The following is a 57671-nucleotide window of genomic DNA, read 5'->3' as shown; positions in this document are numbered from 1 at the left end:
TTAAAATACGTATTATAATCAGCTTATTTTAAAAAATCAGTCCTGATACGGAAGAGACGAGTGATGTAAAACAATCTTTAAGGCTCCGGACTCATCCCTTATATATCCAAATGTATACTCAACTTTTGCGGTGTTCCCTTTTGTATCTGTGAAAAGATATTCCCCCATGGCAATGGCCATATCACCGTGCATATACATTTCATCATTATGAAATTTAATATCAACCCAAGGCGCCAAGGCAAACCCCTTATCTTCCAGATATTCTGAATTATCCCCTATAAAATAGGAAAGAGCCCCTTCTTTTGAAACCCGAAATGGATGAATTTTGGCTTTGGTCGGCTTAAATAAGACTATGCCTTTTTCATAATTATACGCATAAAGTTGATTAATCAGATTTTGCGCAGCTTTTTTATAATCTCCGCCATTGGAATGAACCGCTCCGACATTTATCAGCATATCCGCCCATTGCTTTTGCGCATTTTCAACTTCCGCAACTGAGATCGGATCTTGAATCGTAACTTCATTTTTTGAGCAACCTGCTACGAATAAAAAGCAAAACATAACAGCAACTAAAACTAATCTGCAACAATACCGGCTTTTATCACGGGTCATAATACTTCTCCTTTAAATAGAGGTAAATTTCAGAGATATAACAATCACCTCAAGAATTATAACCCAAATATAACAAGTACGGCTACCCATAATTAAAAAAGACATTTCTCCTTACAAAAGGAAAGGGAGAGCGGCATAACCGCCCTCCCTTTCTAAGGCTGGGTAATAAGGAGATGGGAGCTAATTATCCATTTGATTTTCAATCCATTCTCTGACTTCTTCATTTACGGGATAATTTCCCTTTAATCCGCCCACTGACTTTCTGAATCTTTCTGCTATACCCTTAGGCAGATCAATACTAAGCAACTCGCGGGCTTCTTCCGAATTTCTGCGGACAAAAAGTACTCTCGGCTTTTCATCCCACATATAAACGGTGAAATAATTTGTGTAATCGTTCTTTGAAGTTACCGGAGGGAACTTGCTATCCCATGGGTGGTTACCCCACTCCAAATATAACATCACGGCATCTTCCGGAGTCATGTCCCAATCAATGTCCCAATTTCTGTATTCTCTTAGGCTTCCCATAACCGTCTCCTTATTAAACTGTTAGCTCTTTTTCCATCAACCTTGATTAAATAGTAACAATTACTATTAGCAAGTCAAGGATAAAAAGAACTTTAATTTAAAGCTGTCTTAAAGTAACAGCTGGGAATCAGTACAAACATTGCTTTTACCACTTATAATTAATGAATAAACCAGACTTATCTCAAATTATGGAAAATAAAGCTTACCCCGTCCCTAAAGAGGCACAAAGAACTGAAAGTATAATTAAGAAGAGTAAATTTATTTGCGATATCTGCCGCGTACAAAGTAAAGATGAAGCAAAAGCGTTCATTGCTGCCGTAAAAAAAGAATTCCCGGATGCCAGACATCACTGCTCCGCTTTTATCGCCGGCCCCTCGCAGACCGGAGACATGGGAATGAGCGATGACGGAGAGCCGCAGGGAACAGCCGGAAAACCGATGCTGCAAGTCCTGCAAGGCAGCGGAATCGGAGATATTGCCGCGGTTGTTACAAGGTACTTCGGAGGAATCCTGCTGGGCACAGGAGGGTTGGTCAGGGCTTATTCAGGAGCAGTACAACAAGGACTTGAATCACTCGAAATTGTAATGAAAGTCCCCATGCGGATTGTAACACTTGAAATAAGTTACGCGCAGGAAGGAATGCTGCGCCGCATGCTTGAAGGCTTTACAGCAAAAATAGAGGAACAAACCTTCGGAACGGACATTACTTTTACTTTAATTATGCCATCAAACCGGGTGGAAGAATTTACAAAGACTATCATTGAAGAAACAAACGGAACTGCTGAGCTTTTAATCGAAGATGAAGATATTTGGATTTAATTTACCCTGAAAGAGCCTCATTCTTTACTCTAACACGATTTTATGATTACGTTCATAAGTAGACACCACAGATTCAACAAAATATGCGTCATTAAATAGGCTCAATATATAAAATGAAATCCAAAAAAAATACTGCTTGCTGCGGGATATACTGTCCTGATTGTATTCATTACAAAAACAAATACAGCGTATATGCCCTTCTGCTGAAAGAGCACCTTATAGAGATTAACTTCGATAAATACGCAAAAATAAAAAGCCCCTTCGGTGAACAATTCCAAAAATATGATGAATTTGAAGAGGTTTTAAATGCGCTTGCCGGCACAGAATGCAATTGGGCTTGTCGAGTAGGCGGCGGATGTTCCGGCGTTCCGTGTAAAATAATGGAATGCTGTTTTTCTAATGAATACGAAGGATGCTGGGATTGTCCTGAAGTGGAAGGATGTGATAAATTTGATTTTCTGGCACCCCGATGCGGTCAGATGCCAAAGAACAATATCAGGAAAATACAAAAATTCGGTTTACAGCACTGGATAGAACATAGAGATAATTTTTACATCTGGCAAAAATAGTCATTAATAAAAAAGACCGCAGGAGGTTACTCCCACGGCCTATATATCCAAATCAAACTATAGACTGTTATTCTTTGTCCGGTGACCAGTTAGGATCAAGGTATTTGTCTGGATTATAAATACGCCAGTCGCGGTGATTATCTTTATATTTGGTGTCTGCACCGGGATAAGGAACGTACACGGTACCGTCGCTCTCATCTTTATTTTTCTGCATATCTGCCGTAGCTAGATTTTCCATAATGAACTCCCGTAACTTGAAAGTTACTTATAAAAACTTCTATTTCGAAAACCACCTAATAGACTTATCAGATCAGGTCAAGAGCCGATTTTTGCAAATTTATTTTTTTTTAAAAATGAAAAAACTCCCGACAGGAGCAACCTGCCGGGAGTTTTTTCATTCAAATTGTAGCGCTTACTTCTATTTTTTAAACATCTGCTTAATTGCTACAATCCCCATCTTACGACGGAGATAGCTAAGCTGATTCATAAGTGGCAGATTTTTCGGGCAGACATCTTCACAGGCAAGCAGCCCCATACATCCGAAAATCCCTTCGTCGGAACCGATTACATCAAAGTATTGTTTATCCGTACGCTTATCGCGGGGATCAACAACAAAACGACCTAAACGATTGAGAGCCGCCGCCCCCATAAAGTCATCACGCAGACGGGCGGTACCGCAAGCAGCGACACAACATCCGCATTCGATACAACGATCAAGTTCATAAACATCTTCCGCAACATCATTTTCCATAGGATCTTCAATTGCGTTGGCGTCAAAAACTTTATCTGTATGAATCCATGATTCAACCTTATTATACATAGACCTGAACCATGTTCCGGTATCAACTGACAAATCTCCAACCAGCTTAAAGACCGGAAGAGGTGTGAGAGTTATTTCCAGAGGAAAGTCTTTAGTCTTGGTATGACAAGCAAGTCCCGGTCTACCGTTGATAACCATTGCACAGGAACCACAAATACCTGCACGGCAACAGAAATCAAACTGCAATGAACCATCCTGTTCTTCACGGATACGATTCAGAGCAATAAAAAGGGTCATGCTGTCAGTTTCTTCCAGAATGTATGATTCCATATGAGGTATGGATTCAGGATTCTGAGGATTAAATCTGAATATATTGAATTTAAGCTGTCTTGCCACGGCTAGCTTTCCTCCTTGCTGTCTGCGCTGATAATCTGCATTTTACCATATCCGCGATCTCCCGGAGGAATCTCGTAGCTAGGAGTTGCATCTTCATATTCAAGAGTAGGAAGATCATCATCAGGGTTCTTCCAGTAAGCAAGAGTACGGGTGAGCCAGTCACGGTCATTACGTGCCGGATAATCTTCGCGGTTATGACTTCCGCGAGATTCCTTACGCTGCAATGCTCCATAGGCAACACAAAGGGCAAGTTTAACCTGTCCTTCAATTTTAAGTGCTGCTGAAAGTTCAGGACTTGCGCCATATCCATCAGTCTGAAGACCGACTTTTCTGGCCCGCTGCAAGGTTTCCTGAAGTGTTTCAACGCACTTGGTCAATCCTTCTTCAGTACGGAAGACATGCGCGCCCTTATCGAGTGCGTCCTGCATTGCTTCACGAACTCTATAGACATTCTCTTTACCGTTCGCACCGCTGATAATATCATCAATGCGCTGCTGCTGTTTTGCGGCAGTGCTTGATATAACGGCAGTCGGAATAGAACATTCATAGTTTTCGAGAAACTCAACAATCTTATGACCGACAATTCCGCCGGCTACTACGGTTTCCGCAAGAGAGTTACCGCCAAGACGGTTAAACCCATGCATATCCCAGCAAGCAGATTCTCCGGCTGAAAAGAGTCCTTTCAGTCCGTAAGCAGCTCCGTCTTTATTAGTACGGACTCCGCCCATGCTGTAATGCTGTGTAGGACGAACAGGAATCAACTGGTGAATAGGATCAACTCCGAGGAATGAAGTACAGATTTCGTAAACTTCACGAAGTTTTCCAGTGATGTGCTTTTCGCCGAGGTGACGGATATCAAGCCAGAGATGTTCACCGTAAGGAGAAGGAACGCCCTTACCTTCACGCATGTGATGAGTCATCCAGCGGGCGACAACATCACGGGAGGCAAGTTCGGCTTTTTCAGGCTCATAAATGTGCATGAAACGTTCTTCGTTCACATCAAGCAGAGTTCCGCCGTCACCGCGACATCCTTCAGTTACAAGGATATCGGTAGGAACGATCCCTGTGGGATGAAACTGTACAGCTTCCATGTTTCCAAGAGGAACAACGCCGGTATCGAGCACAGCGCCATGCACCCCGCCGTCACAAATGACAGCGTTTGTGGAAGCTTTGTAGATTTTACCGAAACCGCCGGAAGCAACCATGGTAGCTTTAGCAATATAAGCTACAAGCTCACCGGTACGCAGAGAACGGGCAATTGCGCCGTAACAGGTTTCGCCGTCCTGAATCAGAGCAATTGCTTCAACTTTATCATGAACTTCCACGCCAAGCTGAGCACAGCGGTTGTCCATAGTATAAAGAACAGAATGACCTGTTCCGTCAGAAACATAACAAGTACGCCATTTGGCAGTACCACCGAAGTTTCTGGCAGTAATCAGACCGCGCTTCTCTTCTTTTTCTTCTTTGTCGAACTGTTTTCCGCCCTTGAAGTATTTTGACTTACCGGGAACAACACGGTTCCACGGCACTCCCCAATCACAGAGGCGGCGCATTTCTATAGGAGCAGTGTCTGCAAATAAGCGTGCAACTTCCTGATCACATCCCCAGTCAGAACCTTTTACGGTATCTGAAAAGTGAACATCAGTGCTGTCACCTTCGCCCATTATGCTGTTGGCAAGAGCCGCCTGCATTCCACCCATTGCCGCAGCAGAGTGAGAACGTCTGGCTGGAACAATACTTAAACAGACAGCAGAAAGTCCCGCACCCGCAGCTTCAGCAGCTGCACGTTCCCCTGCAAGTCCGGCACCGATAATCAGTACGTCCTTATATATAGTCTGCATCAATCCCCCTTACGCAGTCAGGGTCATGAAACGGACAAGAGTCGCCAGACCTATACAGATGAAAACAACTGCAAGACCTGTTGCAAACCTGTTAAGTTTGCTGCGCTGATAATCTCTGATAAATCCCCACTTAACCGCAATACGATAAAGCCCTGCTACAACATGCAGAACAACAAGCGGAGCAAGTACGAGATAGAAATACAACCAAGGTCCGGACTGAACCCGGGCCGCTGAACGAGCTGCTGTGATAGGAAGATCACTTAAGACAGCCCACATGTGAATTGAACCCATGACAAGAATGAGCATTGCGGAAATAACCTGAACAATCCAAAGCCAGGTGTCCCTGTGGTGCATCATTTTGGCATGTGCCCAGATTGTTTTCTGACCTTCAAACCTGAATGGAATTTTGCGTGCAGCAAGATAAAAATGGAAGAGAAAAAGCAGAAAAAGAATCGGCCCGCCGATCTGAGCCATGTAGTTTTTTTCATACGTGTGCGCAATGGTATCCATAATATTCGTATTGATAATTACGCTTGAAACAAGACTCATATGCATAAATACAAAAATGATAAGAGCCACACCGGAACACATCTGGAGCCAATCCAAAATTGCATCACTTTTGCCCGACTTGGCAGTCGTGACTTTAGAATCGAAAGACATCAGCACCTCCGTTTAATTAAAGAAAAAAATATACCTCGCAACTGGTATTTTGGGAGAGCGATAATGTCTCTCATCACCTGTTTTGTCAATCAATCAATATTGACAACTAATTAAGTTTCTAGCTTTTTTTCTCCATGCAAAGCTTCTTTTTTACGTTTTTCGTAAAACTACACATTTATCAGCCTTGTTTTACCCCCTGAATAGGCAAAACAACTGACCATTGAGTAATCACTGCATTTTCCATTTTATTTAATTAAAAAATTAAACCTTGCCTAAACTTCCGTTGACCAATCTACCTCTCGAGCTTACTTACTATTTTATTATTTACTACAAACTGGGTTAGCCCCATATTTCAAATTTGGATTGTACTACAAAACGGATTGACACACGGGAGTTTAAAAGACATGTTCCCACATCAAAAAAACGCGGCGGTATCAGCCGCAAAAGGATTCAGAATTGAAAAGCTACCCATCATTCTCCTTCTTCTCGGAGCACTCCTAATGACTGCCGGATGCAAGATAGAGAGAACAGAACAAAGCGATAAACTGAAAGTTTCACAGAAAACCTCTGCTGAAGATTCCGCCATCAAGGAACTGAAAAAAGAAATTTCAGATGCCTTGTCTTCAGGTGACGGTCCGCACATTATCAAACTCAAAAACGGAATGAATCTTCTTATTAAAGAAGACACCAGATTTCCTCTGGTTAATGTCCGTCTGTTTGTTCATGCCGGTTCATCATATGAAACTCCTGATCAAGCAGGTATAAGTCACCTTCTGGAGCATATGGTTTTTAAAGGGACCGACAAACGCGCTCCCGGACAGACAGCTCTTGAAATCGAATCTGTCGGCGGTGACATGAACGCTGCGACAAGTTTCGACTACACAGTCTACTACGTTGAAGTGCCTGAAAATGAGTGGAAGCTCGGCATGGATATCGTCACAGATATGGCTTTCAACGCCAAAATAGATCCCGAAGAACTCAAATCTGAACGCGATGTTGTGCTTTCCGAACTTGAAAGAGGCGAAGACAATCCCGGAAGCAGAATATTCAAAACACTGCAATCAATTGTCTGGAAAGATAGCAGCTATCAGTGGCCTATTATCGGCTACCGCGAAACTGTCGAAAAAATTTCTTCCAAAGACATCCACGCATACATAGACAGGCTGTATCAGCCTCAATCAATGCTGCTGAGCGTTGTCGGTAAAATTGATCCGCAGCAGGTAGCTCTTGAAGCTGAAAAACTTTGCGGTTCTTTAGAAGCTACACAGCCGGTAGTGCCTCCCGTAAAATTTGGTGTTCCTGAAAACGGAAAAACGACTATCAAGATAATTCCCGGTAAGTGGAACAAAGTTTATATCGGCGCGGCTTTCCCTATTCCCGGTATCAGCTCAGCGAAAGTTGCAGGGCTTGAGACTCTTTGTGAACTGCTCGGCGGCGGAGAAACTTCTAAACTCTACCGCAAATTTAAATATGAAAAAAGAATGGTCGACAGCATTTCCGTTTCATCGCTGACACTTCAGCGCTCCGGCATGCTATATATCTTTGCAACTCTTGATGCGGACAAAGTAGAAGAGTTCTGGAAAGAACTTATGATCGAATTGTCTTCCATTGATTTCAATCAGTTTACCGACCGTGAAATGGAACGTGTTTCCCTGAATCTTGAAGATTCATTATTCCTGACCAAGGAAACCCTTTCGGGACTCGCTTCAAAACTCGGCTATTTTCAGTTCTTTGAAAATGGACAGCAGGCCGAAGAAAACTACCTTTACGATGTAAAAAACATTACCCGTCAGCAGCTTCAAAAGCTTTATGACGAATACTTTGTTCCTGAAAAGCTGGCATCATGCATGCTCACGCCCGAAGGATTCAAAACCACAGAACAAGATCTTGAAAAGATTGTAGCTGACAACTGGCCTGCGAAGAAAGTGACCGCCAATGAAAGCAGCGTATCCGGTCCCGGTGAGGCTTCCACCATTGAACTTGCGAACGGTAGCAAACTGGTTTTCATTCCTGATACGACCCTGCCATACACCGCAATGTCCATGTACTGGTCCGGCGGTGATGCAGATTTAACAGTAGAAGATCAGGGGCTGTCCGCGCTGGTTTCCCAGAGTTTGACTCGCGGAACCGCAAGCATGAACGCAACTGAACTTGAAGATTATGTTTCTGACAGAGCCGCCTCCATAGGAGCCTCTGCCGGACGCGAAGTTTTCGCCATAACCTCCAAGTTCCCTTCCCGTTTCACTGCCGACATGTTCCCGCTCATCAAAGAAATTCTGACTGCTCCACGATTTGCAGCCGAAGAAATAGACCGCGCTAAACAAGATCAGATTTCGTCCATTAAACGCAAAGAAGATCGCCCTGTAAGCTTAGCTTTCAGAAACATCTTTCCCTTCCTGTTTAAAAACGGAACCTACTCATATTACCACCTAGGTGTGCCTGCAAACGTTGAGAACTTCACCGAAGAAAATATCCGTGATTTCTGGGCCAAGCAATCATCCCGTCCATTTGTCATCGCAGTATGCGGAGATTATGACCGCGAAGCTCTCATGAATTTCGCCAAAGAACTTGACGCAAAACTCGTTCTCAAAGACAAGCCTGTCGAAATCCCCGTCCCTGACTGGGGAACTGACAACAAACTGGAACTCACCCTGCCCGACCGGAATCAAGCGCATCTCATGGCCATCTTTCCTATCCCGGGCATGGAAGACGAAGAAGCGACAGCAGGACTGTCTCTGCTCAGAGCGGCCCTTGCCGGACAGAGCGGACTTCTGTTCCGCGATTTACGCGATAAGCAGGGCCTCGGCTACACAGTAACCGCATTCCTCTGGCAGGCTCCCAAAACCGGATTCATGGCCTTCTACATCGGCACCAAACCGGAACAAGTGGAACAGGCAATGGCGGGATTTGAAAAAACAGTCGCCATGTTGCAAAAAGATGATCTACCGGAAAAAGAAATCCAGAGAGCTAAAAATATTCTGAACGGTGAGTACTATCAGGAACATCAAAGTCTGCTTTCACGAAGCAGAGAATCTGCAAGCTTAATTGTAAAAGGATTCGAACCTGACCTTGATCTCAAGCTCATTGAAAAAGCCGGAAAAATGAATGCGGCAGATGTCAGAGTCCTTATTAACAAATATCTGGACTGGAACAAAAAATATACGCTGACAGTCCAGCCCTAGTAAATATCGACGATATCATAGCTAACTAATTAGCTTTTAAGCCCCCGTGGAATAATAATTCTGCGGGGGCTTTTTTTTAATACAATTTGACCTTTTAGATTTTCGGCAGCTCAAGTATGCATCATCTCCGTCGATTCCCTTTCAACCCAAAAATGTTCCTTCTTGTTTTAAAAAAAAATCGGGTTATCCTGTCTAAACACATCTCTAAAAAATAGGAGAAACACCATGACTTACCCAAGGACTTTTTCCCACATCGGTATAACTGTCACGGATATTGACCAAGCAGTTAATTTTTATACCGAAGTTATGGGGTGGTATGTAATAATGCCACCAACCGAAATTCAGCAGGATGAATCTGCCATCGGAATCATGTGCAACGACGTCTTCGGCAAAGGATGGGGCAGTTTTAAAATTGCCCACCTCTCCACCGGAGACAGGATTGGTATCGAATTATTTGAATTCCCCAACTCTGAACTCCGTGAAAACAACTTTGAATTCTGGAAGACAGGCATTTTTCACTACAGTGTTCAAGACCCGGATGTGGAAGGACTCGCAGCCAAAATAGTTGCCAATGGAGGCAAGCAGCGCATGCCCGTTCGAGAATACTACCCTGGAGAAAAACCCTACCGGATGGTATATTGCGAAGACCCCTTCGGAAACCTCGTTGAGATATATAGCCACAGCTATGAATTGAATTATTCAGCCGGCGCCTACCAAAAATAATCTAACCATCAAATTCCTAACTCAAAAGCCCCTTCAGCAATATACGCTGAAGGGGCTTTTTTATTGATTGATCAGCTAAACAATGCTATTGGTCTGACCAATTGCTTAATAATTAAATTGGTAGGACCGCTTATGGATATAAAAAAACAACAAAATCCGGTTTATGAATCTGTTGCAAAACAAATCACAGAATTAATTAAATCCGGTGAATTACAACAAGGGGATAAACTCCCCTCTGAGCGTAACCTTGCTGAAAAGTTCAAAGTTTCGCGTAGTTCAGTGCGCGAAGCCATCAAAGCACTGGTCCATAAAAATTTAGTTGAAAGTAAACGAGGCGATGGAACCTACATCTGTGCTCACATCGATGCCGACATTATTGAAGCATTTACTGAAGCCTTCGCTGATCAAAAAAAACGACTGAGTGACATTTTTCAATTCAGAAAAGTAATCGAACCTCAAATTGCGGCTTTAGCGGCAATTTCAATAGATGATGAAACTTTAAACCGCATGAAAGTAATTGTATGCAATCAGGAAATTAGAATCAGGTCAGGCCAAGGGGCCGGCGACCTTGATACCGAATTTCATCTTGAAATTGCGAAAGCCAGCGGCAACAGCATTTTTCCAGATATGATGGAGGCTCTCAGCAAAATTATAAAAGAGAGCCGCTCGCAGTCGTTGCAAAACACTACACGTCTGCAAAAATCTATGACAGCACATTTTGACCTTTTGAAGGCATTTGAAAAACATGATTCGGCCTTGGCGCAAAAAATAATGAGACAACATATCGAAGATGTTGAATCTGCGGCAACCGGGTCTGATTCACTATAAAAAGACTTAAAAAAAGGAATTAAACATGATTTCAACATTGCTGATTTTTGTAGTTCTTGGAGCTATTGCCGGGATACTTGCCGGACTTCTGGGTATTGGCGGAGGACTGGTCATTGTTCCAATTTTATACTTTGCTCTTCCCCAGCTCGGCATAACTGAAGCACAATTGATGCATGTCGCTCTCGGAACTTCACTGGCGACGATTATCTTCACGTCCATCTCCAGCATGCGTGCCCATAACTCACGCGGAGCCATCCGCTGGGACATATTTAAGACTATCACTCCCGGTATATTAATAGGAACGTTTCTGGGATCATGCTTTGCCGCATATTTAAACACAACCATCCTGAAAATCATCTTTGTTATTTTTCTTTACTATGTTGCTTCACAGATGTTGCTGGGACTCAAGCCTAAAGCTTCGCGTCAAGTTCCGGGAACATGGGGAATGTTCGGAGCAGGTAATGCTATCGGTGCAATGTCCAGCCTTGTAGGCATCGGCGGCGGAACACTTTCAGTTCCCTTTCTGACCATGTGCAACATCCCGATTCATACCGCAATCGGAACAGCTGCTGCCATAGGACTTCCTATCGCACTGGCAGGAACTGCCGGATTCATCTGGACAGGAATCGGAGTGCAAGGACTACCTGACTGGACTATAGGTTTTGTATATCTTCCTGCACTTATCGGAATTGTTTCAACAAGCATGCTGACAGCTCCTTTTGGTGCAAAACTCGCTCACAGCCTGCCTGTTGCAAAACTGAAAATGATTTTTGCGATTCTTCTTCTAGTAGTCGCAACAAAAATGCTGATCAGCCTTTTTTAAATTACTTTAATCTATTTATTACACTTAAATTCAGGAGTAATTACCATGAAATCAACTCGCGACAATGCCAGAGAATTAATGAAAGGCTATTGCAAAGTCTGTCCTGTCTGCAACGGAAAAGCCTGTGTCGGTGAAGTTCCGGGAATGGGCGGATTAGGCACTGGATCAAGTTTTAAAAATAACGTTAAAGCGCTGGCAGATATTAAACTGAATATGCGCACCATTCACGATTTTTGCGAACCCGATACCAGCGTAAACATCATGGGCTTGAAGCTTGATATTCCAGTCCTCGCCGCCCCTATCGGCGGAGTTTCATTCAATATGGGCGGAAAAATAGAAGAAATTGATTACATTTCAGCTAAACTTAAAGCCTGCGTCGCAAAAGGCATCATCGGTTGCACCGGAGACGGCGTGCCGGACTTCATTCATCAAAGCGGATTTACTGCCATTGAAGAAGTTAAAGGACACGGAATTCCATTTATTAAACCGTGGGAAGAAGCTGAACTGTATATGAAGCTTGAAAAAGCAGAAAAAACAGGCGCTAAAATCATAGGCATGGACATCGACGCGGCAGGACTCATTACACTGAAAAAAATGGGCCGCCCGGTTACACCTAAACCTATCAACAAACTGCGCTCCATAATTGAATCAGTAAATGCGGACTTCATACTTAAAGGAATCATGACCCCCGATGAAGCTAGAATGGCGATTGATGCCGGAGCAAAAGGGATTGTCGTATCCAATCACGGCGGACGCGTTCTCGACTCCTGCCCCGGCACAGCCGAAGTTTTGCGCGAAATATCAAAAGCCGTTGCAGGACAATGCGCCATCATGGTTGACGGCGGAGTCAGAACCGGAATCGATGTTCTTAAGATGCTGGCACTCGGTGCCGACGCAGTAATGATCGGACGCCCGTTCTCCATTGCCACCATAGGCGGATTACAAGACGGCGCTGAAAAATATATTGATCAGCTAAAATCTGAATTCACTCAGGCAATGGTTCTTACCGGCACAGAAAGAGCTGATTCGGTAAATTTTACAGTGTTATACACATAACAATCATCTAACTTAAATTATTACAAAAAGTACTGTATTAAAAATTCAGAATGTATTGACGCCGTCTTTTCAGAGGGGTATATTTAAATCAAAGGTAAAGGCAGCCATCAAAAATGGCTTTTTATCCAACCCCCAACGGGAGTGAGCTTAGCGTTGATATCACAATCCCATAGCGAGCCTGACATAGAGGCTCAACTTGAGGGGTAAGCCAAACGCGAGAGTTCTGTTAATCTCTCCTTTTGTGGGCCCGTGGAGAGATTAGAAACTGCCGGGTATCCGGCTTAGCGAAAAATCGGAACCCCTCAAAAACGGTTAAAACGCGTCTTCTGAGTCAACTTGGAAAAACAGATTTTAAACCCCCGATCGAAATTTCATATTTCGGTCGGGGTTTTGTTTTGGACTTTTTAGAACGGTAAAAACCAACTCCAGCTATTAATCACCGTTTCAATTAAAATCTTAAACTACTTATATTACATGCTTTTTTATTTACTCTCTAAAAAAGTCAAAAAATAATCAAAAAATAACATATTATTTGTTGACGACATTCCTCAACAAGAGTATTTTTTAATCAACGGTAGGAAAGGCCCTTAAAGAAGGCGTTTCTACTTAACCCCAACGGGAGTGAACCTAGCGTTGAAATCACATTCCCATAACAAGCCTTTATTAGAGGCTCAAGCCGAGGGGTAATCCTTACTGCGAGAGTTCTGTTAGAATCTCCTCTTCGGGCCCACGGAGAGACTGGAAACGGCCGGGCAATCCGGCACAGCGATTGAAAATGGAACCCCTCAAAGCGGTTATAGCGCGTATCTGGATAACTAGAAAAACAACAGATTTAAACAGTTTAAGTGGTTGAAAATCGGATTCTGAATAACTCGGAAAACAACAGATTTAAAACGATTTAAGAGTTTAAAACGCGTAATTAAGTAACTTGAAAAAGAACGTTTTGTTAACCCCCGATCAGGCCCATTTGCCGGATCGGGGTTTTATTTTGCGCAAGTTTAACTTTTCCATTCTTCCACTTCTACTCACTTATATTTCTATAAAACAGCTTCTTCGCATATTCTGCGCCCACAACATACAAAGCCACTATTATCCACATTGCCACCAAGAAACTGACTGGAAGGGGTTTAAACCCTAAAATAGGCGCAATGGGACTGTAAGGAAGCACATGAACAAGCGCAATTACAGCCAGAGTCGCACGGACAAGATATTTGCCCGGCTTACTTTTATAAAACGGAAGTCTCGTGCGGATAACCAGCACAATCATTGTTGCAGAAACAATTGATTCCAAAAACCAGCCTGTTCTGAACTCCTCAGGTGAAGCATCAAGAATATAAAGCAACACTCCGAACGTCATAAAATCAAAGACCGAGCTAACGATTCCGAAAACAATCATAAATTTTTTGATAAATTTAATATCCCAACGCTTAGGCCTATCAATGTTGCTCTGATCAACATTATCGGTGGCAATGGTCATTTCCGGCAAATCAGTAAACAGATTGGTAAGCAGAACCTGCTTAGGCAGCAAAGGCAGAAACGGTAAAAACAAACTTGCTCCGGCCATGGAAAACATATTCCCGAAGTTAGCGCTGGTAGCCATGAATACGTATTTAAGCGTATTGGCAAAAGTTTTACGCCCTTCTATCACCCCGTGTTCAAGCACACCGAGATCTTTTTCGAGAAGCACTATATCAGCGGTCTCCTTGGCAACATCAACTGCACTGTCGACAGAAATTCCCACATCTGCGGCCCTGAGTGCGGACGCATCATTAATTCCGTCGCCCATATAGCCGACAACCTCTCCCGCCTGTTTTAAAGCAAGCACGATGTCTTCTTTCTGATTCGGTTCAATTTCAGCAAAAATATTTACACCGCGCACGCGCTGAACAAGAGCTTCATCCCGCATTTGATTAATTTCCGCCCCGGTCAGAATCACTGGCTCAGTAAGCCCTATTTCATGACCGACTTTTGCGGCAATATGTCTGTTATCCCCGGTGATGACTTTTAGACTCACACCCAGTGCCTTCAATTTAGCTATATTTTCAACTATCCCTTCCTTCGGAGGATCCCAGAAAGCGAGAAACCCGATAAAGGTCATATCAACTTCATCATCTTTATTTATTTCAGCATCAACTGGAAATTCCCGCTTTGAAACACCCAGAATACGAAATCCCTGTCCACTGAACTCCTCAAATTTTGCCTGAACATCATTTACAACATCCGCAACATTCACAACACTACCGTCAGAAGTAACAGCCTTGGTGCATGAATCCAGAATATTACTCAGAGCTCCCTTAGTAATCATCATTGAGTGTGATTCTTTTTCGCGCCGGACCAGTACACTCAGCCTTTTACGAATAAAATCATAAGGAACTTCGTCAGTTTTGGTAAAATCAGAAACATCAAAAGACTCCATACCACGAATTGCTTCATCAATCGGGCTGATAAAACCAGTTTCAAAATAGGAATTCATATAAGCCTGATGCAGAACGTCTTCACTTTCTTCACCGTAAATATCATATGCGCCCTTAAGCCTTACGGTTCCATCAGTAAGAGTCCCTGTCTTATCCGAACATAAGACATTCATGCTCCCAAAATTCTCAATAGACGAGAGTCTGCGTACAATCACCTTATGCTGAGCCATGCGCTTGGCTCCATTCGCAAGGTTCACGCTGATAATAACGGGTAGAAGTTGTGGAGTCAGGCCAACAGCGAGAGCTAGTGAGAAAAGAAATGAATCCAGAATGGGCTTTGCAAAATATACGTTAAAAGCAAAAATCAAAACAACCAGAACCAAGGTTACTTCCATCAGAAGATAACCGAATTTTTTGATTCCCCTTTCAAACTCAGTTTCGGCCGGACGCAGTTTGAGCCGTTTAGAAATCTTACCGAATTCCGTATTGAGAGCAGTTGCTGCGACAACAGCCATCCCTTTACCGCTCATAACATGCGTTCCCATGAAAAGACTGTTCGATCTTGCGGCAAGGGGTGCATCTATGGCATGAGACTCTGTATCTTTTTCAACCGGGAAAGTTTCGCCTGTCAGTGCGGCTTCATTAACAAACAGGTCTCGTGATTCAAGGATGCGGCAGTCTCCGGGTATACCCTTGCCGGCATGAAGCTTTATAATATCACCGGGAACGATTTCATCAACAGGGATTTGAACCTGCTTTCCGCCCCGCAAAACATCCGCCTTTGTTTCAACGGTTTCAAGCAAGGACTCGACAGCACCTGCGGCTCCTTTTTCCTGCCAGAACCCAAGGAAACCACTGACAAAAACAATCACCATAATAATAATCGCATCGGAACTGTCACCAAGAGCAATAGAAAGGATTGCGGCACAAATAAGTATAATTATAATCGGGCTTTTGAACTGATCCAGAAATAACGAAAGGGAATTGTGGCGGGCTTCTTTTTTTAAAGTATTCGGACCGAATTGCTTAAGCCTGAGAGCAGCTTCTTCCTGACTTAGTCCTGCGGTACATGTCTTTAAGTCCTGTAGAACCGAACCAGAAGTTTTGCTCCAGAAATCTTTGCTGAATAAATCCATGATTATCCCCGCTCATTTGCAACCGTTAGCCCTGCTAAAAAGGGCATAGCAATACCATGACATAAATCTGATAAAAGATTCAAGCCACGAATCAATTGCAACAGGATTAAATGAAAAAGGGAGAAAGAATCATGAAAAGGAAAAAACTGTGCCCCTTAAAAGGGAGTCCAGAGGGCCGCGGGCCTTCTGGTCCAGCCGAAGGCGAAATTCTATAAAAAAGCCCGAAGGGCAATCAAACCTGAACTATCTTTTTCTACGAGGCATTGCGGCGGTGCAAACCCAGTCGAGAACTAAAGCGGGATTTACATTGTAATTCAGAGATTCCTGAGCCTTGCCCAAAACAAGATCAAGCCTGCGCAACCCTTTGGGATCGAAAAGACCCGAAAGAGCATTGGCGGCAGGAGTCAATTGCGGATTCATGAGAGCATTACGAAGTTCACGCTGACAGCCTAAGACGACTTTCAGGGCCTGCTCCTTATTGAGAGCACCTTTTGCGGAAGTCCTTGCAAACCAGCCCTGTCCAGAGCGCCAGAATCCCAGCATACCACTTACCCAGTCGGCAACTTCAGGACTATTCTGTGTTTCTGTAGGCCAAGCAAGAGTGATAACCCAACTGCGCGAAACTAAAGTTCCGAGCAATCTCTCCCGCTGAGGAGCGGTGAGAACAAAGACATTTCCGGGACGTGGTTCTTCGAGAGTCTTAAGGAGAGCATTAGCAGAATTACCGTTTAGATGCTGAGCTTCTTCAATAACGGTTACGCGAGTACCCCGGCCATGGGGCGGTTGGCCCCAGACCGAGAAATACTTGCGAACATTATCTACTGGAATATCCTGCTTTTCGACACCGTCTTCATCGACACGGTCAATAATCAGGAAGTCGTTAAAAGCGTTATCCGCAATCTGCAAACACGGCTTGCAAGTGCCGCAGGGAGTTCCCCCGCTTTCACAATTAAGCAAGCAAGCCCAGTAACGGGCCATATCGCGTCTGTCTTCGGCGGATCCGCCTTCAATCAACAGGCACTGAGGAGGCTGCAAAGCCAGCTTGGCAAATCTGGGCAGAACTATTTTCTGCCGCGAAGCAGTCTCTTGAATACCTGTAAACATAATTATCGTACTATGGTCTGAGCTCTGTCAGGACCGACGGAAACGATTCCGACTTTAACACCGGACAATTCTTCAATACGGGCAATATAATTTTTAGCAGCTTCAGGAAGCTCATCATAAGTGCGTGCACCAGTGATGTCTTCTTCCCAGCCGGGCATGCTTTCATAAACAGGTTTGACAAATGCCATACCGTTCTGCTCCTGCGGAGGATAAGAAATCTTTTCACCGCGATACTCATAAGACACACAAATTTTGAGTTCTTTGAGACCGGACAAAACGTCCAGCTTAGTAAGAGCAAATTCAGTGAGATCGCACAGACGTGCAGTTTCACGAATGATAACCAGATCGAGCCATCCGCAGCGGCGTTTTCTGCCGGTAGTTGCACCGAACTCATGTCCGTTTGCCTGCAAAGTTTCGCCGGTTTCATCAAGCAGTTCTGTAGCAAAAGGACCGCTACCGACTCTGGTTGTATAAGCTTTCAGAATACCGATGATACGTTCAAGACAGCGGGGGCCGCACCCTGCGCCGGCGGCAGCATTACCTGCAACAGTATTGGAGGAAGTAACAAAAGGATATGTTCCATGATCGATATCGAGATGAATACCCTGTGCGCCTTCAAAAAGGACCATTCCGCCAGCTTTGTTAACGTCCTGAATAACGGACGAAACATCTCCGAGAAAAGGTTTGATTCTCTCAGCGACAGGAAGAATGTCCTGATATACTTTTTCAGGATCAAGGGCTTCAACATTGAAAAGTTTTTCAAATAAAACATTTTTTTCAATAAGAGCTTCAACTATTTTTGCACGAAGCAGTTCAGGATCAGCTAAATCGGCGGCACGAATACCTATGCGGTTCATCTTGTCTTCATAACAAGGACCGATACCGCGACCGGTTGTTCCGATTTTACTTTCATCAGATTTGACAGATTCTCTACAGTTGTCCATCATTCTGTGGTAAGACATGATAATCTGTGTTTTTTTACTGATCATCATGCGTTCAGGAGAAACATCAATGCCCTTTGCGTTAAGGCCGTCGATCTCCTTAAGGAAAACTTCGGGGTCTAAAACGACTCCGTTCCCGATGAGGCATTTCTTTCCGGGATGTAAAACTCCGGAAGGAATAAGGTGCAGGATACATTGTTCGCCAGCGACCACGAGAGTATGACCCGCGTTGTTTCCGCCCTGAAAACGAACAATCGCGCCAGCTTCTTGAGCGAGCATATCCACGATTTTACCCTTACCTTCATCGCCCCATTGGGTTCCAACAATTACCGTATTCGACATTCCTAAAGTACTCCTTGGGCAGTTTTCTCAAACGGAAATCCGGCCCGTGAGAATTTTTCTGCAATTTGATGACTTGATAGTGACACTGCGTCTGACGTATAGATATAAAAACAATTCGTTTTACCGTCATCTTATTTCTCCCCTTGAAAAGGAAAATAAAGTATTTTGAACGGCAGACGGGTTTTTTGCGTAAAAAATCTTTTAGGACAATGTCAATACACTTAAGCAAATTAAATCGCCCAGAAAAGGGCACTCTGACACTTTTTTCACAACATATATCCAATATTATTGTATACTTAGTATGTTTTTACGCAATAATTAATTTATATTCATTTAAATATGACATCCCGCTTCCGCGCATCATACGCGTTGCGGCAGTCGACATCGAGCGTAATTTCCCCAAGCTTTCACCATGGGGACCGGGCTTTGACCGTGAAATCCTTGATGAATTCAGTAATTACACAGATGTAAAGCTTTTAATAACACCCTACCCTACACACAACAAGGCTTTTGAGGCTCTCCAAAAAGGAAAAGCTGACCTGATGCTTGCAAGCGGGTATAATCCAGAAAATTTCAAAAACTTTACTTCGATTAAAGCCGGCCCTGTTTACGAGCAAAGCCCAGCGTTACTATTACATAATATACGAAGATTCGAACTTAGAACTCCTTTCGAGCTTTGTGATCAAACTATTTTTGTGCCCAAACATTCTGGGCTTATAAAAATCTTCAAAGATCTTTCAGACTATTTGGTCTGTGCTCCGACCCTTATTACAAGCAATGATTCAAACCACTTAGACCCTCTACTTGAATTAAATGAAGATAAAAACTTCAGATTTCATCTGGTTGAAGCCGGAGCGTTCAAGCCCTTGCAGCCTTTTTTACACAAGCTAAGGGTCACCGACAACTTCGGAGACGATCTTGAATACCGATGGTATTGGCGAGATGACATTCAAGGTTTGACCGAAGTAACTGAAGATTACTGGCACTTAATTTCAACAAACGGAACTCTTGAAAATAAACGGGAAATATATTTCGGGTTCCTTCCCGACGAAACAGATTTCTATGACCTTTACTCTTTGCGTAAAGATATCCGGGAAAAACTCCCTTTTTATCGTAAATACATACTTAAAGCCGCAAAAAAGTATAATATAGATCCACTACTTTTAGCTGCCGTTATGTATCAGGAATCGCGTTTTGACCCTCTTGCCCGAAGTAAAACAGGAGTCAGAGGTCTTATGCAGTTAACAAAAAATACAGCGGACCTTATGGGGCTTACAAGCAGACTTGACCCCGAACAGTCAATTACTGGCGGGGCCAAATACTTAAGATTTCTATGGGATAAACTGGGCAGCCGCGATGTTGATGGGTGGAACCGTTGGCTATTCACTCTTGCGGCATATAATCAAGGACTGGGACACGTTTATGATGCAATTGAAATATCCGGATACCTAGGCAAATCATCCGGGACATGGCGATCTTTGAAACAGATATTTCCACTGCTGACCATGCCTAAATATCACTCGCAAACCCGCTACGGATACACCCGCGGGTACGAAGGAGTCGATTACGTAGACAGCATCCGCTACTATTATTATACAATGAAAGGACTAGCTATCCTTCCTGGGCTCGAAGCTGAGTACCTTGCGCCTTTTACTGTCGCCCCCCCCGCTGTCGGGCCCTGATTCAGACTTTAAACCTTTATCTTCTTCTTGCTTCATGGGGATAAAATCCGGCCTCGGCGACATAGATTCCGGCCCGCAAGATTCTGCCCAATGATAATTAAAAAGCTGATTTTTAAGCCGGATAGCCTGTATCATGCCAAAAACAACTGCTGCTTCTTCCCACTTTCGAGTAGGTTCGAACTCAGCAACGATGGCTTCATATTTGTTCCAAAGCCCTGTCAAAGAAGCTTCATCATAAGCGTTAAGCTGCTTTGCAAGTTTTAGCAGAGCTTTTTCCATATAACCTTCAGACATATTCTCTCCAGATTAAAGTAGTGACCGAAGTTATTAAAAAAATATAGAGTTTTAATCTCTTGCGGCTAGGCAAGCCTAACAAAAACCGGGGTAATACCGCAATTCAAAATTGCCCGTCGGGTAAGGCTGTGCTATTAGCGTTCATCCACAAGGCAATTATTCAGGAGAATACCCATGAGCGATCTTAAAAAAATGTACAATACTCTTTCTCAGGACCCTTTTCCAGCAGACATGACTGTTCGTTTAGGTGAACAGGAATTAACCTTCAAAAAAAGAACCTGGGAAATCGAAGGCGAAACTAAAGGACTGCGTTACGGCGAAAATCCCGACCAGCCCGCAGCCCTATATGAACTTGTTTCCGGCGGACTCGAATTCGACGGTGTTAAATTTCGCGGAGAGGGACAGGGACTTGTTTCTGCTCTGACCGAAGAACACATGTTACAGGCAGGCAAGCATCCGGGAAAAACAAATCTCACTGATGTCGATAATGCACTGAACATTCTGCAATATCTTTATGCAAAACCCGCAGCTGTTATTTTAAAACATAACAATCCATGCGGCGCATCATGGTCCGAAGAAGGTGTAGGAACCGCGCTCAGCAACGCATTTCAAGCTGACCGCATAGCCGCCTTCGGTGGCGCTATCGTTGTTAACCGCCCTTTGACAATGGAAGCTGTGGAAGTAATCGACAGCGCATATTTTGAAGTTGTTGCCGCTCCGGCTTTCGAAGAAGGCACACTCGAAATCCTCAAGAAACGCAAAAATCTGCGTATTCTCCAGATTCCTGGAATCATGGATCTTGAAAAACTCATCGGCCAGCCCTTCCTTGATATCAAATCACTGATGGACGGCGGCATGGTTGTTCAGTTCTCATTCCGTAACAGAATTCTCAGCGCGAAAGACTTCATTCCCGCTAAAGCAGATAAAGACGGATCAAGCTACACCGCTCGTACCCCCACAACAAAAGAAGCAGACGATCTGCTCTTCGCATGGGCTGTTGAAGCAGGCGTAACTTCAAACTCTGTCATTTTCGCACGCGACGGTGTGACTACCGCCATCGGAACAGGCGAGCAAGACCGTGTTGGCTGCGTTGAGCTGGCTGTGACCAAAGCCCGCACAAAATATGCAGATCTTCTGGCATTCGACCAGTTCAAGATGTCTATCTTTGAACTCAAGCTGAAAGCTTTGAAAGACGAAGAAGCAGCAGCAAACCTTGCAGCAATCGAAAAGAAAGCGGCTGACGACAAGGGCGGACTCACCGGGTCTGTGCTGGTCTCCGACGGCTTCTTCCCGTTCCGCGACGGCGTGGACCTCTGCATGGCACAAGGCATAACAGCAATCGCACAGCCCGGCGGTTCCATTAGAGATAACGAAATCATTCAGGCTGTAAACGAAGCAAGCCCTCAGGTTGCAATGGTCTTCACTGGACAGCGTTCCTTCAAGCATTAAAATATACTTTATAAAATATCCCGGAACCCTTGTCAGAGGGTTCCGGGATTTCATATTAAATAAGGAATTACATGTCCCTATTCAAGGATGGGCGTTATGTCGCGCCCGGAAATATCGTAGAGTTTATGCACGGAAATCAGCCCCAGCTTGCATTTGTAATGGAAGAACAAGCTGGCAAACTAAAACTCTACACTATCAATAAAAGAGAAACCAAAATGCCTGCGGCCCGAGTTCTACCTTGGGTCGGGCCTCAATATTCTGCCGAGTCAACTCGTCAGGAAATGCTTGATTTGATGCTCAGCCATCAAGAAAAACGCGGTGAAATCCAAGCTGGACTCGATGTCATGGACATCTGGGACCTTGCGCAGGGAGAACTTGAAAAAGCCCCCCTGACATGGTTTGCAGGATTGTTATGGGAAGCTCCTGATGCTGACCAGATATCTGCGATGGGACGCGCTATGCTTGCGGCCAAAACTCATTTCAAATTTCAGCCGCCTGAATTCATAATTTACACCGAAGACAAAGTTGAACAGCGCCTGAATCAACAGTCGGAAGAAAAGCGGCAAGAAGAAGCAATGACAGCCGGTCAAGATCTTTTTAAAAAGATCTGGGTTGCACGGGAATCAGGCAGCAAAATAAATACAGACCAAATTCCGGTTATGTCCGATGAAACAGCTGACTATTTAAACTCGTTCCTGCTTGATCGCATTGCAGGAGTTAGCGATGAAAAATCTCACAAAATGTGGATTGCATTAAAAAAAGGACTACCTGACCATCCTCATTTAGCCCTGCTGCTGGCTCAAGGCTGGGGAATTGTTTATCCGCATCACAATTTTCTGTTTAATGAAGCCGACTATTCACCGGACGACAGCTGGACCGCAGATCATACAGAAGAAATAGACAGACTGGTCACTGCTGTAGAAACAAAAGCTATAGCCCCATACCCTCTGCCTATGCGAAGCATTGACGCGGCAACAACCCGCGACATTGACGATGCTTTTAATCTGAAAAAAAACAGCGATGGCGGCTATACTCTTACGATAGCTCTTGCCCGCCCCTGCATGGATTGGAATTTCGGAGGCAAGCTTGACCTAGCTGTCCTTGACAGAGGAACCAGCATATATCTTCCCGAAGGAACCAGCCACATGCTTCCTGAAAAGCTCGGTATCGGTGCTTTCAGCTTATTTTCAGGAGAATTAAGACCTGCGCTGATTACCACTTTTGAGCTCGATGGATGCGGTGAGTTGATATCCATTTCTCCGAAAACCGGATGGGTAAAATTAACCGATAACAGCACATATGTAGCTGTTGAACAAATGCTTGAAGATGGCACAGATGATGAGATGGCTTTAGCTTTCGAGCTGTCGGAAAAACTTATCGCCAGCAGAATAAAAAACGGCGCGGTAGTAATCCGCAGACCCGAACCTGAAATTTCGCTGACAGGATGGCCTGAAAAAGTTTCAGTGAGTATCAGTTCTAAAGAGGATACATCACGAGCAGATCAGATTATAAGTGAATTTATGATTCTGGCAAATTCAGGACTGGGAAGATTCGCAGATGAACACGGGTTCCCGCTTCTTTACAGAACTCAGGATATAGCTCTGCCCTCTGATTCAAGCGGTATTGTAACCAAGCCTCATGAAATTTTTCAGAGGGTCAGACAGATGGTTCCTCCGCAAATGGAGACCACTCCCAAAAAACACGCGACTCTTGCGGTTAAGGGATACAGCCCGATTTCGTCTCCGCTCAGAAGATATGCGGACTTCATAAATATGGCTCAGCTTTGCCACTATTTACAAACAGAACAACCTCTCTGGACCAGCGATGAGCTTACTACTCTGGCGGCAACACTTCAAACCAGACTGCAAGCGGTAATTAAAATTCAGAGATTCCGGCCTAGATATTGGAAACTTCTTTATCTCGCACAAAACAAAAAACAATGGCAGTCCGCTGCTGTTGTTGATGACAACGGCCCGTTGACTTCTCTTGCAATGCCTGAGATTCAGATCAATGTAAGAGTTCCACGCCCCATGCTTGGTGATAAACTTTACCCCGGACAATTATTTCAAATCAGATTCAACAAAATTGATCCGCTTACAAACGAGATCAGAGTCGTCGAAGCTCTGGAAGAATAGTTTTTTTTAACAAATAAGACTTAAAGGAGTTTGTCCATGCTTTGGATATTCTGGTTAGTATTCGCCTATTTTCTGGGATCACTCCCCTTCGGACTTTTTATTGCTAAAATCGGTTGCGGAATTGACCCCCGCACAGAAGGAAGTAAAAACACAGGTGCTACAAATGTTGCACGACTATGTGGATTTAAATACGGAGTCGCGGCTCTGTTATTAGATATAGCTAAAGGATTTATCCCGGTCCTCATGGCTTCTCAGTACAGTCATAACTGGATGTTTTTATCTCTGGTTGCACTCTCCGCAGTCCTCGGTCATGTATTCTCCATCTTTTTGGATATGCGCGGCGGCAAAGCGGTTGCAACAACAATTGGAGCTTTTCTGGTTCTTGCCCCTGCGGCAACTCTCTGGGCTGTAATTTTCTGTGTGGCTGTAATTATGCTGTCAGGATATGTATCAATGGGGTCATTGACTCTTGCTGTGGCTTTACCTGTTCTGGCTCTGCTTACCGGAAGCTTCGGAGCTGTTCTTCTAGGATGTGTTTTAACATTGATCCTGTTTTGGACTCACAGAGAAAACATTCGCCGCCTTGCAACAGGCGAAGAAAATTCATGGAAGAAAAAATAGCCTGAATTCTTCCAGACAAAAAAATCGATAAGTCACTAAAAATTAAAGCCCGAAATCATCCACTATTAATGGCGAATGATTTCGGGCTTCTTCTTTGCTATTTTTACTTAAAAAATAATATAAAATTAATCTTTATATTTTTCTTGAATAGCCAAAACAAATTCCAACTTTTCAAAAAACACATCCACTAGAGCAGGATCAAACATAATCTCCCGATTCTTTTTAATAAATTCGAGAGCCTTGTCCACATCCCATGGTTCTTTATATGTACGACGACTGCAAAGAGCATCAAACACATCGGATATGCAGGTTATTCTCCCGGCAATATCAATATTATCCCCTTTGAGTCCTCTGGGATAACCGGAACCGTTCCAATATTCATGATGCTCATACGCTATAATCGCTGCCGTTTTTAAAAGCTTCCTGTTGCTTGCTGCGAGTATTTTATACCCTATGTCGGTATGAGTCTTCACAATCTCAAATTCTTCCGGTGTAAGTTTACCCGGTTTTAATAAAATAGAATCCGGTATCCCGATTTTACCGACATCATGCATAGGGGAAGCATAATACAATTCATCTACATATTCAGAATCAAGTGCAAGGGCAGCTCCTAAAATTTTAGTCATCTCTGAAACACGTACAACGTGACAAGCTGTCTCTTTTGAGCGATTTTCAACAACCTCTCCAAGCATACGCACAATCTCTTTCTGAGTATCCAGTATTTCCTGATTAAGATAAATATTATCAAAAGCTACGCCGACATTATCGGAATAAATTCGCAATAAATCTTCATCCTGCTCACTGTGCTTTACACCGCAACCTTCAACATACAACAAATGTGAACCATACTGCCGTGTGGGAAGATAGCCGACATAGTCGTCACCGATAAAACGGCCATGACCAATACAACATATTTTATCAAATTTTTTCTTAGTATCATCAGAAATTTCATAACAATTATCTACTGAGTCATGACACTCCGCATACCGACCGGTTGAAGCAATTATACGCATATTTTCTGAATCAGAACTGGAAACAGCCATACCGCTTCCTTTCATATATACAGAGTCACGAAGACCCAGAAGTGAAATAACCTGCGTAAGCACGCCCTGAGCAAGGCGGCTTATGGATTGCTGCTGAAAAAGACTTCCTGAAGCTTCAATTATATACTTCAGACCTTTTCTATTCTGATCAATTACAAGTATATCTCTATAGGAACGCAGGGCGGAGAACACAGAAGTAAAAAGCCGCTGGGCTGTAAGTTCCCCTTTATGCTTATAGTCATTAATATCATATTCGATAATAACTTTACGCTCAGGAGCTTGCCCCGGTTGTCCGGTCCGAAGAATTATGCGGACCATTTTATTTTTCATTTCTTCCCGAATTATCCGGGCAACATCAAGTCCCGCATGAGTAGTTTCCATCACAACATCGAGAAGAATAACTGCGATATCGGACTGCTCGCGCATTATTTGCAGAGCTTCATCACCAGTATAGGCACTTATAAATTCAAGTTTTCCACCTTCAAAAGTAACATCATCAAGAACAAGACGTGTGGTGCTGTGCACATCCTTTTCATCGTCAACAATAAGTATTTTCCACTTTCTACTATGATCGCAAAAATGGTCAAAACGCTCCTCAGTCGATTCTTCAGCAAAAAGGAGTTCATCATTATCAACAGAATCTTTGCCAAAAACCATTACACCCTCGCTTATGACTTATACGACTAAATCAAATAGGAATTATCAACGTAAAAACAGCCCCGTTACGACCTTCCTTTGAATAATCCAGAGTCCAGTTATAACCCTCAATAACTCTCCTGACGATGCTTAACCCCATACCTACCGCTTCAGGTCTCTTGGTAAAAAAAGGATCATAAATATATGGAAGATCCGCATCATCAATTCCTGAACCGTTATCGATAACTTTTATCTGACACAATTCAGAATCAACCTGGACGCTAAGCTCAACCCGAGGTGAAGACTCATCGCTGAATATAACAGCATTCTTCATCAATTCTTCAATAGCCTTCTTAAAAAGGTCTGGCCGTCCATCTATAACAGCATGCTTCAGACTGATATCAAACTCGACATTCTTATCAAGGTTTGCTGCAAATTTTTTAATCTCAATAATAACTTCTTCCAGAAGCGGAAAAATTTCAGAATTTTGATGATCGCAATTATCAATGGAAGCATAATCGGAAACACTACCGACAACTTCTTCCAGTCTGCCGGATTCCTCAGAAATAGTTTCCAGATACTTTGCTATGTCAGACTCTTGATCAAGTTTACGCGTTGCCAAATTGGCAAAACCGGTAATTGTCATTGTTCTATTTCTGATCTGATGCGCAACAGACATTGCGAGCTGGGCAAGACTAACGCGGTTTTGCTCAATCTTGCGTAAATCCCGATAGGATCTCAAAGCAGTCGTAATAGAAGTTGTCAGCCGTTGTGATGTAAGCTCAGCTTTTTGCCAGTAATCGTTGATATCAAGTTCAGTAATAACTTTATGCTCCGGCGCAACTCCCGGCTGTCCGGTTCTTAAAATTATCCTTACAAATTGATTATTTACAAAAGTTCTTATACGTCTGGCAACATCAAGACCGGCAGTACTCGTCTCCATTACAACATCTAAGAGAACGACAGCTATCTCATGATCTTTTTTAAGAATATTTAAAGACTCTTCCCCTGTAAAAGCACTAATAAATTCAAGCTTACGCCCCTCGAAAGAATAATCCCCAAGCACCATTTGAGTCATAGTGTGAATGTCCGGCTCATCATCAACAACAAGGACACGCCAAGGCTTCGCCTTTTTGACCGGACGTTCTTCAACCTCTTCTCCCGTAAAAAGAAGCTCGTCATCAGCAAATAACTCAGTATCCTGCATCCTGAACCTCATAAGACAACAACTGCATTTTTTCCCACCGTTCTTATAAGATAACTCACTTCACACTAAATTTAAATATTTTGTTGCAAAAATAACAAGATTTAATATTTAAAAATTTTACCTGTCGTCACAGACTATTTCATATGTACAAACTGATTTACCTTGTAAATACAAACCATATCCACTAAGGTCCCAAAAGTTAATCTCCCTGAAGGATGAACCAAATGGAAATACTTATAATTCTTATCGCTCTCATAATTTTCGCTTTCATTGTCTACTCTGTTTATGCGGGACGTACTGCAAAATACTCTCAGAGAAAAAGAGCTTTTGAACTTAAAGAAGCACACATGAACAGATCAATGGATCGCTTAAGATCTGAGATATCTTTAATTGAAGATGAAATCAAAAAAACAGAATCTCAAATAACGGACTCTTTTGATGACACCGAGTAATTTGTCTGCACCCAAAAGGTCTTAGCACGGTATCCACCATGATGATTATAACCGCAATACTTCTTGTTCTGGCTACAATAGTTACAATATTTCTATGTAAAACTGTTGCTGCTAATTTCGATAAAAGAAATGAAATTTTAGTTGAAAAAGAAAAAAAATTATATTCCGAACAAGAAGAACTTAGAAAAAAAAGACGAAATATCAAAAGACAACTGGCAGAATTGAAAAAAAGTGCGAAAGAAGTTAAATCAGATGAAAAAGAGCCTTCTAATACACCAACATCATTAAATTTAAAAGACTGGCTTGAAAAAAGACAATCTTTAGATGCCAACCAATATTCAACAGCATCACAATTTGCAGACGAAAAAAACATGAACCTTTTATCTGCAATGCTGACTCTGAACATAATAAGTGTAGAAACTTATGAAGAAGCTAAAAAACTAAAATTAAAAGCTTAACTGTTCTTATAAATCACAATTAAAACGTCCGCATCAGATAACCCTGATGCGGACGTTTTTAATTATCAGCATTTAATTTCTTTTATCCCTTAAATAATGCTCACGTATCTCAATCCTCACTCCATGCAGAGTCAAACTGATATCCCACAAAAATAACATCAAAGAACTGATGAGACTGACTATGCAGAGCGCAAAGCATATCTTAATTACCAAACCAATTCCAAGCTCGAAAAGAAAAGTAGAAAACAACATCAAAATAACAAGACTGACAAAAAATATACTAATGACGCACAGAGCAATTGCGCTTCGTAATATTCTACACCTTTTATAAAGAATTTTAAGTTCACGATGAAGGTAATCAACCTCTACATCAGACCGGCTATTTAAAAGCAGAAGAATTTTTCTAATTTGATCCAATGGACGAGCCAAACGATTAGTCATGGACAGCAAAATTAAACCAACACCGGAAATCAAAATAACCGGAGCAATCGACCCCTGCATAATACGTATTAACTCAGAAGTATCCATAGAACTCAAACCTCACAAATTGATTAATCTAATTATAAAAATTTATTTACCCCACCGTCTTGATTTGTTCAACCTGCTTAAAAATATTTTAATCAATACTTATTTTCTGCTCAAAAAAACAAAGCCGGCTTTTATAAAAGCCGGCTTTGTTAAACATCTTAAGTCGTAATCATTAAAATTAAGCTTTAAAGGTTTCACCTTTATGCACATGATACTTTAACCCGTAAGTTTTTTTTAGGTGTGTGACTAACGAATCAATCGTCCCGTCATCAAGCCGTTGAACCCAAACAAAAACTCTTCTAAGCCCGTGTTCAACACCTTCATAAGATGTAAACACGGTTGAAAGTCTAACGCCTCTTGCCCACAAGTCACTCAGCAATTCTTCCAGAGCGGGAGCTGAATCTTCCAACAAAAATGCGAATTGTGAACTTCCGCGATTTACCCCGGTAACAGTTGTCAAAAATCTATAAATATCAACATCGGTAATAATACCGACAAGCCCGAACTCGTCGACAACCGGCAGTCCCCCGATTTTATTTTCAAGCAAAGTTTCGGCTGCGATTTCCATACATGTATCAGGAGCAACAATGAATGGATCATGAGTCATTATGTCTTTAATCTTAAGCCCCTTCAAACCACCACTTTTAACAGAAGCTCCGTCTCCTGCCAGATACTTTGAAGGCATAGCATCACGGATATCTCTATCTGAAACTATTCCGATAACAAGACCGGAAGCTTCAGTTACAGGTATTTGTCTAATCCCAGCGTCTCTCATCATTTCAACTGCGTCACTTATAGGCGCACCAGGAAAGAGGGTTAAAACCTCTTCCGTCATCCAATCCCCTACTAGCATATGTAACTCCTAAAAATTCATTACCCTCAAACTTGATAAATACTCTTCCTAAGCGACTAAAAAGTCAAAAAAAACAGCTCTTAATCTTTATTGCTCCGGAATTACAAAATTTCCCCGGAAGCAAATAAAACTTCATAAGAAACTCTTATTCCCTGATCTCCACCATATAAATTTTCATACTCTGTAACAAAACGTAAATATTTTTCCTTCCCCCAGGAAATATTCCCGCTTGAAGCCACTGCTCCAGTCATTTTATGATTTTTTAAAAAACCCGCGACAGAAGGAAAATAGACTTCGTGCCGCTTGTTAGTGAAGTTTACTCTGACATTTGAAATTCCAGAGATAACATCCATATAAAATTTAGAATCTTTCAAATCCTTAACCGACCCGAACCCTGTTCTTGAACTGACATCTGCAAGCTCACAAAGCGTTCCCTTAACGAAAATCGCAATTGCAAACTTCCCTCCCTGCTTCAACATTTTAAAACTTTCAGGAATAGATTCTTCAGGGTTTGCATACCACTGCATTGCGGATGAACTGACAAGCAAATCAAACTGCCCTTCTTTGAAGGGAATATTTTCACCGTCAGCCGCAACCAATAACGGCACTGACAATTCTTTCTGTTCCATCAGCATGGGGTGAACTAAATCCAGCGAAACATAGTTATCATATGTAATTCGGTCTTCCAGTTCGTTGAATAAAAAACCTACCCCCGAACCGACATCCAAAACCTTTTTATAGTGTCCCTTCGGACAATACTGAGCGCATTGAAAAGCAACCTTCTTTTGAACAGATGCAGCATCACTATAACAGGTCGCGGCTTTGCCGAAACATTGTCGAATCCTCTTTTTCACGCTCTTAAAGCCCCTTAATCAAATTTATTATTTCATTTTCAGAAATTTTATGACCGCTTTCTAATCGCAAAACCTTCGCCCGCGGGACTAACTTCACAACGGACTCAAAAGCGGATTCTCTAACTATTTTATCGTTATCCCCATGCACCAAAGTCAAATTCACCAAAGAAAGATCTTCTTCAAAACTGATACGGGAAGCAATAAGATATTCCAATCCTTCCACCAGCGCATCCACTTGACGTGCATTAAAAGGGATTTCTATATCTTCACCGCAATTTTTATGAAAAGAACTGACTACAATATCTGGATTTTTACGCAATCCGGAAATCATACGTCTAAGCGTTCTTTCAGGAAAAGAATCAGTAAATGACAAAAAAGGGGCGATTAAAACAACTTGATCATACCTTGAAAATAAATGGCGACATTCTTTCAATAAAACATGCGCCCCTGTAGACCATCCCACAAGTATTTTTCCACCCGTAAGGTAATCAGACAATTCTGCAGGACTGAAATCTATAAAAGGTATTAAAAAGTCCCCTGATTCAGCAAAAACAGGATATTGCTCTTTTGCGGTTGCCCATCCGCCGATGAAGACAGAACCCACTACAGAATCTCTTTTTTTAACAAAGTAAAAGCATGCTTAATTTTTTCCATATCATCGCTCGTCAGGTCCGCACGCAAAGAGAGTCTAAGACGGGCCGTATTCATAGGAACAGTCGGAGGACGAATTGCAGCCGTATAAATCCCCGCTTCCAAAAGAAGAGCCTGCGCCTGCAGAGCTACCTTGTTTTCCCCCAGAATAACCGGAATAATCTGACTTTCAGAGTTACCGCAGTCAAACCCTTCACTTTCAAGGAATAGTTTTAAATCACGACTCTTATCGAGAAGTTTTTCACCTATTGAAGGATCGGATAAAACCAGACGAAGCGAAGCTAAATTTGCCCCGACAACAGCAGGAGGCAACGCTGTTGAAAAAACGAACGAACGCCCTTTATTTCTAAGAAACGATATTAAATCCGAACTTCCTGAAACAATTCCACCAAGCGAACCGAACCCCTTTGAAAAGGCTCCCATATGCAAATCGACAAGTTTTGAAATTTTACGTTCAAAACAAAGCCCCTTCCCGCCGCCGAAAATTCCTTCAGCATGAGCTTCATCCACCACAAGCATAACATCATAAAATTCGCAAAGCTGAGCAATCTCCTCAATATGAGCAAGATCACCGTCCATGCTGAAAATAGTATCAGTAATTAAAATCTTAGCAGAAATATTTTTGAAAGATTCCAGACGTTTTTTTAGATGTTCAATATCATTATGCTGATAGCGGACATGCTTAGCGCCTGACATTTTAATACCGTCGATGATACTGGCATGATTAAGCTTATCCGAAAATATTACGGAATGGCGGTCAGCAAAAGAATCCATGATAGCAAGATTTGCGGCATAGCCGGATGAAAAGAGCATAGCATCTTCCTGCTCCTTAAACGCTGCAAATTCCTGTTCCAAAGTATCATACAATTTGAAATTACCAGTTACAAGACGTGAAGCAGCAGAACCTGTTCCGTAATCACGGACAGCCTGAATCGATGCGATTTTAAGCCGCTCGTCGCAGGCAAGCCCAAGATAATCGTTAGAGGCAAGATTTAAGAATTTTTGTCCCTTAAACAGGAGTTCTTTCTCTGCCCCGTTATCAACAGCAGGAATACGTCTGAGAAGAGAAGCTTCTTCAAGTTCTGCAAGCTCTGTCTTAATTGGATGATAAAACCATTTTGATGTCATAAAAAAACCGGACTCCGACCACTCGGACAGGGTAAGGAAATAAGTCGATTTACTTCAAAAAATTCGAACTGGGAAAAGAAAAATATATTTCATAGCGTAGAATGGCAACCCTGTTTTTATCATAAAAAAACGGGACACTTAAATAAGTGCCCCGTAAAATCAATTTATTGTGTTATTTCAACACATCCTCAACAACGCGACTACTCATAATTGATGAAAAAACATGTTTAAAATCGTCAGCAGTTGCATTGCCGTCACCACATACCCTTTTCCAAGCGGCACGTGATTCAACGCTCATTTGACTGACATCAAACTCCTCCGCGCTACGCATTGCAGGTATTTCCCGATGTACAGACACGCCCGGTTGCTGTTCAACCTTATGCTTAATATTACTCATTAAATACTCTCCTGAATATAAATTTTGCCGCCCATAAAGCGCATATCTTCCGGCCCGCGCACAGCCATTGCGAGCTGCTTAAGATCGGGATTTTCAGGAAAATCTATTTTATTCGCAACCAGCTTAAGTTTTTCATCAGTTAGTTCAGAGGTGGAGCCTGACGGCGACAAATTGTATCTATCAGGAATCGCGACTGAAGTCGGAACTTTTGCGAGCGGGGTTACGAGGTTGGCTGTGGTTTTAAAAAGCCCCTCTGCAATAATTTCTTCACTCACACTCGCAACCTTTGCATCAATATTCCCATCAATAAGTAGATTGTTATGCGAACCACCTAAAATATACAGCATTGCGGCTTTTGAGGTGTCAGAGATAGTCACGATTGAGGACGTTGTAGAGGTTCCCTCCTCTGCCTTCATTATTTCCATACGCCAAGGCTCTACGACACCATCACTGCGGTAAGCTTCAATAGTACCACCAGTCTCTGAGGCTATGATAGAGACAGTACCTACAGTTGTTACAAATAAGACAACACAATATTTGGTTCCACTGGTTACAGCAACGTTAGGAAGCGGGAAGGTATTCTTTCCCACCACCATATCTAATTCATCACCCCATGCTCCTACTTGATCACCCAATGTAGTTTCATTAACCCAAAGAAACACACCTGCATGAGTCTTACCTGCGTTTGTACTATTAAGTTCTACAGAAGCAGAAGTGAGAGTTTGATCACTCGTTGGAGTATAAGCTATTCCCATCTGATTTGTTGTTGCAAATAGCCTATCAGTAGAGGCAACCGTATTGTAATTTGAAAAAGCAATACCTTCCCCTCCGTCAAGAGTTAAACCAACTTCCGGCCCAAGATATTCATCCGTTATACCAGCACCGAGAGCAAAAATATTCTCTGCCCTGCGACTGACATGAACAGGGGGTTCGGTGAGTCCTGCGGCTGTTATATCAACGGTATGACTAGAAGCCTTACCAATAATTTGGAAATGCCCTATATTTGTATAACCTACACCACCACTCACAGTAACATCCAGTTCAAACCGAACGAACACTTCATCAATTACAACAGAGGGCATAAAGGTTTTATAAACAGCCAAAACCCAACCAGTCACATTCGTTTGTGTATCAAGTAGAATTCTTGTTCCATCTGCGCGGATACCCTTTACTGTCCATGTTTTAGGTGCGCGAGTTAAGTCCGTTGAGTTCACCCCACGTGGAGACATTTCATAAGAAGTAAGCTTAACAGGTGTGGGGAGTTGTATGGTCAAGTCTATTGTATTTTTTTCTACTTGGAACGCATCATTCGACCCAGTGAAAGCCCCATTGCAAACTTTCCAAGGTGCTTGATCAGGAACCATCGGAACTGACGTGGAAGTTATAGTACAGCCGGAAGTTGTTTCTCCTGTCATTGTGGGTATGCTATCAGCTTCCCCCCCTTCACTTTCTGTCACACCCCCCGCAACCGCATCCACACCGTCAACAAACAAAGGTTCGTTCTCAACAACTTGTGCTGTTGTCTTGAAACTTGTTGTAGATGGCTCTGTTATGACTAACTTCTCACCCTGCAACGGATTCTTAAAAACATTAGTTGGAGCAAGAGGAAGGTCAATCGCTGTTTCATAGGGGTTAGGTGCTTCAAATAATTCAAACTCTGTCAATCCTGCACCGCCACCAATTGCATTTGAAATATTTATTCTAATTTCATTGAAAGCCTCAACAAAGTTTACTTGAAAGATTCGTTGTTCGCTTGCTCCCCAGTCTGATTGATCAACTTTACTGTCTACCTGAGTCCATTCGCCGCCCGTTAAACGTGTTTCCACTGTCCAATTCCTTGGCATATATGCGGATACACTAGCCGGAGCCAACATTGCAGTTAATCTGTAACTTCCTAATGATTTAGTTGTATCAAACACCAAAGTTAAAGAGGCTGAGGATGTGGCGTTACTAATCCAATTATTATCACTTGTAGCAATATCATGGTCGACAGCTTTCCATGCTGGATACCCTACATATTCGCTACTCGCTGTTACGGTACACCCGTCTGTTTTTGCAGAACTTACAAAAGTTGGAACAAAGTTAACAGTAGAGGACACACCTCCAGACACATCCCCGACAAGAACATTCCCCTGATCAGTGATAAGTATATCTCCTGCGAAGATCTCTTCCAGAACCTTGAGCGAGGTGGAAAGTGTGCCGTCAAGGACAGTGCGCTTACCGGAAGCAACTTCAACTTCCATTTTACCGCTGACAATCTGCTTTGCGTTAGTAGCTCCTACAGAAAAAGCCGGGGGCTGAATTCCATCTGCATCTATAACCGCACCGGGCCAGCCCGCAGAATCATCTGCGAAAACAACAGTCGGGCCGTCATTAACCAAAACATCTTTAACCAAAAGCTGATGAATCGCTGTCTCGGAATAGATCTCTCCGCGCCTGCGTCTGACGACTTTGACAGAATGAATCGTATCAACATCCACTATTCCGAGAGTCCAGATTATTATGGAACCGACAAGCTCGGCAGAACCGAAATCTTCCACATCAATCTCATAGCTCGTTAAAGAATCTGCTACATAATCAGCAATACTGACCTCAACAGTTGAACCTTCAGTAGCGCTGACCGGACCATTTAAAATCGGCGTTTTGCTCCTGAGATTAACAATATCCCCCCATGCTATTGCCTCGGCTTCGCTTTTTGCATATTCCGCTGCGGTCTGCGCTGTCTCGGCTCCCGTTCTGGCGGCTTCCGCTGCAATCTGTGCAGCCTCTGATTCAGTTCTAGCTGTTTCTGCTCCTGTTCGCGCAGCGGAGGCAGCGTCACGAAACGAAACAACATTACTCATAAATTCCTGCGGCATAAGCTGCTCTTCCGCCGGAGTAGAAATGTCATATTTCAACGCCCTTGCAACCTGCTCCTGCAACTGCTGATCACGCATAACTCCGCGATCAAAAGCTTCATTAAGCAATTCAGCAGAAAAAGGATCGTTATCAACAAGTTCAAGTTCCTGAGAATAAGATATTTCCCTGTAAAAAGTTATACTGCTACCAGTTTGCAAAGGGATTCCGGAAACAGGATACATAGCCCTGCCGCCCGAATCATTTCCCGCTTCAGATACAAGCTTAAAGTCACTTCCTGCGACCAGCTCTATTTCTGTGCCGGAACTGTCCCGAACAACTGCCGCAAGATCTTCTTCCTTGAATATCCTGAAATTAAAATCGAATAAGATTTGAACGCCATCACCTGCAAAAGTAATGTTGTTGCTGCTTGAAACCACTGTCATAAGTTTTCTCCTCAAAAAGTTACTGAAATATAAAACCACTGCCTTATACTTTCAGTTTAATTTGAAGGCCGGACATGAAACAGCCGACTCAGGTCCGGGCAGCAAAAAAAAGACGGACGAATTCATTTTGAACTCGTCCGCCTTTTGTCATCCACTTAAAAACTTAATAAATATCAGCTAAGTATGCTCGTAAGATTCTTCCCAGCCTTATCAACAAGAGAGGAGCCAAGGCCGTCCACCTTTTTTCCATAGACATGGTCAGATTGGTTTTTATCAAGAATGGCACTGCTGGTTCCCGACCATACAGCCATATCCCCTTGTGATAGATGTCTGCTTGCCGAAACATCCGCCTGATATTTTACAATTTCAGCATCATAACGGGCCTGCCTGATTGTATCCTCTTTAACATCCACAATCGAACCGGAATCAAGGCGCACCCCTTTATAACCCCCAAGAGAATGTTCTCTGCGATATAATTCGCGGCGCAAAGTTGCCAGCTTAATTTCAGCATCTTTCCTGATAAGCTGTGCTTCTTTATAACTGCTGTTGCGGCTGTATACTCTGCGTTGCATATTATTAATATTTTGCAGTTCCGCCATTTGTGAATTGTATGCCGCCTCTCTCTGAGAATTTCCGCTATCAAAAACAGACTTTCCGAAATCGGTCATCATACCAATTCCCGCTTGGGCATTAAAACCGCCTCCCGCCATCTGCACAGCAGAACTTGCGGCTTGACCGACTGCCGCCCCACCGCCGCCTCCACCACCACTACTCATTGCACCGCCCACGACGCTTGCCGCCATAGAACCAACTGCCAGCATTGTTCCTGTTGCCATTATCTCTCTCCGTTTTTATTTAATTTTGTTCCGGCTGTTCGCGTTGCCCGGTAATAAAGGTCACGGCCAAGTTTTATTTTTTCATCATAAAACTTAAACCCGCACCAACGGTGCCAAAGAATACTTTTCCTATTTTGAGTGCATACAAACGTTTCAAAAACAAGAAATTCCTTTTGCAACATTTCTAAAAGAGACAACGAAGCTCTTGCAAACGGCAACGGATTTTTATCAACATTTTTTGTTCCAACTACCCAAGGAGTTCCAGTTCCTGAAACAGCTCCGGGAATTACTCCGAAAACAGCATAAGGATTTTCGCCAAGATAAAGAGCATACACGAGTTTAGACTTTTCAACGTCCCGCATTATGACCTCAAACACTGAACTGTCGGCACTTAATCCTTCAATATCCTGCCGATCGCTCTGCCGAATTTCTTCTGCCATGAATTCAATATGCGAAACTGTAGGAACACCAAGAGTAATACTACATCCCTTAGGCAGCCTACTCATGAATATACCGAAACTTGGGGAATAAGAGCCAGTACGGTCAACGGTAAGGGTTGATCCTGCCGAATATAAATCTGACCGTCACGGTCATAACCGCGATTAAATTTAACCTCATAATCTCCATCAAAAAGCGAAGGCGGCCCCCCTACTTTATCTGCGGAAGTACGGAAAGGAGCGCGCTCCAAATTGTCTTTATCGTACCCCACCTGCAAGCCGAGCGACTGAAACAAACGCACAGTCACATGAGATATCCTTTTCATACTTCCCTGCGCAGTACCGGTCATTGATCCGCCCTCTATACGCAAAGTTTTGAGATTTGAAGTATAAGGAAGCCCCGCATGCACAACCTTCGCAGGAGAAGCCAGCGTGATGTGCCCTTTTTCAACCACAACATCAGGACGTACAGCGCCGTCCGCAAGAATAGAGACTTTCTTACCTTCAAGATGATCAAGCCCCGTAAACACGGTATCAGCAACGTCCTGATCATAACTAAGCCCGGAATCCACAAAAAAGGCGCTAACAGAATCTTCACCGTTAAACTGTTCTTCCATTCGCTCGATGTAACTACGGGTTACACCTTCGACTTCCCGCGTCACCACGCACCACAACTCTTCCTGCGAGACGCCCGGAATAACGCACACAGAACGGAATTTACCCTCTGTAACATGCCTGTGATAACCGACAACTTCGTGCTCGCGTTGATAAGTAAGCCCCAAAAGAGCGCCATCATCCCGAATCATCCAGACTATGGAATCAGGGGACTGTTGATATGCCCATTCGGTAATGGTGTTGGACCGGGTTAAATGTTCAGCCAGAATGGTAAGGTCGGGAGCTACATAGCCGTCAGCTTCAAATGAATATGAAAGTTCGCGAATCGTTTTTCCTTCGCGTTGCAAAAAAATCATGATGCCGCCGACAACCACAGGTGGAATAGCTGCTGATCCATGAGTTGTCTCACGTCGGACCATCACTGAATTAGGAGTGACAGAATCAGCACTGCCACCGCCGGAAAGCCACCATTCGCCGCCGGATGTTCCCATTATAAGTTTCTTGGAACTGACCATCCAACGAATAGCATTCACCTGATCAGCGGATAACGTATAAGTGCAGGCATCATCATCCACCACAGGAGCCGAAACTCCAAAATTCTCATAAGCCCCACTTTTGCTCATCCATACCGTTTGCGGATTTGCAGGGCTAGCGGCAAAACACAAACGCTCTTCAAAAAACGTCACGCACGAAGGAAATCCTTTCTCGCTGTTCCACTCGGCAGGCGGCGATAAAAAAGGCACAAGTTTCACAGTCCAGTCAACATGCGATGTTCTGGAAAGTTTATAAGGCTGAACTTCAGGATGCACGAGATACATAACGTCTGCGGATTGAGTGAATCGAAGTTTTTCCAAATCACTCTCAGTATACGGGGTGGAAACCTCGACAGGTTCGCCATCTGCGTCCACAACAATGCCGCTATCCTTGTAAATTCTGACATTCTTGTCGGTAAATTCAAGGACATAAGCCTGCTCAGTGGAAAACTCAAAAGGAATAAGCCGAACTTTCGGACCTATCTCCCGCACATAAACCGACTCAACTTTACCGATGAAATCCACATCCGCACTAATGGATATTAAACCGGATTCTCCAGCTTCAAGACGCGACACAAACAGACCGTCAGCAGAGGCTGGATTACTGACTCCCGCCCCTGCGGAAATAATCTGAACTGAACCACCTATACAATTTGAGATTTTAAACCCGAACTCATACGTACGGCCCGCAATCAGACCAATATCACGACTGAGAATAGTAGAGACGCTTTGCGTTCCATCACACGAAGCTGCTGAATCTGAAACTGACCACCCTGCGCCGATTGTCCAACCGTCCGCAGAATCAAAACATCCTTGCACCATTAAATCCCGCCCGATAACTTCTCGGATGAAACGGAAACCGGTTCTGCGTGATGCGCCGCCATGCGGGTGAGTGTACATATTTTCAAGTACAGCCAGCCCGTTTGAATATTTTGCGAGATCAACCCGACCTCCGAGACGAGGGGAAAGTTCCCCGGCGCTGAAATTGGTCATTATTAATGATACTGACACGGCTACGCCCTCCAAACAGGTGAATCAAGACCATGTATTCCGCGAGCCTCAAGCCACGGATCATTCAAAATCTCATCCTCACGCCCTTCAGAGGAATCCGCCAGTCTGGCGGACTGCATTGCATTCAAATAAAGCGTCCACATCTCTCTGGCTTTGGAAGACGACCCGGTGATATCATCCGCCATTTCTGCGGCAAGACGTGCGGAAAAAGCCATCACAAACGATGAATCAAAAAGTACCGGATTGCTGACTTTGCTGGTGTAAATGGCGGAAGCTCCATCCATATTCGTAAGAATTTTATCACCTTCAACAACGAATTCATCATCGGCCCGGCTGAGTTGGCGCAAATGAAGACAATCCACCGGAACCTGATACTGAAAGGAAAACCCGAAGGCTGGAGCCTGTGCAAGCTTGGCAAGTCTGCAACGGCAGGTTGCAAAATTCCAAGGATGATCCCGCAAAACCGCGTCCCGAACCTGCTCATAAAATAGATTACAGGTCACGGCCTCCTGTGAACTGTCGCTGAGCGATTCAATAAGCCTTGCGCCGAGTTTCCTAAGCGCAAGGTTACAAATTTTAACTTCTGAAATTGCCACGTAAATTCTCCTGTCTTTGTTATGGTTACAATTCAATTAATGAATCCCCTACAAAGTCAGGATAAAAGATAGGGCGGACATGAATAAGCCGAGTCAGGTCCGGGGGGTGGTTTTTTTGATAAAAAAATGCCCCGCACTTTTGGGGTGCGGGGCTGATGTGATTAATTCTTCTCACTCTCCTCAGCAAATCCAGTCCAATCATGAAAATTAATAGGATCATCGAGGCAGTAACCATAAACATCCACATCCCCGCCAGCTAAACCAATTGGATCGGGAGTTATGAACCTGCCGATGGTGGGGGCGTTTTACTCACTATTCTTTGAAAGTAAAAACTAATAATGTTACCTGTTTTTTACGTGACTTTGAATAAAAGCAACGCCACGAGTGCCAAGAATAAGGCTAAAGTGAATAAGCCATAAAAGAATTAAGTAAATGGTGAATGACCCCAAAAAACTGATAAAAGTATACTGTTGATATATAAGTCCCATGGAAATCCCCACTGAGGAGAACAGATATTCATGGCTGGCAAACCCCAATGCAGCCGTAGGGTAAGACAAGTAATGTCTTTTAGCTGTCATGCAAACGGCAACACAACTAAGAGGAATAATTATAAAATAATCAACTTTTTCGTGGAAAAAGAAAAAATAACCACAAAATTTGCCTAAACTGCCTATAATAAACGCTAAAAAAATATCCATCATAGTTATCCTGAAAGTAGACCGCACTAATGCGGTCTACCAATATTGCTAGTGAACTGTTACTTTTACTTTATTTTTTGTTTTTCTAACATTTTTGAAAAATTTCCTATCCTTGTCTCCAATATCAATACAGCCCGCGGAACCTTTTGTATCTCCTCCATGAATAAAGAAACCGTCTCTCCCATGAGTTTGGGTTTTATTTGAAGGGTGAAGCGGAATTCTTCCGTGCCCCCAGTCACCACGAAGGAGTCTTCGAGCTAAATAATGCGCCCCTTCAACTTCAGAGGTTTCTTTAGGATCAAATTCATACTCTCCACTTGGGATAGGCCCCTCATCTTTTTTGGTCTGATCTTTTTTTCCGGGCCGTCCTGAAGTGTATTCGTATGTATCTCTGGGTCCATCTTCAGAGTAGACTTCCATGGTTCCATTACCATGATAAGCACGAACTTCTTTAATTGGATAAGAATCCTCTTCCTCAGAGTCTTTCCTTTTTTCCCTTTCATTCTTACTACGAGTTCTTTTCTTATAATCCCGATCAGCACCAGCAAGTTTGCTATTTATAGGTTCGTTTTTGACAGTATTCTCTTTCGACTCCTCACTCTCCCCAGCCAGCCCCGTCCGGTCATGAAAATTAATCGGATCATCGAGGCAGTAGCCATAAACATCCACATCCCCGCCAGCTAAACCGATTGGGTCGGGAGTTATGAACCTTCCGATGGTCGGGATTTTTATAAAAAAGATGCCCCGACCGAAGTCGGGGCAGATATGGTTAGTTGTCTTTGCTTTCGTACTTTGGCTTTTTAGTCTCGATGTCCTTTAATTCTGGATGTCGTGCATAGAAGTCTTTCAAAGGTTCCAATACAATCTTGCAATCTGGACACATAGATTTATCTGGGTTTTCACCTTTAAGAAAAACTCGTTCACATTCAGGACAAATATGGTCTTCGTATAAGCCGTAGGCAAAGCCCGGCAACGTCGTGTTGCCTCGAATCGCATATGCCATAGCGAGAATACAAAAAAAAGCTAAAATCCATCCGGTTCCAGGAGTTGTAGGAACACCTCCACGCCAATGAAAGACTCTATTTACATTCCAAGGAGCCGCAATTAATAACCCTAAAAAGCCCCCCACGAACCACAGAATTCTTGCAAAAAAGGGTAGTTCTTTTTTTTTCAATTATTTCCCTGCATTACACGTGTTTAGTTAATTTATATAAAATATTTTAAATTCTTAGAGCAGCTTTTAAAATTATATTTTATTTAGAGTTTCGTTGGGTCACAGTGGTTCTTGAAGGTAATATTTTATTTTTATCAATATTGTATCGCCCTTCATACCGATTTTGTACATTTTTATTAAAATCATCTCCAATCTTATTCCAAACTCCCATTTCATCTAACGTTTTAATCAGAAGAGGAGTCCCCATACCCGCAGCTTCTGCTAGAGAGCTAGGCTTTGGAGCTTCTCCGCTAAACGGGTTAAGCCCCTTTGCAAAACCTAATACAGTTTGTGCTCCTGGAGTCGTAGCTATCTTAGTTGCAACAGATGCCGCTGCACTCGAAACAGCAGGGCCGGCAGCTACTCCTGAAGCTAAAGCAATAGGCAACGCCCCTGCCCCGAGAGCTATCTCAGTATATTTTCGTAATTCTTTATTATTTTTAAATTCATCTACAGTTTTCCCAACAGCCTCACCCGCTGCATCTGCCCCCTTATCAAGAGCTTCTACCGCAGCTTTTCCACCTTCGACAGTAGCTTTTTTGATACCCTTAATGCTTTTTTCCGTTGCCCCTTCAAGTCCTTTCGGGATTGCAGTTGAAGCTTTACGTAATCCTGAGATTATTTTTGAAAAAGCTCCTTCTTTCTTTTCTTCACTTTCCCCAGTCAATCCCGTCCGATCATGAAAATTAATAGGATCATCGAGACAGTAGCCATAAACATCCACATCCCCGCCAGCTAAACCGATTGGGTCGGGAGTTATGAATCTGCCGATGGCGGGATCGTATTCACGATATCCCAAATGTACGAGTCCAGTATCTTTGTCTGTTAGTCCCGCGGCGAATCCGAGGCATACATCCAGACTGACACCGCTATCGAGTAATACATTACCAAACGAATCATATATAATCCGCTTTACATCATAACCTCTTTCGTCCGCAACCATGAAGATTGTGCCGACTTGATTAGTCGCAAAGAAAAAGGTGCGTCCTTCAAAAGTCATGCTGACAGGATCGCCTTCTTCGTTATAGGAAAATACTTTTGGGTGTAATCCTTCGCCATCCGTCACGGCAATTAGCGTGGTCAAATCCTTCCAGAGATATTTTTCAACAGCTTTACCATTGATAGATTTAGCAATTCTCCGTCCCAGAGGGTCAGAGGTATATTCGATTCTGCGTCCGTCCGGCAAATGGACTTCGTGAAGCGGGCCGGATCTGACTCGGCTTATTCATGTCCGGCTGGATAATTTTATTAATAAAAAACCCCCGGAATAAATTCCGGGGGCGAAAGGTTTACCTGAACAACTTAAGGCTACTAGCAAAAGTAGTTATGTTTTAATTTTCCTATAAATCAGCCTCCTTCATCAGTTTGCGCAATTTAGGTACGCTATCTTTCGGAGAAAAAGCTATTCCGAGATCTTTAAGCTTATCTATAAGCTCATCTCTTTCACTTTTAATGCCGCTGTCAGCAGAGTTACCGGAACCGCCGTCTACTTTTTTGAAATGAGCAGGAACGATCATAACGTCACCGAAATCAGCCTCATCGCCGCTGTTAAAGCGCTGAAATACGCCCTGCGGATTCCTTGCGTAGCAATTCTCTTTACAAATATATTTCAAAATAATCTCTTTGAGCTACACGTTTGTCTGATCATCCAGAATCACATAACCGCTGATTTTACCGGCAGTTGCATCGCTTCCGCCAACGGTGAAAGAAAGCCTGACATAAGCTTTATGTTTCACAGGAAGCGATGGAAGCGGAAAGCTGTAGCCTTTGATCAGGCTTGCAACCGGAATTGGACCGGATTCAAAAACGGTATCATAAAGTCCGAAAGTGTCATTTTCAGATCCCTGCAACGCGATTCTCAAATCTGTGAGCTCCGCAAAATCTTCACCATCCACGAAGACTTTAATTTTAACATTGTTACCGCTGCCGCAATCTTCACCGACATAAATAACATTTTCAGAAATGGTGTTTCCGGTTATTGCCTGTTCTTCGCAAAAACAAAGTTCATTATCCAAATACATATGAATCTCCTTAAAATTTTATCAGTTTAAAACCCGAACGGATCAATAGCTAAGCAATGATTGCAGATTCTGTGTTGAGAATAGAATCAACTCTGCGAATCGGACAGCCCCAGAAGGTTGTCACAGGCTTGCCTTCCCAATTCTCAGTTTTAAGCATGACATTGTTTTTGTCGGAGGCTTCAATATCAAGCTGAGTTTTGATGGTCTGGTTGCAATAAATTACAGTTTTACCCATATTTGTGTTGGGTATTTTGTTCAGAGCCTGAATCAGCGCATGACGCAAAGATTCGGTGCCGAAATTGGTTGTATCAATGGAAGCGACACGCATTACATAACGCCAGTCGCGGACAACAAGGCCCGGAGTCCACTTGAAGTGGGTACGGAGTCCCTGATATTTACCGCCGTTTGCATCTTCGAGAGTGACCTCACCAAGATCCTTATGAGTCAAACCGCCGGTGCTTCCTTTAGGGAAGGTGAAATGAACAGTCTGATCGGACCAACAAACAATCCAGATGGAAGTGCAGTTATCACCTGTTCCACCGAAATTGACGACATTATCATGTTCAAGATTACTGAAGCGGGGAGAAAGTCCCAAATATTTTTCAGGTTCAAGCGCAGTGTCACCGTAGACAAAAGTATCTGCAAATTCCTGATTCATTGCTTCGAGAAATGCTCGCTCTTCTGAAATACGGAATGTGGAAGTATTACCATTGAGTTCAGACAACGCCTTGTCCATTTCCGCATAAGACTCGAGCATACCGCAGGTATCATCGACCTGTTTTGTACGGGATTTGCTGGGTTTAATGCCGTAATTAAGCTTGCGCCAGCTTACGGTCGGCAGGTCAGTACGAACGGTTGTTCTGTGACCGGTCGGCAGGTTACCTTCAACCCATGCGGCATCTTCGAGAATTTCGTTAGTCTGTGAAAGTGTTTCCACGACAGCAGCTACATCGCCGCTTGGATCAACACGTGTGGACCATTCTGCAAGAGTAAGTGCGTTGTTACCAATAGTTCCCATAAAAAATCTCCTTGAAATCGGCCTTCTGGAGGCTCTAATTTAAGGACGCTTTAAGCGTTCAGAATATATAATTAATCGCTGACAGCGAACAATTATCAATAAAAATTAAACAGGCTGATTAGGATAAAGAATTTCTCCGATTGTTTTCTTCCTTCCGGTCGGTTTCGGGCTGTCCACATAAGAATCTTCAGACATGCGCATCCCGATTCCGTGAAACGCTTTAACAACCTCAGGGTGATTATTATAACCTGATTTTTTGATCAGGTTTACAAGCTCGGGTGAGGCAAAAGTTTTCATTGCCTTGTTTGCAACACTCACATTCTGCCTGAAAGCATTGCCCTGCCAGCCGGGAAGCGAGTTTATCTGCTCCGCCCACTTATAAATCTGCTGTTCGTGATCCTGCCTTCTTGCCACTTCAAGCTTGTTATTAAAATCAACCAGCTTCTGTGCCATTTCGCCGGTCACACCGTTTTCACGGGCAAAATCTCTAAAATGTTTATCAATATGGGACGGTATTTCTACTCCTTCCCCATAATTTATTTCATAATCCGCCGGGTCAACTTGCGGGACAGAACGAAGGGTCGGCTCACCGTCCTTACTTTCACCTTCACGATTTCGCTGATTTTCATCTTGCTTCTGACTCGGTTCCTGATCCGAACCCTGCTCATATTCCGCGTCATCACCGCCAAGAATTGATGGCAATTCCTTTGCCTGTTCGTTACCACCTACAGCGGTTGTTCCCGCTTGTGACTCGTCAGGTGCAACGTAATCACTCATTTTTCTTATCCTCCTCGTTCCTCAGTTTTTCTGCACGCTCACGAATAATTGAAAGATAGATTTCCTCATCTGCCGTAACGACAGGAGCAAGAACATTTTCAACTACAAAATCATGAACAGCCACATTCCGATAAATGTCTGCATCTTTGGAATAAAGAACCGCGTTGACTCCGCCCTGCTCAAGCAAAAAGGTAAAAATACGCTTGCCGTGCGGTGAACCGAAAGTAGCTTTCACATCTGCCAGAAACTGCTCAGTTAATCTGCGATGCTCTTTTTTAATACTTTCCGCTTCCAAGTGTTCATCTTCCAAAAAGTCAGCTTCCATTGTCATTCGTTCTATTCCTCCTTTGGAGGGAAACATGTGTTGTTCCTCCCCCCTACAAGACATAGAATATGCAATAGCCCGGACATGAAACAGCCGACTCAGGTCCGGGGGGCAACTTTTTTTAAATTAATTTGAACTTTTGGGAGATGTGGCTAAGAGAAAAAGGACATAAGACAAGACTATGAGGCAGGATATAAACCAGTAACACACTAATAAAATAAACTATTATTATTTCATACGAGAAAGATATTCATACATGACCCAGAAATGACAAAAACTTCCTGCCATCACAAAAAGATGAAATATTTCATGAAATCCCAGAATACCGGGCCAAGGATCAGGACGTTTAAGAGCATAAATGACCGCACCTATGGAATATAAAATTCCGCCAGCCAATAGCCAGAGTAACGCTCCGATCTGCAAAGCCTGTATAAGAGGCCAGATTGCGATAATTGCCGCCCACCCCATAGCAAGATAAAATCCGGTTGAAAGCCAGCGCGGAGCATGTAGCCAGAAAAATTTAGTAATTATCCCACCGACAGCCATAGCCCATACACAGCCGAATATAGACCAGCCCCACACACCCTTCAGCCCGATAAGACAAATAGGAGTGTAAGTCGCAGCGATATAAATAAAGATCATGCTATGATCTATTTTCCGCAAATAACGTATTCCTTTTTCCGAAAGAGGAAGCCAGTGATAAAGCGTACTTGCTAGATACAACAAAATCATTCCCACGCCGAAAACTGAAAAAGTAACCACGTGCATTACATTGGTAGGATCAATTGAAATATCAAGAAGCATCTTCAATCCAACTATTGCAAGACAAAAGCCTATAAAATGAGTCAAACCGTTCATTGGATCACGAATATACCGAAGCATAACTTACCTATTCCTGATTTTTAAAAATTTGGAACAAACTTTATATTGTTAATATCTATTTAAAAAAAACGACGCAATCAATATTAGAAGATTGAAAGCATTCCCTCTATACGACAACCTATCATTGATATTTTCATTATTCCGTAATTTTAGTTCTAAAAACAAAGCTAAAACCCAACAAGTTTGCTTTTGCAACAAATATCTTGTAATTGCTACAGCGCCGTTTTTACCAAATGGCAATAAATTTCATAGGGGAAATCTTGCATGCGATATTTACGAGGGATTTTTTTACTGTTTACTTTAGTCCTGCTATTTTGTCAGCCCGCGCTTGCTGCGGACTCCAGCTTAGGTTCTGTCAATGCGGCTAGATTCGGGATGCTCACACTCATTCCGCCTTTCGTTGCCATCGTTTTAGCTTTTATCACCAAAAACGTTATTCTTTCATTGCTGTTGGGTGTTTTCTCAGGGGCATTCATGCTCGAATCCAAAGGATTCAACGTCTACAACGGATTTGTTGACGGTTTTCTCAGACTTTCCAACGAAATTCTTATGTCCCTCGCTGACCCGTGGAATGCGGGTATCATCTTGCAGTGTCTTGCCATCGGCGGACTTATCGCGCTCGTTTCTAAAATGGGCGGAGCAAAAGCGATTGCTGATGCTCTCGCTAAAAAGGCAAAAAGCCCAAGAAGCTCACAGTTTGTAACGTGGCTGCTTGGTCTTCTTATCTTCTTTGATGACTATGCAAACTCACTGACAGTCGGACCGATAATGCGTCCGGTCACAGACAAAATGAATGTATCCAGAGAAAAGCTTGCATTTATTATTGATGCAACAGCTGCTCCAATCGCAGGTATAGCTCTTATTTCAACATGGGTTGCATATGAAGTCGGCCTTATCCGCGATGGTCTTCAGGGAATCGGCTACAACCTGAATGCTTATGGCGTGTTCGTAGAAACTGTTCCTTACAGATTTTACAATATTTTAATTCTGGTCTTCATTCTCGCCACAATCTGGTTCATGAGAGAATTCGGCCCTATGTATAAAGCCGAGCATCGCGCCCGTACTACCGGCAAAGTGCTGTCTGATACGGCCAAGCCAATGGTTGCAGATGAAGCAACTGAATTAAAGCCTGATCCAAATATTATTCCCAGCATTTGGGATGCAATTATTCCTATCGGAACCCTTATTGTAGCGGCTTTCTTAGGATTCTATTTTAATGGATATAATTCAATCATGGACGGAGATAACGCGAAACTTATCTCAATACTTAAAGACTCTCCGACCAGCTTTGTTGCAATCCGCGAAGCTTTCGGTGCATCTGATGCTTCCGTTGTTTTATTTCAAGCTGCACTTGTAGCCGGAATTGTCGCGCTTGCACTTGCCATAGGTAAAAAGATCTTAAAAGTTGATGAAGCCATTTCCACATGGGTTCAGGGCGTTAAATCTCTCAATATCACAGCAGTAATTCTTCTGCTGGCTTGGTCACTTTCCGGCATAATTAAAGAGCTTGGAACAGCCGCATATCTGGTAAGTATCCTATCTGATACCATCCCGATATTCCTGTTGCCTTCCATCATCTTTATAATGGGGTCCATCATATCCTTTGCAACCGGTACTTCTTACGGAACCATGGGAATCCTGATGCCGCTGTGTATTCCGCTGGCATATGCTCTCTCCCCTGATCAATCCTATGTCATCCTGAATATCGGCTCGGTACTTACCGGAGCAATATTCGGTGACCATTGCTCCCCGATTTCAGACACAACAATTCTGTCATCAATGGGGTCGGCATGTGACCATATCGATCACACCAAAACCCAGATATTCTACGCAATTCCTGTTGCGCTTATATCTATTGTATTCGGCTACATTCCTGCTGGACTTGGAATGCCGCTGTTCATAATACTGCCGATGTCCATTCTGGCTGTATTTGCGACCGTGCGTTTACTGGGTAAGCCTGTAGCAAACTAATCATCAGCCACAAATAAAACTTGAAACGCCCCTTGGTCTTATGATCAAGGGGCGTTTCTTATTTAAAAACGAATAAGACACATATCAATTGACGTTTTTTATACGCTAATGTTAAAGTGAATTCACTTTCACATAACAGGAGCATATTTTGAGCAAAAGAATGGATCGAAATACACGTCGCGAACAAATCGCCGAAGCAGCACTCGAACTTGCCGCCAAAAGCATTTCAGCGATCACAGTAGAAAATGTTGCGAAGGCGTGCAAAATAGTTCCATCCGCACTGTATAGACATTACCGGAATAAAGATGAAATCTTTGAAGGTTTGCGGGATCTTGTACGTAATAAATTAATTGCAAATGCAACTCTTGCTGCAAAAGAAGAAACAAGTCCGCTCGCTATTCTAAAAAATCTTGCTCTCAGGCATGCAGACCTGCTTTATAAATATCCCGGAATTCCAAGACTCATGTTCTCCGACAAAATAACCGGCAAAAATTCTCTGAGGCGAAAAGGATTTCTCGCAGTTATGACTGAATATCGCAAAACTGCGGCATCAATTGCCAAGAAAGGACAAAATACAGGAGAAATCAGATCGGACATAGAACCGGACGACGTGGTGTTTATGTTGTTAGGAACTGTTGTTCCTCCATCTTTCCTGTTTCATCTTTCAGATGGCGATTATGACCCAAGACCTCAAATACGAAGAAATCTTCTTTTATTTGAAGATGCCGTTAAAAATAGAAACATTTCGGAGGAATCCTGAAATGAAATCAACTTACATTTCTGCCCCACTGATAATCCTGACCCTCACGATATGTTTGCTGCTTTCAGCCTGTACAAATGAAGAAAGTTTTCTTTGGCAGGGTTATGTTGAGGGTGACTTTGTCTATGTTTCATCTCCCCTTGGCGGACAGCTTGATGAAATCAACGTTGAAAAAGGACAACAGATCACGGAAAATCAAACACTGTTCATACTTGAAAGAAAATTCGAAAAAGCCGGAATAGATGAAGCATCCGAAAATCTGGACAAGGCTCTTAATGACCTTGCCGACAAACGTAAAGGACGCAGACCGTCTGAAATAGCATCTATCAAGGCAAGGCTTAAAAAGGCAAAAGCAGCAGAATCTCTGGCGGCAACCGAATATAAACGCAGAGCAGATCTTTACAGATCACGAACCATTTCCGAAGAAGAACGCGATAAATCACGGTCGGACTATCAACAGGCGACCCAACAGGTTCACGAGATAACATCACAACTTACCACAGCCACACTCGGCTCACGCTCTGATGAAATAAAAGCGGCTGAATCCGCTGTTGAAGCCGCAAAGGCAAGACTTGTACAAGCTCACTGGAATTATGATCAAAAAAAACAGGCGGCCCCACGCACAGGCCTGATTTTCGACACCATAAGATACAAAGGCGAATGGGTTCCGGCAGGTAAACCTGTTCTTTCCATCCTGCCACCGGAAAACCGCGTGGTAAGATTCTATGTGCCTGAACCAATCGTCGGCGGATTCACTGTGGGCGAAGAATTATTTCTTAACTATGACGGGCTGAAAGAACCTCTACGAATAAAATTGACCTACATTTCACCTCAATCAGAGTATACGCCGCCTGTAATTTACTCCAGTCAAAGCAGAGCTAAACTTGTATTCATGCTCGAAGCTTACCCTTCGCTAAAGGATGCGCTGCTTCTTAAGCCGGGACAGCCTGTAGATGTCAGCCGGGACATTAAATATTTTGATCATAAAATTGGGCTGATCGACACCATCAAGTCTTTTTTCAGAGGCAGTAATGAATGATCAAACAGTCATAGACGTAAAGGGCGTAACCAAAATTTTCGGGAAACGCACTGTAGTTGACGCGCTGGATATGAATGTCAAAAAAGGCGAGATATTCGGTTTTCTCGGCCCTAACGGTTCCGGCAAAACCACCTTCATCCGTATGCTGTGCGGCCTGTTGCGCCCGGACGCAGGTTCCGGCACATGCCTAGGATATGATATTTTAACCGAGCCCGATTTGATCAAACCCAATGTGGGCTACATGGCGCAAAAATTCAGCTTATACGGAGACCTGACAGTCCGTGAAAATCTTGATTTTCTGGCAAGAGCCTACCAGCTCCCGAACCGCAACAAGCTCATTAATGAAGCCATAGAACGTATGGGCCTCGGCAGATTCACCAATCAGCTTGCAGACAGTCTTTCAGGCGGTTGGAAACAACGGCTCGCTTTAACGGGATGCACACTGCACAGCCCTAAACTACTGCTTCTTGATGAACCGACTGCGGGAGTTGATCCTTCCGCGCGCCGGGATTTCTGGGATGAAGTACATAACCTTGCCGCACAGGGAATAACAGCCCTCATAAGTACTCATTATATGGATGAAGCCGAACGCTGTCACAGACTGGCATACATTGCTTACGGCCATCTTTTAGCTAAAGGAACACTTGAAGAATTAATCACACAATCCGGCCTGCATACATGGACCCTAAAGGGACCGCGACTCAACGAGATTACTCCGCTTCTACGAGCCACCGAAGGAATTGATCAGGTTGTAGCCTTCGGGAACACTCTGCATATCAGCGGCCGGGATGAATCCATAATTGAAAAAGGTATCCGCGCGGTGACTGGACCTGAAAACAATTTCGGCCCGTCAGAAACCAGCTTGGAAGAAGTATTCATAGACCTCATGCAAGGGAAAACGCCATGAGAGCGCTAAAACTTTTCTCCTTCAAACGATTCAGGACAATAGCTGGTAAAGAATTCATTCAGATGCGCCGTGACCGACTCACCTTCGCAATGATGATCGGCATTCCGCTCATCCAGCTGATTCTTTTCGGCTATGCTATAAATTCCGATCCGCGCCATCTACCGCTGGCCATACTTTCCGGTGATAACAGTCAATATTCGCGCGCCATTGTTTCAGGCATGCAAACAAGTACTTATTTTGATGTAGATAGATTCATAAATTCAAGAGCCGAAGCTAATCGGTTGCTGGAACTTGGCGAAATTCAATTCGTGCTGACTATTCCTGAACAGTTCGGACAGAAAATTGAACGAGGCGAACGCCCTACGCTGCTGCTTGAAGCAGATGCAACCGACCCTATGGCAACGGGCAATGCGGTAAATTCCATGAAAGAAATCGTAAATCGAGCCATGGAACGAGAACTGAAAGGTTCTTTAAGTTACCTGCTGCCGGATAAATCTCCGGTCGATTTACGAATTCACGCAGATTACAACCCTGAAGCCATCAGCCAATATAATATTGTGCCAGGTCTCATGGGAGTAATCCTTACCCTGACTCTTTCCATGATCACTTCTCTGGCAATAACAAGAGAACGCGAACGCGGAACAATGGAAAACCTGCTGACAACTCCGGTTCGCCCGCTTGAAGTTATGCTTGGAAAAATAATTCCCTACGTCATGGTCGGCTATATCCAAGTTATGCTGATCATGGTTGCTTCAATCTTTCTGTTCAACGTACCGATTAACGGCAACCCTGTGATTATCTTTTTGTACTCGTCAATTTTCATTGCCGCTAATCTGACAGTCGGTGTCACAATTTCAACCGTTGCCAAAAACCAGCTTCAAGCCGTGCAGATGTCCATCTTCTTTTTTCTGCCGTCTCTATTGCTATCAGGATTTATGTTCCCGTTCAGAGGAATGCCGCAATGGGCGCAGACACTGGGATCAGTGCTACCGCTCACGCACTATCTGCGACTAGTGCGCGGGGTATTGCTTAAAGGAAGTGGATGGGTGGAATCAACACACCACCTCTGGCCCATCATTATTTTCTGGCTGGTAGTTCTTGTGGTGGGGCTTAAGAGATATAGGGAGACGCTGGATTAATTATTCATTTATGGATTAAAAACATAACCTATCTCTGCTCTATCACTATTAGTTTTTTATGGACTTAATCACATTAACCAACTGATCCATCCCATCGAAAGTAGATGGGATTTTACCGTCATCAGCTACTATCCCTGAAAAAATTATATTTTCAAATTTTTCTAATGCATTTGCATCTTTTGCTTTTATCCCTTGTGAATAATCCCCGTAACTCTGAATAAATTGACATAAAGTCTTTCGCAATTCTATTTGCAGCAATTGTGACTGAACTGATTTATAATTCATCAAAATAATTTTGAAAAAATACAAAAGAATAATTACAAACGACAGCACTGGAATTAGCGGTATATAATAATTATTTTTATATAATCCTAACAAGTCAGGGAAAAGATAAAAAGAAACAAACTGTCCAATTAAAGGAACTATGATTGCCACTCCTATAGCAATTAAACACCAAAAAATCCTTTTTTTCTCGCTTACTTTTACGACCGAAAGATCATCAAATCCTTTAAACAAACCTACAAAATTAAAAGCATTTTTATATTCATCCAAAGCGGACTTTAGGTTCTCCACTTTAGTTTCTTTATCAACAATCTCAGTATCCCAACCTTTTTTCAACCTTTCTGCCTTTGCCGCAATTTCATCAAAGTCTTTCAAGAGATTCATTGATTTATTATTAAATAAATCCTTAGCAATAAAAATTGAAGTAGCACGACTAGCATAATCAATACTCCGTTTAGCAGAATTACCAAAACTATCAGCTTCAACTAAACCGTAATCAATAAAACTTTGAACATCTATAAGAGTCTCTAAGCATGATAAATGATATTCAAGCGCAAATCTAAAACAATACCCATATAAATCATCAATTTCTTCTTTTGATTGAATCTTAGTAAAATAATTCGCAAACAGACGTCCTATGAGATCAATATTAATCTGACATAACAAATCCCATTCATATCCAATCGACGTTATTAATTCTAAAATTGAACACAAATTTATATTTCGCTGAGCCTCAAATGAACTCAAAGAAGCATTAGGTACACTCAATACAGAAATTACTTTATTAATTTTTAAAATATTGTCTTCATTACTAAAAAGATATTTTTTTTCACTCATCAAAAAACCTTCACTACGGCATTTTAATTAACATAAACAAAAAAATATTAACAAACCAACAATCAAACAGCTAAAGCCTCTCACATCTCGGCACAAAAACAACCGGGAAAACAATAAATCCCGTTAGCCTGCATCCAGTATCCCTGCTTGCCGTTTTTGCCTTTGTAAACTCTGCTTAATCCTAGGCGGATATAAACTTCTTCCCCGCCGGCAAGGGCAGTATTAAACTCGTCAACCCTCTCCTGCTGGACATATTTCAAAGCAGATGAATGAAAATTCAAATCCGCAATAGGGGTATGCCGGAATATCTCTCCGGATTTATCCTTAAAACTGAGTCGAAGTTTCTGCTCAACAGTCCCGACCACAGAAAGCGACAGAGACAAAGGATCAACCCTTATTGTTCTGATTGATGAATCTGGTGGCGAACCCAAAGGGACGCATCTTTTTTTGGAACTAATCGTTCCGCAAAAGGCTTCATTCACAGAATCAACAGCACTGCGCTCAAGTAAGTCTTTAAACAAAATTTCATCCATCATTCCTAGCCACAAATCATTTACAAAAATACAATCTTCAACATGAGGCCGCGCTGCTTTTCCGTTTGGAATAACAGTTGCTTCAACAGTCATCCCCGGATAAATCCCTTTCTGCTGAACTATAGCTTTGGTCACATACGGCAACGGTCTATGACAGGTACAAGATTCAGCATCCAGCAAAGCCATACAAACATTGTCGTTATCTTTAAAACGAGTTAAGTCTGTCACAATTAACTTCATAAAACCCTCTTCACTCCCCAGTTAAAAAGTTCATAACATTTATAATGAAATATCTTTTATAATATATCTTTTCAAGCTTAATACATCAATCTGCAAAATTATAAAAGTTGATATATCATATAAATGTTTGGCTAAAAAATAAAATATCCATAAAAAAACGGAGCCTTTTTTAAAGACTCCGTAATATAACCTATTTAAACTGAAATTTTATATAGAACTCATAATCTGTTCCGCTTTCCCGGCAATACCCATTACTTCATTACGATTGAACCCTGCCTGCGACAAATCTTTAATCATACCGGTACTGGCGGAGGCCGCTGCCATTCCCTGTTGCATCCGCTGTTGCTGAAGCTGCATATCCCTCCTCTGGGTTCTAAACTTTTCTACTTCACCATCGGAACGAACTATGCCGGTCGGCACCCCGATCAAGTCAGCATATTCATCAACCGCCCGATCCATATCAACCTTATCCAGAATTTCCGGATTCGCTCCCGCAAGCCTTCCTACAAATTCAGACAGGGACTGAATGGACTGGGTTCCGACCATTTTCTGAGCCTGTGCAAGAATTGAGATATAATCAATTCGGATATCAGCCCCGTCAAGGCAGGACGGAGGCTCCGGCAACTGTCCGGCACGAGTCAAAATACCAAAAACTCTATCGATAAGAGGGTCCAGAAGTTCGGTATGTTGACGCTCAATGACCGGACCTAACTGAATCAGCTTTTCTTCGTGCCGTTCGGCAACTTCCGCGGCTGTAATCATTTTTCGATTAGATCCCGCCATCATCATGAAAACATCATTATAAAACCCTTCACGAATTGCAGCTCTGACATCCTGAATTTTAGAACTCACCCCCGCAAGATCCGGCCGGACCTGATACAAAGGTGCAATTGAATCCTGCTGATTCTGCTCAACCGGATTCTGTCCGCCGGGGAGTAGATTGAGCCGCCTTGAATACATGGAAGGAACTTTCATGGGCGGACGAAGAGTCAGATGTACAGCCTGAATCTGACTTTTGCTCATCTCCATCAGCATTTTAACATCCGCGAGAACATCCATAGCCGGCGAACGTCCATACACATCCATTGCAGAAGTATCCCAGCGCGGAGCCATGTAGGGATTTTCCATAAACCCGCTTTCCGAAAGGATTTCATTACCTCTACCACTCAGAATAAACACCGACTCGAAAGGCATGTTCTGTTTATCAAGTTTATTAGGATTGAACTCATCACGCGGCTGAACAGCATGGAGCACATCAAACCAGTGATCACGATTGCTGGTCAAACTTGTTCGGACAGTTGCAGGAAGCGCATCAATGCCGAACCTTTTTTCAAGCTGACGAGCTGTCATTTTGAATTCACGGTAAACAGTATCCACACGTCCCTGTGCATCGGTCGCAAGACAATACTCACCCGCCGTCAAAGTACGAAACCGTATGCCCCGGTCAACATCCGGCTCACAATAAAGAATCCCGGTTCCGAATCCCGCAAGTTCAGTATAAAGTGAATGTATGCACGAATAAAAATTGCTTCGGGCCAAAGCTCGATACATGACTGTTTCAACTTTAGAAATCCAGTCACGCACAGATTTATGCTTAGACATATCACGGTCTGCAATTCCCAGCCGAAACCATGGACGCGCAGGAGAAGTAAGCCCCCCTTGAAGCCCCGCCGCTAAAATTCTTAATGACCTTGTCGCAGTGGAATCAATAATACGATTACCTTTTCTGCTCCCGTCATTAGGCTTAGTTCCATCATATACGCCTTTTCGCGGCAGGATATAGTCACTTATTTCCCGCCAATGTCCCTCCCATGAACTGCGCTCCTGTCGAAGCATTTTCAATCGGGATTCATATCTATTTTTATTATTTCCAATCATATTTAATCCATTTTTATCTATAAATTAAAAGGGATTTTCCATAACCTCAAAGAAACAGACGCCTGCAAACAGAAAGTCATAGAAAATCCCTTTATTTTTTAAACTCAGCTACCCTTTGTTACAGGAAAGTTTTACCAGCTTCTTACACTTGGGACACTTTATCTGAACTTCAATAACCTTCCCTTTCATCAACAACCTCCCGCATACGGGACACCGAAGATCAATCACTGCATTACCCCTTTTGAATTTTGTAAAAACTGTTTCTCAATTTTAGCAACTCCGGAAGCGCCTACGGGACCGGTAAGTATCGTCTTCTTCCTGCCCAAAGCATGAACCTTCCGCATCCTTCCTTCTGTAGCTCTCCGAGATGCTATTTTCGCATCAAGTTCAGCATTTGCCTTATCTATTTCCTGTTTCCGAATGTCATTTGGATGAAGCCACTGACCTTCAATCTGATTAAAGCCCGCATTGGTCATTTCAGCCGGAGTGTACCAATGCCCGGTTGAATCTGAATACGTCCAGTCCTTAGGCATTCCCCAACCTGCCGGAGCCTTCAACCCTTTATCATTGAATGAAGGATTAGTTCCGTAGGTTGTTTTGTGCCATTTAAAATAACCATTGAATCCCGGAGAATCCTTATCGAACCAGACATCGGAGTTTCCAGACTTCGGTCCAGGCAGCTCCGGCCTGTAATAACTGCTCACAACTCTTCCCCCTTACTGCC

At 43.0% G+C, this 57671-nt stretch carries 58 protein-coding genes (1 of these 58 only partly in view); 18 read left to right on the top strand and 40 right to left on the bottom strand.

The window, feature by feature from the left end:
- Nucleotides 1-36: 36 nt before the first annotated feature.
- Together BLT41_RS10025 and BLT41_RS10020 are read right to left on the bottom strand one after the other, a co-directional pair.
- Nucleotides 37-612, bottom strand: coding sequence for a hypothetical protein (locus BLT41_RS10025; RefSeq protein ID WP_092160765.1), 576 nt, complete (start codon nucleotides 610-612; stop codon nucleotides 37-39).
- 180 nt (nucleotides 613-792) lie between these two features.
- Nucleotides 793-1137, bottom strand: a complete 345-nt coding sequence (locus BLT41_RS10020; protein WP_092160764.1) for a DVU0772 family protein — start codon at nucleotides 1135-1137, stop codon at nucleotides 793-795.
- Between the two features lie 188 nt (nucleotides 1138-1325).
- On the opposite strand from BLT41_RS10020, the gene BLT41_RS10015 reads away from it, so the two are divergent.
- Together BLT41_RS10015 and BLT41_RS10010 are read left to right on the top strand one after the other, a co-directional pair.
- Nucleotides 1326-1955 carry a YigZ family protein gene (locus tag BLT41_RS10015; protein ID WP_092161613.1) on the top strand — a complete coding sequence of 210 codons (630 nt, stop codon included), beginning with the start codon at nucleotides 1326-1328 and terminating at the stop codon, nucleotides 1953-1955.
- A 113-nt stretch (nucleotides 1956-2068) separates the two neighbouring features.
- Nucleotides 2069-2524: a DUF3795 domain-containing protein gene (locus BLT41_RS10010; RefSeq protein WP_092160763.1), complete on the top strand. Its 456-nt coding sequence runs from the start codon at nucleotides 2069-2071 to the stop codon at nucleotides 2522-2524.
- Between the two features lie 67 nt (nucleotides 2525-2591).
- Here the strand turns inward: BLT41_RS10010 and BLT41_RS17460 are convergent, their stop codons facing one another.
- The 4 genes from BLT41_RS17460 to BLT41_RS09995 form a co-directional block, all read right to left on the bottom strand.
- Nucleotides 2592-2762 carry a hypothetical protein gene (locus tag BLT41_RS17460; protein WP_170830358.1) on the bottom strand — a complete coding sequence of 57 codons (171 nt, stop codon included), beginning with the start codon at nucleotides 2760-2762 and terminating at the stop codon, nucleotides 2592-2594.
- Nucleotides 2763-2942: 180 nt separating this feature from the next.
- Nucleotides 2943-3680 carry a fumarate reductase iron-sulfur subunit gene (locus tag BLT41_RS10005; protein WP_092160761.1) on the bottom strand — a complete coding sequence of 246 codons (738 nt, stop codon included), beginning with the start codon at nucleotides 3678-3680 and terminating at the stop codon, nucleotides 2943-2945.
- Nucleotides 3681-3682: 2 nt separating this feature from the next.
- Nucleotides 3683-5521, bottom strand: coding sequence for a fumarate reductase flavoprotein subunit (locus BLT41_RS10000; protein ID WP_092160760.1), 1839 nt, complete (start codon nucleotides 5519-5521; stop codon nucleotides 3683-3685).
- Nucleotides 5522-5530: 9 nt separating this feature from the next.
- Nucleotides 5531-6181, bottom strand: coding sequence for a succinate dehydrogenase/fumarate reductase transmembrane subunit (locus BLT41_RS09995; protein WP_092160759.1), 651 nt, complete (start codon nucleotides 6179-6181; stop codon nucleotides 5531-5533).
- A gap of 404 nt (nucleotides 6182-6585) precedes the next feature.
- On the opposite strand from BLT41_RS09995, the gene BLT41_RS09990 reads away from it, so the two are divergent.
- The 5 genes from BLT41_RS09990 (at nucleotide 6586) to BLT41_RS09970 (ending at nucleotide 12793) form a co-directional block, all read left to right on the top strand.
- Nucleotides 6586-9363, top strand: coding sequence for a M16 family metallopeptidase (locus tag BLT41_RS09990; protein ID WP_092160758.1), 2778 nt, complete (start codon nucleotides 6586-6588; stop codon nucleotides 9361-9363).
- Nucleotides 9364-9588: 225 nt separating this feature from the next.
- Nucleotides 9589-10086 (top strand): lactoylglutathione lyase family protein, encoded by a 498-nt coding sequence (locus tag BLT41_RS09985; RefSeq protein ID WP_092160756.1) that lies wholly within the window; start codon nucleotides 9589-9591, stop codon nucleotides 10084-10086.
- A gap of 132 nt (nucleotides 10087-10218) precedes the next feature.
- Nucleotides 10219-10914: a FadR/GntR family transcriptional regulator gene (locus tag BLT41_RS09980; RefSeq protein WP_092161610.1), complete on the top strand. Its 696-nt coding sequence runs from the start codon at nucleotides 10219-10221 to the stop codon at nucleotides 10912-10914.
- A gap of 25 nt (nucleotides 10915-10939) precedes the next feature.
- On the top strand, nucleotides 10940-11737 hold the full coding sequence (locus tag BLT41_RS09975) for a sulfite exporter TauE/SafE family protein (protein ID WP_092160754.1): 798 nt from the start codon (nucleotides 10940-10942) through the stop codon (nucleotides 11735-11737).
- Nucleotides 11738-11782: 45 nt separating this feature from the next.
- Entirely contained in the window at nucleotides 11783-12793 is a 1011-nt protein-coding gene (locus BLT41_RS09970) for an alpha-hydroxy-acid oxidizing protein (RefSeq protein WP_170830357.1), read from the top strand.
- Between the two features lie 1021 nt (nucleotides 12794-13814).
- Here the strand turns inward: BLT41_RS09970 and mgtA are convergent.
- The 3 genes from mgtA to BLT41_RS09955 form a co-directional block, all read right to left on the bottom strand.
- Nucleotides 13815-16343, bottom strand: coding sequence for a magnesium-translocating P-type ATPase (gene mgtA, locus BLT41_RS09965; protein WP_092160750.1), 2529 nt, complete (start codon nucleotides 16341-16343; stop codon nucleotides 13815-13817).
- Between the two features lie 243 nt (nucleotides 16344-16586).
- Nucleotides 16587-17447 carry a DNA polymerase III subunit delta' gene (locus tag BLT41_RS09960; RefSeq protein WP_092160748.1) on the bottom strand — a complete coding sequence of 287 codons (861 nt, stop codon included), beginning with the start codon at nucleotides 17445-17447 and terminating at the stop codon, nucleotides 16587-16589.
- A 2-nt stretch (nucleotides 17448-17449) separates the two neighbouring features.
- Nucleotides 17450-18730 carry an adenylosuccinate synthase gene (locus BLT41_RS09955; protein WP_092160746.1) on the bottom strand — a complete coding sequence of 427 codons (1281 nt, stop codon included), beginning with the start codon at nucleotides 18728-18730 and terminating at the stop codon, nucleotides 17450-17452.
- A 209-nt stretch (nucleotides 18731-18939) separates the two neighbouring features.
- Here BLT41_RS09955 and BLT41_RS09950 point away from each other — a divergent pair, with 209 nt between their 5' ends.
- Entirely contained in the window at nucleotides 18940-20412 is a 1473-nt protein-coding gene (locus tag BLT41_RS09950) for an MltF family protein (RefSeq protein WP_244512243.1), read from the top strand.
- Here BLT41_RS09950 and BLT41_RS09945 read toward each other — a convergent pair.
- Nucleotides 20338-20706 (bottom strand): hypothetical protein, encoded by a 369-nt coding sequence (locus BLT41_RS09945; RefSeq protein ID WP_092160744.1) that lies wholly within the window; start codon nucleotides 20704-20706, stop codon nucleotides 20338-20340. The genes BLT41_RS09950 and BLT41_RS09945 overlap by 75 nt on opposite strands.
- 174 nt (nucleotides 20707-20880) lie before the next feature.
- Between BLT41_RS09945 and BLT41_RS09940 the strand changes: the two genes are divergently transcribed.
- The 3 genes from BLT41_RS09940 (at nucleotide 20881) to plsY (ending at nucleotide 24911) form a co-directional block, all read left to right on the top strand.
- Complete coding sequence (locus BLT41_RS09940; protein WP_092160742.1) at nucleotides 20881-22155, top strand: IMP cyclohydrolase; 1275 nt, start codon at nucleotides 20881-20883, stop codon at nucleotides 22153-22155.
- 71 nt (nucleotides 22156-22226) lie between these two features.
- Nucleotides 22227-24290, top strand: a complete 2064-nt coding sequence (locus BLT41_RS09935) for a ribonuclease catalytic domain-containing protein (RefSeq protein WP_092160740.1) — start codon at nucleotides 22227-22229, stop codon at nucleotides 24288-24290.
- Nucleotides 24291-24326: 36 nt separating this feature from the next.
- The gene (gene plsY, locus BLT41_RS09930; protein ID WP_092160738.1) at nucleotides 24327-24911 is read left to right on the top strand and encodes a glycerol-3-phosphate 1-O-acyltransferase PlsY; all 585 of its coding nucleotides are present in this window, start codon (nucleotides 24327-24329) and stop codon (nucleotides 24909-24911) included.
- A 125-nt stretch (nucleotides 24912-25036) separates the two neighbouring features.
- Here the strand turns inward: plsY and BLT41_RS09925 are convergent, their stop codons facing one another.
- Together BLT41_RS09925 and BLT41_RS09920 are read right to left on the bottom strand one after the other, a co-directional pair.
- Nucleotides 25037-26611 (bottom strand): response regulator, encoded by a 1575-nt coding sequence (locus tag BLT41_RS09925; protein ID WP_092160736.1) that lies wholly within the window; start codon nucleotides 26609-26611, stop codon nucleotides 25037-25039.
- Nucleotides 26612-26642: 31 nt separating this feature from the next.
- On the bottom strand, nucleotides 26643-27797 hold the full coding sequence (locus tag BLT41_RS09920; protein ID WP_092160734.1) for an ATP-binding response regulator: 1155 nt from the start codon (nucleotides 27795-27797) through the stop codon (nucleotides 26643-26645).
- 224 nt (nucleotides 27798-28021) lie between these two features.
- On the opposite strand from BLT41_RS09920, the gene BLT41_RS09915 reads away from it, so the two are divergent.
- Both BLT41_RS09915 and BLT41_RS09910 read left to right on the top strand, forming a co-directional pair.
- Complete coding sequence (locus tag BLT41_RS09915; protein WP_092160732.1) at nucleotides 28022-28249, top strand: hypothetical protein; 228 nt, start codon at nucleotides 28022-28024, stop codon at nucleotides 28247-28249.
- A 38-nt stretch (nucleotides 28250-28287) separates the two neighbouring features.
- On the top strand, nucleotides 28288-28707 hold the full coding sequence (locus BLT41_RS09910; RefSeq protein WP_092160730.1) for a hypothetical protein: 420 nt from the start codon (nucleotides 28288-28290) through the stop codon (nucleotides 28705-28707).
- Between the two features lie 72 nt (nucleotides 28708-28779).
- Here BLT41_RS09910 and BLT41_RS09905 read toward each other — a convergent pair whose 3' ends face one another.
- The 22 genes from BLT41_RS09905 to trhA all read right to left on the bottom strand — a co-directional run bounded on the left by BLT41_RS09905 (nucleotide 28780) and on the right by trhA (nucleotide 47361).
- The gene (locus BLT41_RS09905) at nucleotides 28780-29235 is read right to left on the bottom strand and encodes a DUF2721 domain-containing protein (protein WP_092160728.1); all 456 of its coding nucleotides are present in this window, start codon (nucleotides 29233-29235) and stop codon (nucleotides 28780-28782) included.
- Nucleotides 29236-29413: 178 nt separating this feature from the next.
- Complete coding sequence (locus tag BLT41_RS09900; protein ID WP_092160725.1) at nucleotides 29414-30088, bottom strand: CBS and ACT domain-containing protein; 675 nt, start codon at nucleotides 30086-30088, stop codon at nucleotides 29414-29416.
- A gap of 101 nt (nucleotides 30089-30189) precedes the next feature.
- Nucleotides 30190-30942, bottom strand: a complete 753-nt coding sequence (locus tag BLT41_RS09895; protein WP_092160723.1) for a methyltransferase domain-containing protein — start codon at nucleotides 30940-30942, stop codon at nucleotides 30190-30192.
- A gap of 4 nt (nucleotides 30943-30946) precedes the next feature.
- Entirely contained in the window at nucleotides 30947-31546 is a 600-nt protein-coding gene (locus BLT41_RS09890; RefSeq protein WP_092160721.1) for an alpha/beta hydrolase, read from the bottom strand.
- On the bottom strand, nucleotides 31546-32721 hold the full coding sequence (locus BLT41_RS09885; RefSeq protein WP_092160719.1) for an aminotransferase class I/II-fold pyridoxal phosphate-dependent enzyme: 1176 nt from the start codon (nucleotides 32719-32721) through the stop codon (nucleotides 31546-31548). Before BLT41_RS09885 ends, BLT41_RS09890 begins: the two co-directional genes overlap by 1 nt.
- Before the next feature lie 172 nt (nucleotides 32722-32893).
- On the bottom strand, nucleotides 32894-33118 hold the full coding sequence (locus BLT41_RS09880; protein WP_092160717.1) for a hypothetical protein: 225 nt from the start codon (nucleotides 33116-33118) through the stop codon (nucleotides 32894-32896).
- Nucleotides 33118-36399 (bottom strand): hypothetical protein, encoded by a 3282-nt coding sequence (locus BLT41_RS09875; protein ID WP_092160715.1) that lies wholly within the window; start codon nucleotides 36397-36399, stop codon nucleotides 33118-33120. Before BLT41_RS09875 ends, BLT41_RS09880 begins: the two co-directional genes overlap by 1 nt.
- Nucleotides 36400-36572: 173 nt before the next feature.
- Nucleotides 36573-37235: a hypothetical protein gene (locus BLT41_RS09865; RefSeq protein WP_092160711.1), complete on the bottom strand. Its 663-nt coding sequence runs from the start codon at nucleotides 37233-37235 to the stop codon at nucleotides 36573-36575.
- A complete protein-coding gene (locus BLT41_RS09860; RefSeq protein WP_092160709.1) occupies nucleotides 37235-37741 on the bottom strand; it encodes a hypothetical protein in 507 nt (168 codons plus the stop codon). The genes BLT41_RS09865 and BLT41_RS09860 overlap by 1 nt, the downstream gene beginning before the upstream one ends.
- Nucleotides 37738-39831 (bottom strand): phage tail protein, encoded by a 2094-nt coding sequence (locus BLT41_RS09855; protein WP_092160707.1) that lies wholly within the window; start codon nucleotides 39829-39831, stop codon nucleotides 37738-37740. The genes BLT41_RS09860 and BLT41_RS09855 overlap by 4 nt, the downstream gene beginning before the upstream one ends.
- A gap of 2 nt (nucleotides 39832-39833) precedes the next feature.
- Nucleotides 39834-40427, bottom strand: coding sequence for a phage connector family protein (locus BLT41_RS09850; protein WP_092160705.1), 594 nt, complete (start codon nucleotides 40425-40427; stop codon nucleotides 39834-39836).
- A 161-nt stretch (nucleotides 40428-40588) separates the two neighbouring features.
- Nucleotides 40589-40720, bottom strand: a complete 132-nt coding sequence (locus BLT41_RS09845) for an RHS repeat-associated core domain-containing protein (protein ID WP_092160703.1) — start codon at nucleotides 40718-40720, stop codon at nucleotides 40589-40591.
- Between the two features lie 48 nt (nucleotides 40721-40768).
- Entirely contained in the window at nucleotides 40769-41128 is a 360-nt protein-coding gene (locus tag BLT41_RS09840; RefSeq protein WP_139167351.1) for a hypothetical protein, read from the bottom strand.
- Between the two features lie 45 nt (nucleotides 41129-41173).
- Nucleotides 41174-41842: a tlde1 domain-containing protein gene (locus tag BLT41_RS17660; protein ID WP_280141309.1), complete on the bottom strand. Its 669-nt coding sequence runs from the start codon at nucleotides 41840-41842 to the stop codon at nucleotides 41174-41176.
- A 52-nt stretch (nucleotides 41843-41894) separates the two neighbouring features.
- On the bottom strand, nucleotides 41895-42299 hold the full coding sequence (locus tag BLT41_RS09830) for an MAPEG family protein (protein WP_092160684.1): 405 nt from the start codon (nucleotides 42297-42299) through the stop codon (nucleotides 41895-41897).
- Between the two features lie 79 nt (nucleotides 42300-42378).
- Complete coding sequence (locus tag BLT41_RS09825; protein ID WP_483127850.1) at nucleotides 42379-43563, bottom strand: RHS repeat domain-containing protein; 1185 nt, start codon at nucleotides 43561-43563, stop codon at nucleotides 42379-42381.
- 115 nt (nucleotides 43564-43678) lie between these two features.
- Nucleotides 43679-43951 (bottom strand): hypothetical protein, encoded by a 273-nt coding sequence (locus BLT41_RS09820; protein WP_092160671.1) that lies wholly within the window; start codon nucleotides 43949-43951, stop codon nucleotides 43679-43681.
- Between the two features lie 15 nt (nucleotides 43952-43966).
- The gene (locus BLT41_RS09815; protein WP_092160669.1) at nucleotides 43967-44359 is read right to left on the bottom strand and encodes a Bbp16 family capsid cement protein; all 393 of its coding nucleotides are present in this window, start codon (nucleotides 44357-44359) and stop codon (nucleotides 43967-43969) included.
- A gap of 49 nt (nucleotides 44360-44408) precedes the next feature.
- Nucleotides 44409-45377, bottom strand: a complete 969-nt coding sequence (locus BLT41_RS09810; protein WP_092160667.1) for a major capsid protein — start codon at nucleotides 45375-45377, stop codon at nucleotides 44409-44411.
- Between the two features lie 105 nt (nucleotides 45378-45482).
- On the bottom strand, nucleotides 45483-46154 hold the full coding sequence (locus BLT41_RS09805) for a hypothetical protein (RefSeq protein WP_092160666.1): 672 nt from the start codon (nucleotides 46152-46154) through the stop codon (nucleotides 45483-45485).
- Entirely contained in the window at nucleotides 46147-46515 is a 369-nt protein-coding gene (locus BLT41_RS09800) for a hypothetical protein (protein ID WP_244512242.1), read from the bottom strand. Before BLT41_RS09800 ends, BLT41_RS09805 begins: the two co-directional genes overlap by 8 nt.
- Before the next feature lie 192 nt (nucleotides 46516-46707).
- The gene (gene trhA, locus BLT41_RS09795) at nucleotides 46708-47361 is read right to left on the bottom strand and encodes a PAQR family membrane homeostasis protein TrhA (RefSeq protein ID WP_092160663.1); all 654 of its coding nucleotides are present in this window, start codon (nucleotides 47359-47361) and stop codon (nucleotides 46708-46710) included.
- Between the two features lie 264 nt (nucleotides 47362-47625).
- Here trhA and BLT41_RS09790 point away from each other — a divergent pair, with 264 nt between their 5' ends.
- From BLT41_RS09790 to BLT41_RS09770, 5 genes are all read left to right on the top strand, one after another.
- On the top strand, nucleotides 47626-49332 hold the full coding sequence (locus BLT41_RS09790; RefSeq protein WP_092160661.1) for a Na+/H+ antiporter NhaC family protein: 1707 nt from the start codon (nucleotides 47626-47628) through the stop codon (nucleotides 49330-49332).
- Between the two features lie 148 nt (nucleotides 49333-49480).
- The gene (locus tag BLT41_RS09785) at nucleotides 49481-50092 is read left to right on the top strand and encodes a TetR/AcrR family transcriptional regulator (RefSeq protein ID WP_092160659.1); all 612 of its coding nucleotides are present in this window, start codon (nucleotides 49481-49483) and stop codon (nucleotides 50090-50092) included.
- Nucleotide 50093: 1 nt separating this feature from the next.
- Nucleotides 50094-51131 (top strand): HlyD family secretion protein, encoded by a 1038-nt coding sequence (locus BLT41_RS09780; RefSeq protein ID WP_092160657.1) that lies wholly within the window; start codon nucleotides 50094-50096, stop codon nucleotides 51129-51131.
- A complete protein-coding gene (locus BLT41_RS09775) occupies nucleotides 51124-52038 on the top strand; it encodes an ABC transporter ATP-binding protein (RefSeq protein ID WP_092160655.1) in 915 nt (304 codons plus the stop codon). The genes BLT41_RS09780 and BLT41_RS09775 overlap by 8 nt, the downstream gene beginning before the upstream one ends.
- Nucleotides 52035-53177, top strand: a complete 1143-nt coding sequence (locus BLT41_RS09770; RefSeq protein ID WP_092160653.1) for an ABC transporter permease — start codon at nucleotides 52035-52037, stop codon at nucleotides 53175-53177. The genes BLT41_RS09775 and BLT41_RS09770 overlap by 4 nt, the downstream gene beginning before the upstream one ends.
- A gap of 48 nt (nucleotides 53178-53225) precedes the next feature.
- Here BLT41_RS09770 and BLT41_RS09765 read toward each other — a convergent pair whose 3' ends face one another.
- The 6 genes from BLT41_RS09765 to BLT41_RS09740 all read right to left on the bottom strand — a co-directional run.
- Nucleotides 53226-54296 carry a hypothetical protein gene (locus BLT41_RS09765; RefSeq protein ID WP_092160651.1) on the bottom strand — a complete coding sequence of 357 codons (1071 nt, stop codon included), beginning with the start codon at nucleotides 54294-54296 and terminating at the stop codon, nucleotides 53226-53228.
- An 80-nt stretch (nucleotides 54297-54376) separates the two neighbouring features.
- On the bottom strand, nucleotides 54377-55069 hold the full coding sequence (locus BLT41_RS09760; protein WP_092160650.1) for a hypothetical protein: 693 nt from the start codon (nucleotides 55067-55069) through the stop codon (nucleotides 54377-54379).
- Between the two features lie 207 nt (nucleotides 55070-55276).
- Nucleotides 55277-56947, bottom strand: a complete 1671-nt coding sequence (locus tag BLT41_RS09755; RefSeq protein ID WP_092160648.1) for a portal protein — start codon at nucleotides 56945-56947, stop codon at nucleotides 55277-55279.
- A gap of 108 nt (nucleotides 56948-57055) precedes the next feature.
- Nucleotides 57056-57175, bottom strand: a complete 120-nt coding sequence (locus BLT41_RS17840; protein ID WP_092160647.1) for a Com family DNA-binding transcriptional regulator — start codon at nucleotides 57173-57175, stop codon at nucleotides 57056-57058.
- Nucleotides 57172-57651 carry an aminobutyrate aminotransferase gene (locus BLT41_RS09745; RefSeq protein ID WP_092160645.1) on the bottom strand — a complete coding sequence of 160 codons (480 nt, stop codon included), beginning with the start codon at nucleotides 57649-57651 and terminating at the stop codon, nucleotides 57172-57174. Before BLT41_RS09745 ends, BLT41_RS17840 begins: the two co-directional genes overlap by 4 nt.
- 12 nt (nucleotides 57652-57663) lie before the next feature.
- A protein-coding gene (locus BLT41_RS09740; RefSeq protein WP_092160644.1) for a hypothetical protein crosses the window boundary here: on the bottom strand, nucleotides 57664-57671 show its 3' portion. 256 nt of this gene lie beyond the right edge of the window; 8 of the gene's 264 nt are visible here — the last part of the coding sequence; its start codon lies off the right edge, out of view; it ends in the stop codon at nucleotides 57664-57666.

The organism is Maridesulfovibrio ferrireducens, from assembly GCF_900101105.1.
Classification (GTDB): domain Bacteria; phylum Desulfobacterota; class Desulfovibrionia; order Desulfovibrionales; family Desulfovibrionaceae; genus Maridesulfovibrio; species Maridesulfovibrio ferrireducens.
Note: the sequence above shows the minus strand (reverse complement) of the source record. Positions and strands in the feature narration are given on the sequence as shown.

Excerpts from the sequence above, each read along its gene's own strand:
- BLT41_RS09815 (WP_092160669.1), bottom strand. The coding sequence starts at position 44,359 with ATGTATTTGGATAATGAACTTTGTTTTTGCGAAGAACAGGCAATAACC.
- BLT41_RS09940 (WP_092160742.1), top strand. The coding sequence starts at position 20,881 with ATGAGCGATCTTAAAAAAATGTACAATACTCTTTCTCAGGACCCTTTT.
- BLT41_RS09910 (WP_092160730.1), top strand. The coding sequence starts at position 28,288 with ATGATGATTATAACCGCAATACTTCTTGTTCTGGCTACAATAGTTACA.
- BLT41_RS10000 (WP_092160760.1), bottom strand. The coding sequence starts at position 5,521 with ATGCAGACTATATATAAGGACGTACTGATTATCGGTGCCGGACTTGCA.
- BLT41_RS09990 (WP_092160758.1), top strand. The coding sequence starts at position 6,586 with ATGTTCCCACATCAAAAAAACGCGGCGGTATCAGCCGCAAAAGGATTC.
- BLT41_RS09865 (WP_092160711.1), bottom strand. The coding sequence starts at position 37,235 with ATGGCAACAGGAACAATGCTGGCAGTTGGTTCTATGGCGGCAAGCGTC.
- BLT41_RS09880 (WP_092160717.1), bottom strand. The coding sequence starts at position 33,118 with ATGAGTAATATTAAGCATAAGGTTGAACAGCAACCGGGCGTGTCTGTA.
- BLT41_RS09790 (WP_092160661.1), top strand. The coding sequence starts at position 47,626 with ATGCGATATTTACGAGGGATTTTTTTACTGTTTACTTTAGTCCTGCTA.
- BLT41_RS10015 (WP_092161613.1), top strand. The coding sequence starts at position 1,326 with ATGGAAAATAAAGCTTACCCCGTCCCTAAAGAGGCACAAAGAACTGAA.
- BLT41_RS10010 (WP_092160763.1), top strand. The coding sequence starts at position 2,069 with ATGAAATCCAAAAAAAATACTGCTTGCTGCGGGATATACTGTCCTGAT.
- BLT41_RS09765 (WP_092160651.1), bottom strand. The coding sequence starts at position 54,296 with ATGAGTGAAAAAAAATATCTTTTTAGTAATGAAGACAATATTTTAAAA.
- BLT41_RS09875 (WP_092160715.1), bottom strand. The coding sequence starts at position 36,399 with ATGACAGTGGTTTCAAGCAGCAACAACATTACTTTTGCAGGTGATGGC.
- BLT41_RS09955 (WP_092160746.1), bottom strand. The coding sequence starts at position 18,730 with ATGTCGAATACGGTAATTGTTGGAACCCAATGGGGCGATGAAGGTAAG.
- BLT41_RS09860 (WP_092160709.1), bottom strand. The coding sequence starts at position 37,741 with ATGAGTAGGCTGCCTAAGGGATGTAGTATTACTCTTGGTGTTCCTACA.
- BLT41_RS09960 (WP_092160748.1), bottom strand. The coding sequence starts at position 17,447 with ATGTTTACAGGTATTCAAGAGACTGCTTCGCGGCAGAAAATAGTTCTG.
- BLT41_RS10025 (WP_092160765.1), bottom strand. The coding sequence starts at position 612 with ATGACCCGTGATAAAAGCCGGTATTGTTGCAGATTAGTTTTAGTTGCT.
- BLT41_RS09980 (WP_092161610.1), top strand. The coding sequence starts at position 10,219 with ATGGATATAAAAAAACAACAAAATCCGGTTTATGAATCTGTTGCAAAA.
- BLT41_RS09800 (WP_244512242.1), bottom strand. The coding sequence starts at position 46,515 with ATGTTTCCCTCCAAAGGAGGAATAGAACGAATGACAATGGAAGCTGAC.
- BLT41_RS09840 (WP_139167351.1), bottom strand. The coding sequence starts at position 41,128 with ATGATGGATATTTTTTTAGCGTTTATTATAGGCAGTTTAGGCAAATTT.
- BLT41_RS09775 (WP_092160655.1), top strand. The coding sequence starts at position 51,124 with ATGAATGATCAAACAGTCATAGACGTAAAGGGCGTAACCAAAATTTTC.
- BLT41_RS09925 (WP_092160736.1), bottom strand. The coding sequence starts at position 26,611 with ATGGTTTTTGGCAAAGATTCTGTTGATAATGATGAACTCCTTTTTGCT.
- BLT41_RS09905 (WP_092160728.1), bottom strand. The coding sequence starts at position 29,235 with ATGGATACTTCTGAGTTAATACGTATTATGCAGGGGTCGATTGCTCCG.
- trhA (WP_092160663.1), bottom strand. The coding sequence starts at position 47,361 with ATGCTTCGGTATATTCGTGATCCAATGAACGGTTTGACTCATTTTATA.
- BLT41_RS09805 (WP_092160666.1), bottom strand. The coding sequence starts at position 46,154 with ATGAGTGATTACGTTGCACCTGACGAGTCACAAGCGGGAACAACCGCT.
- BLT41_RS17460 (WP_170830358.1), bottom strand. The coding sequence starts at position 2,762 with ATGGAAAATCTAGCTACGGCAGATATGCAGAAAAATAAAGATGAGAGC.
- BLT41_RS09920 (WP_092160734.1), bottom strand. The coding sequence starts at position 27,797 with ATGCAGGATACTGAGTTATTTGCTGATGACGAGCTTCTTTTTACGGGA.
- BLT41_RS09975 (WP_092160754.1), top strand. The coding sequence starts at position 10,940 with ATGATTTCAACATTGCTGATTTTTGTAGTTCTTGGAGCTATTGCCGGG.
- BLT41_RS09950 (WP_244512243.1), top strand. The coding sequence starts at position 18,940 with ATGTCAATACACTTAAGCAAATTAAATCGCCCAGAAAAGGGCACTCTG.
- BLT41_RS10020 (WP_092160764.1), bottom strand. The coding sequence starts at position 1,137 with ATGGGAAGCCTAAGAGAATACAGAAATTGGGACATTGATTGGGACATG.
- BLT41_RS09915 (WP_092160732.1), top strand. The coding sequence starts at position 28,022 with ATGGAAATACTTATAATTCTTATCGCTCTCATAATTTTCGCTTTCATT.
- BLT41_RS09945 (WP_092160744.1), bottom strand. The coding sequence starts at position 20,706 with ATGTCTGAAGGTTATATGGAAAAAGCTCTGCTAAAACTTGCAAAGCAG.
- BLT41_RS09780 (WP_092160657.1), top strand. The coding sequence starts at position 50,094 with ATGAAATCAACTTACATTTCTGCCCCACTGATAATCCTGACCCTCACG.
- plsY (WP_092160738.1), top strand. The coding sequence starts at position 24,327 with ATGCTTTGGATATTCTGGTTAGTATTCGCCTATTTTCTGGGATCACTC.
- BLT41_RS09985 (WP_092160756.1), top strand. The coding sequence starts at position 9,589 with ATGACTTACCCAAGGACTTTTTCCCACATCGGTATAACTGTCACGGAT.
- BLT41_RS09900 (WP_092160725.1), bottom strand. The coding sequence starts at position 30,088 with ATGCTAGTAGGGGATTGGATGACGGAAGAGGTTTTAACCCTCTTTCCT.
- BLT41_RS09970 (WP_170830357.1), top strand. The coding sequence starts at position 11,783 with ATGAAATCAACTCGCGACAATGCCAGAGAATTAATGAAAGGCTATTGC.
- BLT41_RS09885 (WP_092160719.1), bottom strand. The coding sequence starts at position 32,721 with ATGACATCAAAATGGTTTTATCATCCAATTAAGACAGAGCTTGCAGAA.
- BLT41_RS09935 (WP_092160740.1), top strand. The coding sequence starts at position 22,227 with ATGTCCCTATTCAAGGATGGGCGTTATGTCGCGCCCGGAAATATCGTA.
- BLT41_RS09770 (WP_092160653.1), top strand. The coding sequence starts at position 52,035 with ATGAGAGCGCTAAAACTTTTCTCCTTCAAACGATTCAGGACAATAGCT.
- BLT41_RS09810 (WP_092160667.1), bottom strand. The coding sequence starts at position 45,377 with ATGGGAACTATTGGTAACAACGCACTTACTCTTGCAGAATGGTCCACA.
- BLT41_RS09760 (WP_092160650.1), bottom strand. The coding sequence starts at position 55,069 with ATGAAGTTAATTGTGACAGACTTAACTCGTTTTAAAGATAACGACAAT.
- mgtA (WP_092160750.1), bottom strand. The coding sequence starts at position 16,343 with ATGGATTTATTCAGCAAAGATTTCTGGAGCAAAACTTCTGGTTCGGTT.
- BLT41_RS09755 (WP_092160648.1), bottom strand. The coding sequence starts at position 56,947 with ATGATTGGAAATAATAAAAATAGATATGAATCCCGATTGAAAATGCTT.
- BLT41_RS09995 (WP_092160759.1), bottom strand. The coding sequence starts at position 6,181 with ATGTCTTTCGATTCTAAAGTCACGACTGCCAAGTCGGGCAAAAGTGAT.